46 protein-coding genes, 2 tRNA genes and 1 pseudogene (1 of these 49 running past the window's edge) are annotated in these 57,671 nt (G+C 70.8%); 34 read left to right on the top strand and 15 right to left on the bottom strand.

Annotation, left to right across the window (positions count from 1 at the left end; all coding sequences use genetic code 11):
- Positions 1 to 47 precede the first annotated feature (47 nt).
- Both AB0F61_RS28190 and AB0F61_RS28195 read right to left on the bottom strand, forming a co-directional pair.
- Positions 48 to 1,751, bottom strand: coding sequence for a glycoside hydrolase domain-containing protein (locus tag AB0F61_RS28190; RefSeq protein ID WP_357815554.1), 1,704 nt, complete (start codon positions 1,749 to 1,751; stop codon positions 48 to 50).
- A 125-nt stretch (positions 1,752 to 1,876) separates the two neighbouring features.
- On the bottom strand, positions 1,877 to 3,466 hold the full coding sequence (locus AB0F61_RS28195) for a hypothetical protein (protein WP_357815557.1): 1,590 nt from the start codon (positions 3,464 to 3,466) through the stop codon (positions 1,877 to 1,879).
- 358 nt (positions 3,467 to 3,824) lie between these two features.
- Here AB0F61_RS28195 and AB0F61_RS28200 point away from each other — a divergent pair, with 358 nt between their 5' ends.
- From AB0F61_RS28200 to AB0F61_RS28215, 4 genes and pseudogenes are all read left to right on the top strand, one after another.
- Positions 3,825 to 6,983: a BTAD domain-containing putative transcriptional regulator gene (locus tag AB0F61_RS28200; protein WP_357815560.1), complete on the top strand. Its 3,159-nt coding sequence runs from the start codon at positions 3,825 to 3,827 to the stop codon at positions 6,981 to 6,983.
- A gap of 118 nt (positions 6,984 to 7,101) precedes the next feature.
- On the top strand, positions 7,102 to 7,677 hold the full coding sequence (locus tag AB0F61_RS28205; RefSeq protein ID WP_357815562.1) for a hypothetical protein: 576 nt from the start codon (positions 7,102 to 7,104) through the stop codon (positions 7,675 to 7,677).
- A 101-nt stretch (positions 7,678 to 7,778) separates the two neighbouring features.
- Positions 7,779 to 9,681 (top strand): annotated as a pseudogene (gene dnaG, locus AB0F61_RS28210) (DNA primase).
- Entirely contained in the window at positions 9,682 to 10,218 is a 537-nt protein-coding gene (locus tag AB0F61_RS28215) for a hypothetical protein (protein ID WP_357815565.1), read from the top strand. It begins immediately after the preceding pseudogene.
- A gap of 16 nt (positions 10,219 to 10,234) precedes the next feature.
- On the opposite strand, the gene AB0F61_RS28220 is transcribed toward AB0F61_RS28215, so the two are convergent.
- The 6 genes from AB0F61_RS28220 to AB0F61_RS28245 all read right to left on the bottom strand — a co-directional run bounded on the left by AB0F61_RS28220 (position 10,235) and on the right by AB0F61_RS28245 (position 17,958).
- The gene (locus tag AB0F61_RS28220; RefSeq protein ID WP_357815568.1) at positions 10,235 to 11,203 is read right to left on the bottom strand and encodes a TAXI family TRAP transporter solute-binding subunit; all 969 of its coding nucleotides are present in this window, start codon (positions 11,201 to 11,203) and stop codon (positions 10,235 to 10,237) included.
- A complete protein-coding gene (locus AB0F61_RS28225; RefSeq protein WP_357815571.1) occupies positions 11,200 to 11,592 on the bottom strand; it encodes a roadblock/LC7 domain-containing protein in 393 nt (130 codons plus the stop codon). The genes AB0F61_RS28220 and AB0F61_RS28225 overlap by 4 nt, the downstream gene beginning before the upstream one ends.
- Positions 11,589 to 13,943, bottom strand: coding sequence for a nitrate- and nitrite sensing domain-containing protein (locus tag AB0F61_RS28230; RefSeq protein WP_357815575.1), 2,355 nt, complete (start codon positions 13,941 to 13,943; stop codon positions 11,589 to 11,591). The genes AB0F61_RS28225 and AB0F61_RS28230 overlap by 4 nt, the downstream gene beginning before the upstream one ends.
- A 63-nt stretch (positions 13,944 to 14,006) precedes the next feature.
- The gene (locus AB0F61_RS28235) at positions 14,007 to 15,029 is read right to left on the bottom strand and encodes a TAXI family TRAP transporter solute-binding subunit (RefSeq protein WP_357815578.1); all 1,023 of its coding nucleotides are present in this window, start codon (positions 15,027 to 15,029) and stop codon (positions 14,007 to 14,009) included.
- Positions 15,026 to 17,050 carry a TRAP transporter fused permease subunit gene (locus AB0F61_RS28240; RefSeq protein WP_357815706.1) on the bottom strand — a complete coding sequence of 675 codons (2,025 nt, stop codon included), beginning with the start codon at positions 17,048 to 17,050 and terminating at the stop codon, positions 15,026 to 15,028. The genes AB0F61_RS28235 and AB0F61_RS28240 overlap by 4 nt, the downstream gene beginning before the upstream one ends.
- A 785-nt stretch (positions 17,051 to 17,835) precedes the next feature.
- Positions 17,836 to 17,958 (bottom strand): hypothetical protein, encoded by a 123-nt coding sequence (locus AB0F61_RS28245; protein ID WP_357815581.1) that lies wholly within the window; start codon positions 17,956 to 17,958, stop codon positions 17,836 to 17,838.
- A 98-nt stretch (positions 17,959 to 18,056) separates the two neighbouring features.
- On the opposite strand from AB0F61_RS28245, the gene AB0F61_RS28250 reads away from it, so the two are divergent.
- Positions 18,057 to 18,989 carry an ABC transporter ATP-binding protein gene (locus AB0F61_RS28250; RefSeq protein WP_357815584.1) on the top strand — a complete coding sequence of 311 codons (933 nt, stop codon included), beginning with the start codon at positions 18,057 to 18,059 and terminating at the stop codon, positions 18,987 to 18,989.
- Positions 18,990 to 19,212: 223 nt separating this feature from the next.
- Positions 19,213 to 19,752 carry a hypothetical protein gene (locus AB0F61_RS28255; RefSeq protein ID WP_357815587.1) on the top strand — a complete coding sequence of 180 codons (540 nt, stop codon included), beginning with the start codon at positions 19,213 to 19,215 and terminating at the stop codon, positions 19,750 to 19,752.
- Between the two features lie 3 nt (positions 19,753 to 19,755).
- On the opposite strand, the gene AB0F61_RS28260 is transcribed toward AB0F61_RS28255, so the two are convergent.
- Positions 19,756 to 19,962 carry a flavin reductase gene (locus tag AB0F61_RS28260; protein ID WP_357815590.1) on the bottom strand — a complete coding sequence of 69 codons (207 nt, stop codon included), beginning with the start codon at positions 19,960 to 19,962 and terminating at the stop codon, positions 19,756 to 19,758.
- Between the two features lie 289 nt (positions 19,963 to 20,251).
- On the opposite strand from AB0F61_RS28260, the gene AB0F61_RS28265 reads away from it, so the two are divergent.
- From AB0F61_RS28265 to AB0F61_RS28370, 22 genes are all read left to right on the top strand, one after another.
- Positions 20,252 to 21,040, top strand: coding sequence for a helix-turn-helix transcriptional regulator (locus AB0F61_RS28265; RefSeq protein WP_357815592.1), 789 nt, complete (start codon positions 20,252 to 20,254; stop codon positions 21,038 to 21,040).
- A complete protein-coding gene (locus AB0F61_RS28270) occupies positions 21,031 to 21,222 on the top strand; it encodes a DUF397 domain-containing protein (RefSeq protein WP_357815595.1) in 192 nt (63 codons plus the stop codon). The genes AB0F61_RS28265 and AB0F61_RS28270 overlap by 10 nt, the downstream gene beginning before the upstream one ends.
- 414 nt (positions 21,223 to 21,636) lie before the next feature.
- The gene (locus AB0F61_RS28275) at positions 21,637 to 22,425 is read left to right on the top strand and encodes an ABC transporter permease (RefSeq protein WP_357815598.1); all 789 of its coding nucleotides are present in this window, start codon (positions 21,637 to 21,639) and stop codon (positions 22,423 to 22,425) included.
- A gap of 59 nt (positions 22,426 to 22,484) precedes the next feature.
- Complete coding sequence (locus tag AB0F61_RS28280; RefSeq protein ID WP_357815601.1) at positions 22,485 to 23,294, top strand: ABC transporter permease; 810 nt, start codon at positions 22,485 to 22,487, stop codon at positions 23,292 to 23,294.
- Between the two features lie 63 nt (positions 23,295 to 23,357).
- The gene (locus tag AB0F61_RS28285; RefSeq protein WP_357815604.1) at positions 23,358 to 24,377 is read left to right on the top strand and encodes a YihY/virulence factor BrkB family protein; all 1,020 of its coding nucleotides are present in this window, start codon (positions 23,358 to 23,360) and stop codon (positions 24,375 to 24,377) included.
- A 264-nt stretch (positions 24,378 to 24,641) separates the two neighbouring features.
- Positions 24,642 to 25,820 carry an ROK family protein gene (locus AB0F61_RS28290; protein WP_357815607.1) on the top strand — a complete coding sequence of 393 codons (1,179 nt, stop codon included), beginning with the start codon at positions 24,642 to 24,644 and terminating at the stop codon, positions 25,818 to 25,820.
- A 133-nt stretch (positions 25,821 to 25,953) separates the two neighbouring features.
- Positions 25,954 to 27,462, top strand: coding sequence for a sugar ABC transporter ATP-binding protein (locus AB0F61_RS28295; protein ID WP_357815709.1), 1,509 nt, complete (start codon positions 25,954 to 25,956; stop codon positions 27,460 to 27,462).
- A complete protein-coding gene (locus AB0F61_RS28300; RefSeq protein ID WP_357815610.1) occupies positions 27,459 to 28,586 on the top strand; it encodes an ABC transporter permease in 1,128 nt (375 codons plus the stop codon). Before AB0F61_RS28295 ends, AB0F61_RS28300 begins: the two co-directional genes overlap by 4 nt.
- A gap of 98 nt (positions 28,587 to 28,684) precedes the next feature.
- Positions 28,685 to 29,737, top strand: coding sequence for a substrate-binding domain-containing protein (locus AB0F61_RS28305; protein ID WP_357815612.1), 1,053 nt, complete (start codon positions 28,685 to 28,687; stop codon positions 29,735 to 29,737).
- 20 nt (positions 29,738 to 29,757) lie between these two features.
- Positions 29,758 to 30,966 (top strand): Gfo/Idh/MocA family oxidoreductase, encoded by a 1,209-nt coding sequence (locus AB0F61_RS28310; protein ID WP_357815615.1) that lies wholly within the window; start codon positions 29,758 to 29,760, stop codon positions 30,964 to 30,966.
- A 646-nt stretch (positions 30,967 to 31,612) separates the two neighbouring features.
- Positions 31,613 to 32,776 (top strand): inositol-3-phosphate synthase, encoded by a 1,164-nt coding sequence (locus AB0F61_RS28315; RefSeq protein ID WP_357815618.1) that lies wholly within the window; start codon positions 31,613 to 31,615, stop codon positions 32,774 to 32,776.
- Positions 32,760 to 33,653 carry an SCO3242 family prenyltransferase gene (locus tag AB0F61_RS28320; RefSeq protein WP_357815621.1) on the top strand — a complete coding sequence of 298 codons (894 nt, stop codon included), beginning with the start codon at positions 32,760 to 32,762 and terminating at the stop codon, positions 33,651 to 33,653. The genes AB0F61_RS28315 and AB0F61_RS28320 overlap by 17 nt, the downstream gene beginning before the upstream one ends.
- Positions 33,650 to 34,609, top strand: a complete 960-nt coding sequence (locus tag AB0F61_RS28325; RefSeq protein ID WP_357815628.1) for a sugar phosphate isomerase/epimerase family protein — start codon at positions 33,650 to 33,652, stop codon at positions 34,607 to 34,609. The genes AB0F61_RS28320 and AB0F61_RS28325 overlap by 4 nt, the downstream gene beginning before the upstream one ends.
- A 53-nt stretch (positions 34,610 to 34,662) precedes the next feature.
- Entirely contained in the window at positions 34,663 to 35,271 is a 609-nt protein-coding gene (locus AB0F61_RS28330; RefSeq protein WP_357815631.1) for an EboA domain-containing protein, read from the top strand.
- 1 nt (position 35,272) lies between these two features.
- A complete protein-coding gene (locus tag AB0F61_RS28335) occupies positions 35,273 to 36,130 on the top strand; it encodes a TatD family hydrolase (protein ID WP_357815634.1) in 858 nt (285 codons plus the stop codon).
- On the top strand, positions 36,130 to 37,329 hold the full coding sequence (eboE, locus tag AB0F61_RS28340) for a metabolite traffic protein EboE (protein ID WP_357815637.1): 1,200 nt from the start codon (positions 36,130 to 36,132) through the stop codon (positions 37,327 to 37,329). The genes AB0F61_RS28335 and eboE overlap by 1 nt, the downstream gene beginning before the upstream one ends.
- On the top strand, positions 37,326 to 38,741 hold the full coding sequence (locus AB0F61_RS28345) for a nucleotide pyrophosphatase/phosphodiesterase family protein (RefSeq protein ID WP_357815640.1): 1,416 nt from the start codon (positions 37,326 to 37,328) through the stop codon (positions 38,739 to 38,741). Before eboE ends, AB0F61_RS28345 begins: the two co-directional genes overlap by 4 nt.
- Entirely contained in the window at positions 38,738 to 39,805 is a 1,068-nt protein-coding gene (locus AB0F61_RS28350) for a polyprenyl synthetase family protein (RefSeq protein WP_357815642.1), read from the top strand. The genes AB0F61_RS28345 and AB0F61_RS28350 overlap by 4 nt, the downstream gene beginning before the upstream one ends.
- Positions 39,806 to 40,024: 219 nt before the next feature.
- Complete coding sequence (locus tag AB0F61_RS28355; protein WP_357815645.1) at positions 40,025 to 42,877, top strand: PQQ-dependent sugar dehydrogenase; 2,853 nt, start codon at positions 40,025 to 40,027, stop codon at positions 42,875 to 42,877.
- Between the two features lie 75 nt (positions 42,878 to 42,952).
- Positions 42,953 to 45,058 carry a ThuA domain-containing protein gene (locus tag AB0F61_RS28360; protein WP_357815647.1) on the top strand — a complete coding sequence of 702 codons (2,106 nt, stop codon included), beginning with the start codon at positions 42,953 to 42,955 and terminating at the stop codon, positions 45,056 to 45,058.
- A 290-nt stretch (positions 45,059 to 45,348) separates the two neighbouring features.
- On the top strand, positions 45,349 to 45,852 hold the full coding sequence (locus AB0F61_RS28365) for an ATP-binding protein (RefSeq protein ID WP_357815651.1): 504 nt from the start codon (positions 45,349 to 45,351) through the stop codon (positions 45,850 to 45,852).
- Between the two features lie 212 nt (positions 45,853 to 46,064).
- Positions 46,065 to 47,072: a sugar phosphate isomerase/epimerase family protein gene (locus tag AB0F61_RS28370; RefSeq protein ID WP_357815653.1), complete on the top strand. Its 1,008-nt coding sequence runs from the start codon at positions 46,065 to 46,067 to the stop codon at positions 47,070 to 47,072.
- 64 nt (positions 47,073 to 47,136) lie between these two features.
- Here AB0F61_RS28370 and AB0F61_RS28375 read toward each other — a convergent pair whose 3' ends face one another.
- Complete coding sequence (locus AB0F61_RS28375) at positions 47,137 to 47,544, bottom strand: hypothetical protein (protein ID WP_357815656.1); 408 nt, start codon at positions 47,542 to 47,544, stop codon at positions 47,137 to 47,139.
- A 262-nt stretch (positions 47,545 to 47,806) separates the two neighbouring features.
- On the opposite strand from AB0F61_RS28375, the gene AB0F61_RS28380 reads away from it, so the two are divergent.
- Positions 47,807 to 47,879 (top strand) — tRNA-Asn (locus AB0F61_RS28380).
- A 57-nt stretch (positions 47,880 to 47,936) separates the two neighbouring features.
- Here AB0F61_RS28380 and AB0F61_RS28385 read toward each other — a convergent pair.
- The gene (locus tag AB0F61_RS28385) at positions 47,937 to 48,509 is read right to left on the bottom strand and encodes a TetR family transcriptional regulator (RefSeq protein WP_357815658.1); all 573 of its coding nucleotides are present in this window, start codon (positions 48,507 to 48,509) and stop codon (positions 47,937 to 47,939) included.
- The gene (locus tag AB0F61_RS28390) at positions 48,497 to 50,065 is read right to left on the bottom strand and encodes an MFS transporter (RefSeq protein ID WP_357815661.1); all 1,569 of its coding nucleotides are present in this window, start codon (positions 50,063 to 50,065) and stop codon (positions 48,497 to 48,499) included. Before AB0F61_RS28390 ends, AB0F61_RS28385 begins: the two co-directional genes overlap by 13 nt.
- A gap of 250 nt (positions 50,066 to 50,315) precedes the next feature.
- Between AB0F61_RS28390 and AB0F61_RS28395 the strand changes: the two genes are divergently transcribed.
- The 3 genes from AB0F61_RS28395 to AB0F61_RS28405 all read left to right on the top strand — a co-directional run bounded on the left by AB0F61_RS28395 (position 50,316) and on the right by AB0F61_RS28405 (position 53,853).
- Positions 50,316 to 52,427: an MMPL family transporter gene (locus AB0F61_RS28395; protein WP_357815663.1), complete on the top strand. Its 2,112-nt coding sequence runs from the start codon at positions 50,316 to 50,318 to the stop codon at positions 52,425 to 52,427.
- Positions 52,417 to 53,655 carry an NAD(P)/FAD-dependent oxidoreductase gene (locus AB0F61_RS28400; RefSeq protein ID WP_357815666.1) on the top strand — a complete coding sequence of 413 codons (1,239 nt, stop codon included), beginning with the start codon at positions 52,417 to 52,419 and terminating at the stop codon, positions 53,653 to 53,655. Before AB0F61_RS28395 ends, AB0F61_RS28400 begins: the two co-directional genes overlap by 11 nt.
- Before the next feature lie 121 nt (positions 53,656 to 53,776).
- Positions 53,777 to 53,853, top strand: a tRNA-Ile gene (locus tag AB0F61_RS28405).
- 225 nt (positions 53,854 to 54,078) lie between these two features.
- Here AB0F61_RS28405 and AB0F61_RS28410 read toward each other — a convergent pair.
- On the bottom strand, positions 54,079 to 54,918 hold the full coding sequence (locus tag AB0F61_RS28410) for an alpha/beta hydrolase (RefSeq protein ID WP_357815669.1): 840 nt from the start codon (positions 54,916 to 54,918) through the stop codon (positions 54,079 to 54,081).
- A gap of 360 nt (positions 54,919 to 55,278) precedes the next feature.
- A complete protein-coding gene (locus tag AB0F61_RS28415) occupies positions 55,279 to 55,845 on the bottom strand; it encodes a TetR/AcrR family transcriptional regulator (protein WP_357815672.1) in 567 nt (188 codons plus the stop codon).
- A 63-nt stretch (positions 55,846 to 55,908) separates the two neighbouring features.
- Between AB0F61_RS28415 and AB0F61_RS28420 the strand changes: the two genes are divergently transcribed.
- A complete protein-coding gene (locus AB0F61_RS28420) occupies positions 55,909 to 56,313 on the top strand; it encodes a nuclear transport factor 2 family protein (protein ID WP_357815675.1) in 405 nt (134 codons plus the stop codon).
- Positions 56,314 to 56,396: 83 nt separating this feature from the next.
- On the opposite strand, the gene AB0F61_RS28425 is transcribed toward AB0F61_RS28420, so the two are convergent.
- Entirely contained in the window at positions 56,397 to 56,885 is a 489-nt protein-coding gene (locus tag AB0F61_RS28425; RefSeq protein WP_357815678.1) for a MarR family transcriptional regulator, read from the bottom strand.
- Between the two features lie 120 nt (positions 56,886 to 57,005).
- Here AB0F61_RS28425 and AB0F61_RS28430 point away from each other — a divergent pair, with 120 nt between their 5' ends.
- Positions 57,006 to 57,671 carry the beginning of an MFS transporter gene (locus AB0F61_RS28430; RefSeq protein ID WP_357815680.1) on the top strand. The gene runs 765 nt beyond the window's last position, so only the first 666 of its 1,431 coding nucleotides appear in the window; it begins with the start codon at positions 57,006 to 57,008; its stop codon lies beyond the right edge, outside the window.

Raw genomic sequence — 57,671 nt, forward strand, 5'->3', positions numbered from 1 at the left:
CGCCATCCGCAACCGCGCGGCCGGTGACCCCCGCGATGGTGGCCGGGTCAGCCGAGGTTGGCCCAGGTGGACCAGGGGCCGCTGGTGGTGGTCTGCCACATGCTGTAGAGATTCCCGTTGCCGCCGACGACGAAGACCTGGAGGCGTCCGTCGGCGTTTGTGGCGACGGTCAGGTCGGTGGAGAGGCCGTTGCCGCCGAGGCTGGTCCAGTCGGAGAACAACCCGTTCGGGGTGCTCTGCCACTTGTGGTAGAGCTTGGCGTCGCCGCCGATGGCGAACAGTTCGATCCGGCCGTCGGTCTTGGTGACGGCCTTGATGGCGTGCAGGTCGGTGCCGTCGAGGTTGCTCCAGGCCGACCACGGGCCGCTGGTGGTGGTCTGCCAGATGCTGTAGAGGGCGCCGTTGCCGCCGATGACGAAGGCTTGCAGGCGTCCGTCGGCGTTGGTGGCGATGGTGAGGTCGGTGCTGAGGTCGGTGCCGCCGAGGCTGGTCCAGTCCGCGAACGGGCCGTTGGCCGTGTCCTGCCACTTGTGGTAGAGCTTCGAGTCGCCGCCGATGGCGAACAGTTCGATCCGGCCGTCCTTCTTCTTCACGGCGCTGAGCGAGCGCAGGTCGGTGCCGCCGAGGTTGGCCCAGGTGGACCAGGGGCCGCTGGTGGTGGTCTGCCAGATGCTGTAGAGGCTTCCGTTGCCGCCGATGACGAAGGCTTGCAGGCGTCCGTCGGCGTTCGTGGCGGTGGTGAGGTCGGTGGTCAGGTCGCTGCCGCCGAGGCCGGCCCAGTCGGAGAACAGCCCGTTCGGGGTGCTCTGCCACTTGTCGTAGAGCTTCGAGTCGCCGCCGATGGCGAGCAGCTCGATCCGGCCGTCCGGCTTGGTCACGGCCGTGGGGGCCTGGAGGTGGTTGCCGCCGAGGTTGGCCCAGTCGCCGAAGACGCCGTTCGCGGAGGTCTGCCAGGTGCTGTACACCGCACCGGAGCCGCGGGTCTGGAACGCCTGCAACCGCCCGTCGGCATTCAACGCCACCGTCAACGACCGGGCGGACGGCCGGGTGCCCCACTGGCCGAAGTCGATGGCCCAGGCCTCGTCGAGGTCACAGTCGGCCCCGCCGACGGTCACGCCGTTCTTCACCTGTCGCAGCTGTGCCCGGCCGTCCCACTGGTTGGACGACCACGCGTACGTCTGCCAGCCCCAGCGAATCTTGCCGGCGTCGAAGAGTCGCTTGATCACGAAGTAGCCGCCGTAGGCGCCGACCCGCGCCCGGCCCAGCACCGAGGCAACCCCGTCGAAGTACGCCTTGATGGCGGGTAGCTGCGACTCCGAGGCGTCGAAGTCCACGCTGAAGTAGATCGGCTTTCCCGCCGGCATGCCGCAGGCCAGCGCCTGGCTCTGCGCCTTGGTGGCGTTCTCCACCCCCTTCGCGTACCCCAGCAGCGCCTCGCCGGTGGTGTACTCCCAGTTGGAGACGATGTCGATGCCGCCCGCGATGAGGGCGTCCGCCTCGCTCCGGGTGAGATTCTTGCCATCGGTGCTGTCGCTCAGATATCGGCAGGCGAAGGTGTAACCGGCGGCCTTGAGGGCGCTGATGCTCGGGCGACCCCACGAGTAGTCGACGCCGCGACGGTAGACGGTCGCGGCTGCCGGGGATCCGAAGGCCAGCCCGGTGACGCCGCCCGCGGCGACGGCGGCCAGACCAGCCAGCACGCTGCGTCGGGAGATCTGGTTGGGCAGGTGCGGTGCGGAGAGAACACGCATGGGAGAAGGTCCTTTCGAGGGCTACCGGGGCGTACGAGGGCGTGGCTTCGCCGGGGCGGACCGGGAATCTGCGGTGGAGCGGGGGTCACCGGCGCGGGCCGGTGACCCCCCGCGGTGGTGCCGGGTCAGCCGAGGTTGGCCCAGGTGGACCAGGGGCCGCTGGTGGTGGTCTGCCAGATGCTGTAGAGCGCGCCGTTGCCGCCGATGACGAAGGCCTGGAGGCGTCCGTCGGCGTTGGCGGAGATGGCGAGGTCGGTGGTGAGGCCGCTGCCGCCGAGGCTGGCCCAGTTGGAGAACAGCCCGTTCGCTGTGGTCTGCCACTTGTGGTAGAGCTTCGAGTCGCCGCCGATGGCGAACAGCTCCATCCGGCCGTCGGTCTTGGTGACGGCCCTGACGGCGCTCAGGTCGGTGCCGTCCAGGCTGGTCCATTCCGACCAGGGGCCGCTGGTGGTGGTCTGCCAGATGCTGTAGAGCGCGCCGTTGCCGCCGATGACGAAGACCTGGAGGCGTCCGTCGGCGTTGGCGGAGATGGCGAGTTCGGTGGTGAGGTCGTTGCCGCCGAGGCTGGTCCAGTCGGCGAAGGGGCCGTTGGCCGTGCTCTGCCACTTGTGGTAGAGCTTGCCGTCGCCGCCGATGGCGAACAGTTCGATGCGGCCGTCTTTCTTCTTGACGGCGCTGAGCGAGCGCAGGTCGGTGCCGCCGAGGTTGGCCCAGGTGGACCACGGGCCGCTGGTGGTGGTCTGCCAGATGCTGTAGAGCGCGCCGTTGCCGCCGATGACGAAGACCTGGAGGCGTCCGTCGGCGTTGGTGGCGACGTTCAGGTCACTGCTGAGCCCGCTGCCGCCGAGGCTGGTCCAGTCGGAGAACGGCCCGTTCACCGTGCTCTGCCACTTGTGGTAGAGCTTGCCGTCCCCGCCGATGGCGAACAACTCGATCCGGCCGTCCGCCTTCGTCACCGCCGTCGGCGACTTCAGGGCGCTGCCGCCCAGGCTGGCCCAGTCGCCGAAGACGCTGTTGGGGGCGGACTGCCAGGTGCTGTGCACCGCGCCGGAACCGCGGGTCTGGAACGCCTGCATCCGCCCGTCCGCGTTCAGCGCGACCGACAGCTTCGTGGCCTGCGGCTTCGCGGGAGTCGACGGGGAGGCGATCAGACCGGTGCGCCGGATCGGCTTGTACATGGAGAGGTCACCCGCGCTGTTGAAGCCCAGGTTGCCATCATTGCTCTTCTTGTACGGGTTCTGGACCGTCTCGCCCGTGTCGTTGAACGAATAGACGTAGGCGCCCTTGCCGTGGTCGTTCCGGTCCGCCCAGAACGCGAACAGTTCCATGTGGCCATCGCGCACCATCGCGTCGCCGGGCTGCCAGTCGTCTCTGCTATCAAGCGTGTACCAGCTGGGGTTACTGCCTTGAAAATTTCCGGTGTTGTAGCTGGTTCCCAGGTGCCAGACCATCGACACCAGACCCGAGCAGTCACGCCGGTAGGTGTGGTCGCCCTCCTCGTCGCTCGCGTAGGTGCTCGGGGAGCTGTTGAGGTACGTGATGCCGCGGTCCACCCAGTCCTGGGCCCGGAGCAGGATCTCGTTGCGACTGATGGGACCTTCGAGCGTGGATGCCTGGGCGGGGGCCGGTGACAGGCCGACCAGCCCAGTGGCGATCATCGCCAGCGCGCCGATGAGGCTGCTCGCTCGGCGAGTACGACGGAATCGTGACTGCACAACTTTTCCCTTCGAAGTGGGTGAAGTGCCGGGCGGTGCCGACCGGACCGGAAGCATCGAGACCCTTGGCTGGAACTGATGCGGCCGGTTAAGATCCGCGACACAGGCGTCACCGTGGGTTCCGTCCGCAGTGGTCGGTCCCAGGTGGTCCTGCTATGCGGTTGTGGGTCGGCAACCTTCCCTTCGGATGAGGACACATAAGCCGTGGCGCCTCGCTGAGCGGTGTCGCGTGCTGTCGGCGATGGCTGGCTGGGAAGACCCTCGCAGTCGGATCCGGTAGCGAACCTGAACGGATTCTTGACAACATGAGCGGCCCATTTCTGGGCCGTGTAGGCACTACGGGCGCGGGGGCGAAGCCGTGGAACTACGTATATTGGGTGACCTGCAGGTTGTGGTCGACGGACGACCGGTGGAGTTGGGTCCACCGAAGCAGCGACTGGTGTTCGCCGCGCTCGCCGTCGACGCGGGTCGGAGCGTGCCGATCGAGGCGCTTGTCGACCGGGTCTGGGACGAGACGCCGCCAGCCGACGCACGCGGCGTCCTGTACACCTACCTGACCCGCATCCGGCGGATCCTGGCCACCGCTCGGTCCGCCGACACGGTGCCGATCACCGTGGGTCGCAGTCAGACCGGCTATCTCCTCTCCGCCGAGCCGGACCGGGTGGACCTGTACCGGCTACGCCGCCTCGCCGAGCAGGCGCAGGGCCTGCCGGCGGAGCATCCGGACCGGCCGGCTCTGCTCCGGGCGGCGATCGACCTGTGGCACGGGGAGCCCCTCGACGGTCTGCCCGGCGACTGGGCGTCCCGGGTCCGGGAGGGGCTGCGTCAGCAGTTGATCCGGGTCCTGCTCGACTGGGCCGACAGCGAGATCACCCATGGTCGGCCCGGCCCGGTCACCGAGCGGCTCACAGTGGCCGTTGACCGAAGCCCGCTCATCGAGCCGTTGGTGCTGAGCCTGATGCGGGCCCTCTACTTCAATGGACGCCGAGCCGAGGCGCTCGAGCTGTACGCCCGGACCCGGGCCCGGCTCGCCGACGACCTGGGCATCGACCCGGGCACGGACCTCCAGGACCTGCACCGGGAGATCCTGCGCGGCACCCTGCCGCCGCCGGCGGCGCTCGCGACCGCGGTCCCGACGCCGGCGCAGCCATCGGCCGTCGTGCCGACGCCTGTCGAGACCGCGCCGGAGCAACCGCAGCCCAGCAGCGGGGGGCCTGGGTGCCAACTCCCGGCCGACCTGCCCGACCATGTCGGGTGCGAACCGGAGATCTCCCGCGCGCTGGCCGTGTTGCGACCCGACGGCCGTCGTGCCGAGGGCACCGCCGCACCCGTGCTGATCCTCTCCGGTCCGGGTGGGGTCGGGAAGACGGCACTCAGCATCCGGCTGGCGTATCTGCTGCGGCACGCGTACCCGGATGGTCAGATCTTCGTCACGCTCAGTGGCCGCGGCCGCGACCCGGGGGAGGCGGTCGACCGGGTGCTGCGGGCCCTCGGCGCCACGAACATCCACCAGCTCCCCACGCTTGCGGACAAGCTCGGGCAGTACCGGGCCATGCTGAGCGGGCGACGCTTCCTCATCGTGCTCGACTCGGCGGTCAGCGCCGAGGAGGTCCGGCCCCTGGTGCCCGGCGGCCCGGGCAGCGCCCTGGTCGTGTCCAGCCGGGCCCGGCTGACCACCGTTCCCGGTGCCGAACACATCGAGGTGCCGCTGCTGGATCAGGCCGACTCGGTCCACCTGTTGGATCGCATCATCGGGCCGGACCGGGTGGCGGCGGAACCGGAGGCGACCGACGCGCTCGTGGAGATGTGCGCGGGGCTGCCACTCGCCCTTCGGATCGTCGGCGCGCGGATCGCGGCGCGACCGCACCGCCGGATCGCCCGCCTGGCCGAGCGGATGCGGGACGAACGTGGGCGGCTCGACGAGATGGCCGCGGACGGGTTGGCCGTGCGGGTCAGCGTCGGGGTCGGCTACCAGGCGCTCGATCCGGCGGCCCGACGGGCGTTCCGGCTGCTCGGCTTCCTCGGCGTGCCGAGCTTCGCGGAGTGGCTGGTGGCGGCGCTCATCGGCGGTTCGGTGGACGATGCCGAAGAGCTGTTGGAGCAACTCGCCGACGCCCGGCTGGTGACCGCCCTGCCCGACCCGACGCACCGGCTGCTCCGCTACCACATCCACGACCTGGTCCGGCTGTTCGCCCGGGAACGCGCCGCCGAGGAGGACGCCGACGCCGCGCTGCGCGCCGCGGTGGCCCGGGTCCTGGCGACGGCCACCGACTTGGGGGAACGGCTCAACCAACGGCAGCCGTACGCCGTTCCGCCGCTCTACCGACAGACGCCGCAGCCGGTGGACGTGCCGACGGTTCCGCTCCCGGCGGACCACCAGCTCCCCGGCTGGCTGGAGGTCGAGGCGTCGACACTGATCGTCGCGGTGGAGCGGGCCGCGGAGCTGGGCATGGACGTGGCGGCGTGCGCGCTGGCGGACGCGTTGGTCTACGCGTCCTTCGCCGTCCGGAACGACTTCGTCGGCTGGGGACGCACCCACGCGGCGGCCTCCGCTGCGGCACGGGCCGCCGGGAACGCCGTCGGCGAGGCGGTGATCGCCTGCGGCATCGCGCTGCTGCGCTACAAGGAGGACCGGTTCGTCGAGGCCGAACAGAGTTTCCGGAGCGCCATCGAGCTGTTCGAGGCGGCCGGTCACGAGCACGGGTCGGCGGCAGCGCGCAGCGGGCTCGGCGCCGTGCTGCGCGAGGTTGGCCGGCACCGGGAGGCCGTCCCGTTGCTGACCGCGGCGGCCGACGTCCTGGAACGGATCGGCGGTGACAACGCTGCCGCGCACGCCACCTACGGGATCGGACACTGCCTGCGGGAGCTGGGCGACGACGATGAGGCGGTGCGCTTCATCGGCCGGGCCATGGACGCCTACCGGGCGCTCGGTCACGTCCGGGGCGAGGCCATCGCCGCTCGGGGGATCGGCCTCGTGCACCGGGCCCGGGGCGAGCTGGACGACGCGCAGCGCTGGTGCGTCCGGGCCCACGAGCTGATCGTGGCGAGCGGTGACGAGCTGCTCGCCTGCTACACCGAGCAGGCGCTGGCGAAGGTGTGGCTGCGGCAGGGGGACGCGGGCCGGGCACTGGCGCCGTTGGAGCGCAGCCTGGCGACGTGCCGCCGGCTGAACGACCGGTTCGGCACGGCGCTGGTCCAGCGGACCGTCGGTGAGCTGCACCTGGCGGCGGGGCGGCCGGAGGTGGCCCTGAAGGCCCTCCGGCTGGCCCACGACGGTTGGGTCGAGCTGCACCACGATCTCGGCGCGGCACGTACGCTGCGCGACCTTGGCGCGGCGCACGCCGCGTTGGGTGACGTCGCGTCGGCGCACCGGGTGTGGGAGACCGCTGAGGCGACGTTCCGGCGGCTCGGCACCCGGGAGGCCCGCGAAGCGCCGGGCTGGCACGAGCGGTGGTGGTGCGAGTGCGCCGCGACATCCCTGGCGGACCGGGTCGTGACCGGCGCGCAGCTGGTCTGACAAGCCGGTGACCAGGGCTTCCAGGTTTCGTCAAGACCAACCGCAGGCCGCTTCCCTAGCGTCGGACCAGCACCGGGCATCGCACCGGAGGGCAGTCCGACGAGAGGGAGAAATGATCATGACGATCCGACGCAGCGGCGCGTGCCTGGTGGCGGCGGTGGCGCTGGCCCTGCCGGTGGCCGGATGCGCGCACGACGAGCGCACCGGCGGCGCGGCGAGTGTTCCCGCGCCGGCCTCGTCCGGGTCGGTCGCCGCGCCGGAGCCGACCGCTCCCGGGGCACAGGCGACCGCGACGACCTCCGGCGTCCCCGCGCCACCGGCTTCCGCCTCGGCTCGGCCCGGTACGGGAGGCGGTCGGGCGGCCGACCCGGCGCCGACCAGCACCCGGCCGCTCCGTCTCGACGACGAACACGTCACCGACACCCCGTCCTGCCGCCCGGAGGTCCTGCTCGCGGCCGCCAGAGCGGCTCTGAGCGGGCAGAGTGTGCAGGACGTGGCGGTGTTCTCCTGCCGCAACGGCTACGCCCGGCTGATGGCCGTCGCCCCGCAGCCGGCGGAGATCCCCGACGGCCAGATGTTCCTGCACGAGGATGCCAAGGGCTGGCGGGTCGTGGCGCGTACCTCGGCAGCCACCGACTGCGGCGACACGGGCCTCAACGCCGCCATCCAGACGGCCTGCGCCGGCCTGGCCTGACCCGGCCCGGGGCGACACGCGGGCCGGAACCGCCCAGCCGGCAGCGGTGGCCGCCACACCGGCATCCCCCGGCCGGCGTGTCGTCGGTCCGGCAGGGCAGGATGTACGCCGAGGGGGTGGCGCATGGCTGGGCGGATCCGGGACGAGGACATCGCACTGGTCCGGGAACGCACCTCGATCGGGGATGTGATCTCCGAGACGGTCACCCTCAAGTCCGCCGGTGGCGGCAATCTGAAGGGCCTGTGCCCGTTCCACGACGAGAAGAGCCCGTCGTTCAACGTCTCCCCGGCCCGCAACGTCTGGTACTGCTTCGGCTGCGGGGCCGGCGGCGACGCCATCAAGTTCCTGATGGATGCCGACCACCTCAGTTTCGTGGAGTCCGTCGAGCGGCTGGCCGGCCGCGCCGGCATCCAGCTGCGCTACATCGAGGACGACAAGGGCACCCCGCGCCCCCGCCCGCAGCAGGGTCAACGGCAACGCCTGGTCGCCGCGCACGCCGCCGCCGTCGAGTTCTACCGGGCGCAGCTCAGCACGGCCGGGGCCCGGCCGGCCCGGGAGTTCCTGGCCAAACGGGGCTTCGACCGGGCCGCCGCGGAGCGCTACGGCTGTGGCTTCGCGCCGGACGGTTGGGACCTGCTCACCAAGCACCTGCGCCAACAGGGCTTCACCCACCAGGAGTTGGTCACCGCCGGGCTGTCCCGGGAGGCCCGCTCCGGCAGCCTGATCGACCGCTTCCGCCGCCGGCTGCTCTGGCCGATCCGCGACCTCGCCGGCGACGTGATCGGCTTCGGCGCGCGCAAGCTCTTCGACGACGACGACGGCCCGAAGTACCTGAACACCCCCGAGACGCCGATCTACAAGAAGTCGCACGTGCTCTACGGCATCGACCAGGCCAAGCGGGAGATCGCCAAGCAGGGCCGGGCGGTCATCGTCGAGGGTTACACCGACGTGATGGCCTGCCACCTCGCCGGGGTGACCACGGCGGTGGCGACCTGCGGCACCGCGTTCGCCGCGGACCACATCTCCGTCCTGCGGCGGCTCCTGTTCGACAGCGACGAGGTGGCCGGGGAGATCATCTTCACCTTCGACGGTGACGCCGCCGGCCAGAAGGCCGCGCTGCGCGCCTTCGAGGACGACCAGCGGTTCGTCGGGCGCACGTTCATCGCCGTCAGCCCGGACAACATGGACCCCTGCGATCTGCGGCTGGCCAAGGGTGACCTGGCGGTACGTGACCTGGTCGCCCGCCGTGAGCCGCTCGTCGACTTCGCGCTGCGACACGTGATCGGCCGCTTCGACCTGGACACCGTCGACGGCCGGGTCGAGGCCATGCGCCACGCCGCGCCGCTTGTCGCGCGACTCAAGGACCGGGAGAAACGTCCCGAGTACGTCCGCAAACTCGCCATGGACCTCGGCATGGAGATCGAGCCGGTGCAGCGGGCGGTGCTCGCCGCCGCCAACACCCCGCCGCCCGGCACCCGCGACGTCGCCCCCGCCGCCCGGCCCGCTCCGGCCCGCCCCGAGCCGGTCCCGGACAGCCCGCAGTCGATGGTCGAGCGCGAGGCGCTGAAGCTCGCCCTCCAGCAGCCGGTCCTGGCCGGGCCCATGTTCGACGCCGTCGAGTCGACCGAATACCGCCACCCGGTGCACGTCGCGGTTCGTACCGCCATCGCAGCGGCCGGTGGGGCCGCGGCGGCGACCGGCGGCGCGGTGTGGATCGAGTCGGTCCGGGACGCCTGCGACGATCTGGCCGCGGCGGCGCTCGTCGGCGAGCTGGCGGTGGAGCCGCTGCGCATCGACGGCGAAGCCGACCCGCGCTACGTGTCGATCACCATGGCCCGTGTGCAGTTCGGGTCGGTGACCAGCCGCATCCGGGACCTCAAGTCACGCATCCAGCGGATCAACCCGGTCAACAACAAGGACGAGTACTTCGCCGCGTTCGGTGAGCTGCTGTCCCTGGAGCAGCACGCCCGGGCGTTGCGCGAGCAGGCTGCGGGAGGCCTCTAGATGGGACTGTTCAGCCGCAAGCCGAAGCTGCCGCCGGCCGACCGGCCGCCGCTGGCCCCCGACGAGCGGGTGCTGGCCTGGGCGGCCGCCGGCAACGGCGAGGGCGACGGGGTGGTGGTCGCCAGCAACCTCGGGCTGTGGCTGCCCGGTCGAGGGCACCGGCTCGGCTGGCACACCATCCTCAAGGCGGTCTGGTCCGGCCGGGAGCTGGCCGTCACGCCCGCCGAGACCGTCGTCGAACGCGACGGCTACACGGTGGTCGCCGACGGCCCGACGGAGACCTACCTTCTGCTCGACCCGGGTGAGCTGCCGCACCAGGTGCGGGCCCGGGTGACCCGCTCGGTCGCGTACACCGAGCAGCAGCCGGTGCCCGGCGGCGCGGCGCGGGTCGCGGCCCGCCGCGTGGCCGGGGCCGACGGTCTCACCTGGACGGTCCGACTCGACCCCGGCACCCCGGCGGACGACGAGGCCCTGCTGGCCGAGACCGACCGCCTGGTCGGGGTGGCCCGTGCCGCCACGGCTCCGGGCGACCTGTGAGCGAACGCTCGATTGCTCAACTCCCCCGGTAGTAGCGGCTGGCGCCGGGGTGCAGCGGGATGGGCTCGCTCAGCGCGGCGCTGGCCCGGGTGAAGTTCGCCGCCTCGGGATGGACGGCGACCAGCTCTCTCTGGTGGTCGAAGAGCGTCCGGGTGAGGTCGTACGCCAGGCCGTCGGGCATGTCGGCGCTGACCAGGATCACGTTCGCCACGGTGATGGTGGGCGCGTCACTGGCCGTGTTGTAGACGTTGGCGGTCAACGTCGAGGTGGTGTAGACGGGGCCGTAGCCCCTCTGTAGCGGCTGGAGGAGGTTGTCCAGCGGTAGTAGCCGGAACGCACCCGGCGAACTGGTGAGCAGGTCCTTGATGCCGGGGGTGGGCAGACCACCGGAGAAGAACATGGCGTCCAGGCTTCCGGCCCGGATCTGTTTCACCGTCTCGGGCAGCGACAGGGTGAGCCGTCGGACGTCGCGGTCCGGATCGAGGTTGGCCGCGGTGAGCAGCCGGCCGGCGATGATGTCGGTGCCGGACTTCGGCGAGCCGGTGGAGACCCGCTTGCCGCGGAGGTCGGCGACGTTCTCGATCTTGCTGTTGGCGCGCACGATCAGGTGGGTGTAGTTGCTGTAGATGCGGGCCAGCGCGCGGACCGGCTGCGGCTTCCCGTCGAACGCGCCCTTTCCGGCGATGGCGTCGGCCGCGGTGTCGGCGAGACTGAACGCGATCTCCATGTCGCCGGTGGTCAGGCGGTTGATGTTCTCCACCGAGGCGCCGGTCGGTTCGGCCCGTGCCTCGTAGCCGGGTAGATGTCGATTGATCAGGTCCGCGTAACCGCCGCCGAGTTGGTAGTAGACACCTGTGGTGTTGCCGGTGGCCAGGAAGATCCGCCCGCCGTGCCAGGCGTTCGACGGGGACGGTTCGCCACCGCAACCCGCGACGAGCATGACCAGCAGCAGCGCCGCCCCCAGCCGCCGCACTCGTGTGGTCACCGGCGTACCGCCGGCTCCAGGGCCTCGGCCACTCGCTGCACCAGGGTCGCGGTCTCGTAGCCGATCTGGCCGAGGTCACAGCCGGGTGCCGCGAGCACGCCGAGCAGCGCGCGTGAGCCGACCGCCATCACCAGCAGCACACCGCCGTCCATGTCGACGATCTGCTGGCGTACGCGGCCGGCGGACATCAGCCGGGCCGCGCCGACGGTCAGACTCGCCAGTCCGCTGATCACGGCGGCGAGCTGATCGACCTGGTCGATCGAGAGGTGTGGGGAGGCGGCCAGTCGAAGCCCGTCCTCGGAGACGGCGAGGGCGTGCGACACGTCCGGAACCTGGTCCACGAAGTTCGCGAGCAGCCAGTCCAGACCTGGTGTCACGGGTGGGGTCATCGGATTCTCCCGGTGGGTGTCGTGTACGGGTTGGAGCGGGCGGCGCTCGCAACGCCTTCGGCGAGGGCGGAGAGGCGACGCCGGACCACCTCGGGATCGAGCAGATCCGACTCGCTGGCGGGGGACGGTGGTGGGGACAGGTGCGTGGGTAGCTGCGCGGGCAGTTGCTCACCGCGGTTGCGACGAGGCAGCCCGCCGGCGGTGAGCCGCGGGGTTGGCGGAGCAGTCGGCGGCGGCACGGGAGCAGCGCCGGGAAACGGCCCGGTAGACGGCGGCGGTACCGTGGCGACGCCGCGAGCCTGCCCGCTCGCCGCGCCCTGGGCGGCGACCAGTGGCCGTGCCCCGGCGGCAGCGTTGCTGGCCGGTCGGAACCAGGCCGCCGGCCGTCCGGCCAGCGGCCGACCCGCCACGGGCTGGTGATGGGCGACCGTCTCGATCCGGGTCAACAACTGGTCGGGGAGTTGCACCTGGGCGATGGTGCCGCTGTCGGTGCTGTAGAGCTGCACCCGGATCCCGTACCGGACGGCCAGGTGAGCCACCACGTGCAATCCCATGCTGCCGGCCGCCGCACTGCTGATCATGGCTGGGCTCGCGAGCCGATCGTTGATTGACGCCAGCCGGCCCGGCCGGATGCCGATTCCGTGGTCGTGGACCCGCAGCAACAGCCCGTCCACCGTGTGCCGGCCGTCGACCAGCACGGGCGTGTGCGGCGGTGAGTAGACGGTGGCGTTCTCCAGCAGTTCGGCGAGCAGGTGCACCAGGCTGCCGACCGCCGCGCCCTGCACCCCGGCCGCCGGCAGGTTCAGCTCCACCCGGGGATAGTGCTCGATCTCCGAGGCCGCCGCCCGGACCACGTCCTCCAGGTGCAGCGGAGCCTCGTGCCCCCGGCTCGGCTCGCCGCCGGAGAGGACCAGCAGGTTCTCCCCGTTGCGACGCAGGCGTGCGGCGAGGTGATCCAGTGCGAAGAGGCGTTCGAGGACCCGGGGATCGGTCTCCTCGCGCTCGAAGTCGTCCAGCAGCCGTAGCTGACGGGTGATCAAGGTGCGGATCCGCCGGGCCAGCGCCTCGGCCATCCGCGTCATGTCCAGGCGCAACTCGGCCTGCGCGCCGGCGAGGCGCAGCGTGGCCTGACTGACCGTGCCGAAAGCCGCGGCGACCTGGGCGACCTCGTCGTGACCACGTGCGATCGCGGCGGTGGCCGCGCCAGCGGCGCTCTCGTCCGGGCGCTCCGCCCCGGCGGCTATGGCGGTGATCCGCTCCGGAAGCTCGTGGTTCGCCATGGCCAACGCCGCGGCCCGGAGGCGGCTCAACCGCCGGCTGATCCGGATCGCCAGCACCACGGCCGTGATCAGCGAGCCGAGCGCCACGGCAACGGTTACCCCACCGGTGAGCAGGGCTCTCCTCAGCGCGTCGCGGGCCAGCGCCGCGGCGTCGCGGTCGAGGTCCTCGGAGAGTTCACGGCCGAGCAGGTTGTATCGGCGCAGGGCCCCGCTCTGGGCCACGAACCAGGCGTCGCCATCGGTCTTCATCGCTTCGGCGCCACCGTCGGTCTCCAGCACCGCGTCCCGCATGGTGCGGGCCGTCTGCACGTCACCGCCGGTCATCAGCCGGGCCCAGGAACTGCTCGCCGTGTCGGGCGCGATCCGGAGGAACTCGGCCTCGCGCTGCTCCTGAGCACCGTTCAGCGAACCCAGCAGGGCAAGCTCGCCGGCGTTGAGCCGGCCCCGGCCGAAGACGGCGCGCAGCAGGTCTCGCTCGACGGAGGCCAGGTGCTCCTGGGTGGCGACGGAGGCGACCTCCCGGGCGGCGTTCGCCAACTCCGGGTCACGCAACTGGGCCGGCAGCGCGTCCGCGACGGCCAGCAGGGACTCGACGGTACGGGCGTACGCCGCGTCGGCCTCCGTGCCGGTCAGCGCCAGGGCGCGGTTGGGGGAGAGCTGGTCGAGTTGGCCTCGGGCACTGCCGAGCATCGGCGTCAGCTCGGGTACGGACTCCTGGGCCTGCTCGCCGACGGTGCGGAACCGCTCGACGGCGGCGTCGACGCGGCGCCGTTGGGCGTCCACGAGTGGCCGTCCGGCGGTGCCCCCGCGTTGGCGCAGCGCCGCCGTCTCGCCGAGTTCCCGCTCCAGTTCGTGGACCAGTTGGACGGTGACCGTGGCGGTGCCGGAGAGGACACGGGCCCGGTCGGCGTCCGCGCTGGCGTCGAGCGCGGCGTTGGTCTGCGCGGCACCGAGCACGGTCAGACCGATGATGGTCACCATGATCGGCGCGAGTAGCTGGGTGCGGATCGAGCGAAGGTTTTCGAGAACACCGCCGGTGCGGTGCTGGCGTACGTGGGCGGGGAGCGGCACCGGGGCCTCCCGGGTCGGGGTGGTGCCCGGCCCGGGCGGTGAGCCCGGGCCGGGACGATCGGATCAGCTTGCGGCGTTCAGCTTCGTCAGCGCCGTGTCCGCCCCACGGTGCAGCGGCACCGGGTCGGTCTTGCGCGCGTTCGCCAGGTCGATGCCCTTGGCCGCCGGGTTGGCCTGGCTGAGAGCGTCCTTCTTCTCGAACACGGTCCTCGTGATGACGCAGGCGACGTTGGCGTCGAGGTCGTCGCGGACCAGCAGCACATTCGGCACCACGATGGTCGGGACATCGGCGGGAGTCTTGTAGACGTCCTTGGCGATCGTCCCGGCCTGGTACGCGGGGTTCAGCTCTGCCATCTTCGGCAGCAGCGGGCTGATGTCGATGAACTTCACCTTGTCGGCCGCGGTGGTGAAGAGGTCGGTGACGCCGCCGGTCGGGGTGCCGCCGGACCAGAAGAAGCCGTCGATGCTGCCGTCCTTCATGCCGTCGACGGTCTTGGTCAGATCGAGTCGCTGTGCCTGGATGTCCTTTGCCGGGTCGAGGCCGGCCGCGGTGAGCAGCCGCTGCGCGATGACCTCGGTACCCGACTTGGGTGATCCGGTGGAGATCTTCTTGCCCTTCATCTCGGCGACGGAGGTGATTCCCGCGTCGGCCCGGACGACGACCTGGGTGTAGTTGTCGTAGATGCGCGCGAGCGCCTTCACAGGCTGCGGTCCCTTGAAGGTCCCCTTGCCCTGCGTCGCGTTGACGGCGGTGTCGAAGAGCGAGAAGGCGACGTCGTACTGTCCGGCGACGAGTTGCTCGATGTTCTGCACCGAGGCGCCGGTCTCGGCGGCGGTGCCGGTGAGCTTGCCGCCGCTGGCCGTGGCGAGTTGTCCGGCGAGCGCGTTGCCGACGACGTAGTAGACCCCGGTGGCGTTGCCGGTGGCGATGCCGACCCGGGTGTCCTTGGTGACCTCGCAGCCGACTGCGCTGGAGGTGTCGTCGGTGGCCGCATTCTTCTGACGGCCCCCGCATCCGGCGATGCCGGCCGTGAGCAGGGTGACTGCCCCGAGGCTCGCGGCGATTCGCACGTTGATCCGTCTCACCTTTTCTCCTCCTGATGGTCTTTCTGGTTGACGCCCCTGTCGGCGGCGGCCGTCCGGTTGGCCGTGCCGCGACGGAGCAGGACACCCGCCACGGTGAGCGCGACCAGGGCGGCGCCGACCATGACGGGGACAGGTTCGAGCCACAGCAGAACCAGCCCGGCGAGCGCGCCGACGATCCGCTCGGGTTTTCCGGCCGGGCCGATGCCGGGCAGCCACCCACCGGCCGCCACCGCGAGCACCGCGACTCCGAGCGCGGTGGTCAGGCCGGCCAGCAGGATGCGGTCCACCCCGCCGATACCGAGCAGCCCGAGCCCGGTTGGCGTGAGCACGAAGGCGATCGGGATGAGGTACGCGGGCAGCGCGTACCGCAGGGTCTGCCACATGGTCGGGATCAGTCGTCCGCCGGTGACGGCGGCGGCGGCCACCGCGGCGAGCGCGGTTGGCGGCGAGGCCTCGGAGAGCACCGCGAAGTAGAAGACGAACATCGCCGCGGCGGGTGCGGCGACGCCCAGGTTGAGCAGCGCGGGGCCGATGATCACCCAGCCGATCACGAACGAGGCGGTGACCGGCACGGCCAGGCCGAGCAGCGTGAGCGCGAGCGCGGCGAGCAGGGCGGTGAGCAGGAGCACGACGAATGGGTTGGAGCTGACCGCCTGGGCACCGCTGAGCAGCAGCGCCGCGGCCTGCGGGCCGAGCCCGGTCTTGGTGGTGGTGGCGGTGATGATGCCGGCGGCGGCGCAGACCGCGCTGACCGCCAGCACTCCGCGCACTCCGTTGCTGAGCGCCTCGATCAGGCGTGCGGGGGTGAGTCGGTGCCGCCGGTCCAGGAAGGAGAGCACGGCCGCCAACGCGGTGGCCAGCACCACGGCCCTGGTCGCCGAGGCGCCGAGGGCGAGCATCACGACGATCACGATCAGCGAGAGGAAGTGGTAGCCGAAGCGGGCCAGCAGCGACCAGGCCGACCCGGCGTCGATCGTGACCCGACGTACTCCGGAGCGGCGGGCGTCGATCTCGACCGCGAGCAGGATGCCCAGGTAGTAGAGCAGGGTCGGCACGGTGGCCCAGCCGAGCACCTGGAGGTACGAGACACCGAGGTACTCGGCGATGATGAACGCGGCGGCCCCCAGCGTCGGCGGTGACAGGATCGCGCCGACGCCGGCGGCGGCGAGCATGCCGCCGGCTCGCTCCGGCGGATAGCCGGCTCGGCGCAGGATCGGCCAGGTGACCGAGCCGATGCTGACCGTGGTGGCCGCTCCCGAACCCGAGACGGTTCCGAGGAGGAAGCCGGCGGCCACCGCGGTGCGTCCCGGTGCGGTGCGCGAGCGGCGGAACGCGGCGGCGGAGAGTTCCACGAAGAACCGACCCGCGCCGGAGAAATCCAGCACCGCGCCATAGATGGTGAAGAGCACGATGTACGAGGCGGCCACGTCCAGTGGGGTCCCGTAGAAGCCGCTGTCGGAGTTGTAGAACGCGTCGACGAGCTGCCCGAAGTCGAGTCCGGCGTGGGCCACCGGCCAGGACTGCGGTAGCAGCCCGCCGTAGTAGCCGAAGGCCAGGAAGAGCAGACAGACCGCCGGGAGGATCCATCCGGTGGTTCGGCGGCACGCCTCCAGCAGCAGAAGCAGCAGCACGGTGCCCAGCATCAGGTCGACCGGGTCGAGCAGCCCCTGTCGGTCGAGGAAGGCGTCGTATCCGCCGCCACCCGTACCGATGGCCACCGGCAACACCGGGTAGAGGCAGCTCAGCAACGCGGCCACGGCGAGCACCCAGTCGAACGGGGTGGGGCGCATCCGGCTCGTCGGTCTGCTCGGCGGGTCAGTGGGCGCTGCCGGTGTGGCTCGTCGTGGCAGGCGCACTCCCGACGGATACGCCAGGAAGACCATCGGCAGGACGCCGGCGAGGAAGATGATCAGGTAGAACTTGCTGCCCTGCGCCAGCGGAAAGAAGACCTGGTAGATGGCGAGGAGAGCGACGGCAAGGGTGACGCCCACGAAGAAGAAGCCGAGCGGCCCGGTGAACACCCGGCCCGGTTTCTCGTCCTCGAACTGTGCGGTCAACTCGCGGTCGGGCTGCCCGCCGACGGGCACCGGAGTGGGGTCGGTCCCACCGGGTTCGGCGGCTGGCCCCTTCTCGGCGGTTGGCCCCTTCTCGGCGGGTGCCGTCAGCGGCTGTTCGTCGATGTCGGCCGGTGTGGGTGCGTCGTCGTCTCGGGGCGAGGGGGCGGAGTCCTGAACGGGGTGCGCGGATGACACGCTGGGGGACAATACGGGGGGCTGCGCTGTATGGGAATATTGTTGAACGTGATTGCTGTGGGTGACTATTCTTTCGTGAGGGGAATCCCCCAGAATGTAGATGTCGAATAAGACTCGTGTCTGCGACAGTCCCCCGCAGACGGCGATTCGGCAGGTCGCACATGTTGTGTGGCCCCGCTCGCGGAGGGGATGGGTTGTGGGCGTCAACGGATACGCATCCCCAACTTGTGATCACCTACAGTCACCTCGATCGTTCTTGCGCGCCGGGTTGGTGCTGCTTTAGCCAGCTTGGTCCGGCTCGATCTCGCCCGGTCATCGGCCGAAAAAACCTGCCGGTGTGACCTTCTTGTTATCGCGCTGGACAGTCGGGTGTTGCTGAATCCCGGCACGTCATTGCCCCCGACAAATGCAAAGGAGCGACACTGCTGGCGGTCCGGGCCATCCACGGTGATCAAGGTCCGGTCGGCGCGTTATTCGGGTTGTGTTCTCTGGGGTGTCGGTTAGGGGTCGGTGGCGCCTTCGGGGCGACCACTCATTCCGGCTCGGGATTGGGTTCAGCGGACTCTGGCCCAGGTGACGAATCGGTCGCTCAGTCGGTCGTGACCGGCCTCGCCGGGCAGGTCCCCGGTCGCCTCGCAGAGCAGCGTGCCGAGGTGGACGAGCAGGCCGATCCGCATTTCGGCGACCGAAACTGCGAGATCGACGCGGTGGGGGTGGGAGGTCTGGCGACGAATTTGCGTGGAGGGGTGTCGGACCTGGCCGCTAGGGTCGGTCGGTGACTTCGGGGCGACCACTGATTCAGGCGCGAGGGCTGGTGAAGCGGTTCGACGACTTCACCGCCGTGGACGGCATCGATGTCGAGGTGCGCTCGGGTGAGGCGTTCGGTTTCCTCGGGCCCAACGGCGCGGGCAAGTCCTCCACCATGCGGATGGTCGGCTGCACGTCCCCACCCAGCGGGGGTGAGCTGCGCATCCTCGGCATGGACCCGGTCGCCGACGGGCCCGCGATCCGGGCCCGGCTGGGCGTGTGCCCCCAGTTGGACAATCTCGATCCGGAGCTGACCGTCCGGGAGAATCTGACGGTCTACGCGCGCTATTTCGGTATCGCCCGCCGGGCGGCCCGGGAGCGGGCCGACGAGTTGCTCGACTTCGTCCAGCTCACCGAGCGGGCCGACAGCAAGGTCGAGCCGCTGTCCGGTGGGATGAAGCGCCGGTTGACCATCGCCCGCGCGCTTGTCAACGATCCGGAGATCGTGCTGCTCGACGAGCCGACCACCGGGCTCGACCCGCAGGCCCGGCACCTGGTGTGGGAGCGGCTGTTCCGGCTCAAGCAGCAGGGCGTCACGCTGGTGCTCACCACGCACTACATGGACGAGGCCGAGCAGCTCTGCGACCGGCTGGTGGTGATGGACGGCGGGCGGATCGTCGCCGAGGGCTCGCCCCGGGCGCTGATCGAGCGACACTCCACCCGGGAGGTGGTCGAGCTGCGCTTCGCCGCCGAGTCGCAGGAGCCGTTCGCCCGCAAGCTCGACGGCCTGGGGGAGCGGGTCGAGGTGTTGCCCGACCGGGTGCTGCTCTACGTGCCCGACGGCGACGCGGCGGTCGCCGAGGTCACCGCCGTAGGGCTCGACCCGGCCAACGTGCTGGTGCGGCGCAGCGGCCTGGAGGACGTCTTCCTGCACCTGACCGGCCGCACCCTGGTCGACTGACCGCATGTCCGGCGTATCGACCTGAGCCCGCGAAGATCCACCCCGGCTTCCCGAAAACCGGGGTGTCAGGGCGGGGCGGACAACCCCGTTTGCGGAAATCCGAGTCGATCGAGCGGAGGTCTGGGGCCTGGGCGCACGGCTGGCGCCCGGGTGCGCCGGGCTGAGGGCGGGCGACGGTGCGTCGTAAGGTGACCGGCGGCCCATTGCATGCCGAAGGAGCTTCATGTCCGATCTGGTGACCGCCAACCGACGTCAGGCCGGGCTGACCGCTCTCTACCTGGGCATCTTCGCGATGGTCTGGTTCAGTGTGCCGGCGGCGGAGCAGCCGCTGCGTGCCCTGCTGGTGGTGGGCAGCATCGTCGCGCTGCTCACTGCGGTGCTGGGCGGCGTGTTGTCGGCCCGCCTCCGGGGGGCCGGCGTCCCTCGGGACCGGGCGGCCGACCGTCCGTACCTGCTCATCGTCGTCGCCGAGTTCGCCGCCGCCGGGCTGGGTGCCGCCGTGCTGGTCGCCGCCGGCTGGTCCGAGTACGTTCCGGTGCTTGTCTGCCTGGTGGTCGGCCTGCACTTCTTCCCGCTAGCCCCGCTGCTGCGCGACCCGCTGCTTCGTCCGCTCGGTGTCGCGCTGTGCCTGGTGGCGGCGGCGGGGCTCATCGTCGGGCTCGCCTCGGCGGTCTCCGCCGGCCTGGTGGTCGGCGTCGGCGCGGGGGTGCTGCTGCTCGCTTACGCCGCGCAGGCGCTGGTCCGCGCGTACCGACCGGCCTGACGCTCAACGGGCTCTGGCCCAGGTGAGGAAACGGTCGGTCAGCCGGTCTCGTCCCTCGATGTCCCCGGCCGCCTCGTCGAGCAACGTGGCGAGGTAGACGAGCAGGCCGATCCGGTCCTCGCGGTACTCGCCGAGCAGCGCCAGGCGGGCCGGCGAGCAGGGCCACGCCGCGCCGCAGACCCGGCAGCGCCAGGACGGGCGGGCTGCCACGTGTGGGCGGTACCGGGGCATCAGTGCCCGCCACCGTCACGAGCCGGCCGGATGAGTCGCACTGGGAAACCTCCATCGGGTGGGTGGGGAGCGCCCCGGATCGGGGGGTCACGGGACGCTCCCGGCCTGGTTCCGCCCGCCGTCCGATCCCGTGAGCGGTTCCGCTGCGTGACAGTCTGGTGAGGACCCGACTACGGTGGGAGGTTCCGCACGCCGACGACCAGGGCGTACGGCGATCGGCCCGGCACGGTACGAAGATGTACGGGGGTTGTCCGTGGAGAGTTCGTCCATGCTGGAGCACTTCGCCGAGGAGTTGCGGCTGGCTCGGGCCGCCGGTGGGATGTCGCAGACCGCGCTGGCCGAGGCGCTCAGCTATTCCGGGGCGTTGGTCGCCAAGGTGGAGACGTCCGAGCGCCGGCCGAGTCTGGACTTCGCCCGCCGGTGTGACGTCGTGTTCGGGGCGGACGGTCGGTTCGAACGCATCCAGCGGCGGATCAGCCGCGAGGCAGTGGTGCCATGGTTCCGCGACTGGGCCGGCATCGAGCAGGAGACCACCGCGTTGCGGTGGTTCGAGCCGCTCTACGTGCCGGGTCTGGTGCAGACCGAGGGGTACGCCCGCGCCATCCTGGCCGGTGCCGGGCTCTTCGCGGCGGACGAGGTCGAGCAGCAGGTGACCGCCCGACTCGATCGGCAGGGTGTGCTCACCCGGGACCGGCCGCCGCTGCTCAGCCTGGTCATCGACGAGTACGCGCTGCGCCGCCACGTCGGCGGGCCGGAGGTGATGCGCGAGCAGTTGCGGCACCTGGTGAAGCTCGGCTCGGCCCTGCCCCGGGTCCGAATCCAGGTCGTGCCGCTGTCCGCCGGTGCGTACGCTGGGCTCGATGGTCCCTTCGTGATCGCCACCACAGCCACCGGCGAAGATGTGGTCTACCTGGACGGGCAGCGCCACGGGCAGGTGATCGACCGGGCCGAGTACGTGCGGCAGATGGTCGAGGTGTGGGAGTCGATCCGCGGTGAGGCACTATCGCAGCAGCAGTCCCTCGACCTGATCGCGGAAGTGGCGGAGACATGGAGCTGACCGGCGCCCGGTGGCGCAAGAGCACCCGCAGCAACGGCAGCGGCGGTGCCTGTGTGGAGGTTGCCGCCAACCTGCCTGGGCTGGTGGCCGTCCGTGACTCCAAGGACCCGACCGGCCCGGTGCTGGCCTTCGCGCCGGACGCGTGGCGGGCGTTCGTCGGGTCCGACGCCGTCCGCGGGTAGACAGCGACCACGCCGTCTCGATCAACTCGACTTCCGGGAAGTCGGGGTGTCGGGGCGGTGTTGTCACCCCGGTTTCCTGAAATCCGAGTCGATCAGGGGCGTTGCGTCGGGCTGGCCCCGCGCGTTCCGGGAAGTCGGGGTGTCGAGGCGGTGTTGTCACCCCGGTTTCCTGAAATCCGAGTCGATCAGGGGCGTTGCGTCGGGCTGGCCCCGCGCGTTCCGGGAAGTCGGGGTGTCGGGGCGGTGTTGTCACCCCGGTTTCCTGAAATCCGAGTCGATCAAGGGCCGACGCGCCGAGCCGGGCGCCGGGCGGGGTCCGCATGACGTGGCGAAACCCGGGCGACACCTCGACGGGGTCGTCGTAGGGTGGCCGGCGACCTGTCGTACCCGGGGGGTAGGAAGGTCGGGACGGGGGTGGTCGCGGTGAGTGTGGCACGGTTGCCGTGGGTGCCGGCGTGGGCGGTGTTCGAGCACTACCTGGTCGGTCTGCGTCGCACCTGGCGGGCCGGGGTGTTCTCCTCGTTCCTGCTGCCGGTGCTCACCGTTCTCGGCTTCGGCGTGGGCGTCGGCGCCTACATCGACCAGGGCGTCGGCGGGGTTCGCTACCTCGACTGGCTGGTCCCCGGGCTGATCGCCTCGACCGCGCTGCAAGTGACTGTCGGTGACTCGACCTGGCCGGTGTTCAGCAACTTCCAGTGGGTCAAGACCTACTTCGCGCAGAGCGCCGCGCCGCTGCGGGTGGGCGACATCGTGGCGGGGCACCTGGCCTTCGTGCTGTTCCGGGTGCTCACCGCCATTGCGGCGTTCCTGCTGGTCACCGGGCTGTTCGGGGCGTTGCGTTCGCCGTGGGCGGTGGTCACCCTGCCGGTGGTGGCGTTGCTGGGGCTGGCCGTGGCCGCGCCGGTCTTCGCGTACGCCGCGTGGGTGTCCAGGGACAGTTGGCTCGCGATGCTGTTCCGGTTCGCGGTCCTCCCGATGTCGCTCTTCGCCGGGGTGTTCTTCCCGGTGGAGTCGCTGCCCGACGCGCTGCGCTGGTTGGCGTACGTCACGCCGCTGTGGCACGCCGTCGACCTCTGCCGCGCGGCCACGCTCGGGGTCGCCCCGCAGTGGTCGATCGCCGGGCACCTGCTCTACCTGGCCGCGTGGGCCGGTGTCGGCTGGCTGCTGGCGCTGCGCGCGTTCCGTCGCAAGCTCGTCGTCTAGCCAGCAAGCTCACCGTCTGAGGACCAAGCAGAGTCTGAAGACCAAGCAGAAAGGCCGTCGTGGTCACGCTGATCCTGCCCCGGCTGGTGGACGTCTCCGCCGCGTCCCGGCGGTCCGCGTCGGTGGTGGGGCGCAACGTCGCGGCGCTGAAGTCGGTCTACTGGCTGCTGCTGCTCTCCGGTTTCGTGGAGCCGCTGCTCTACCTGCTCTCCATCGGCGTGGGCGTCGGCGCGCTGATCGGTGACCTGCCGCTGCCCGACGGGCGGCTGGTGTCGTACGCCGAGTTCGTGGCCCCGGCGATGCTCGCCTCCTCGGCGATGACCGGGGCGCTCGCGGAGACCGCCTTCAACTTCTTCGGCAAGATGAAATACATGAAGCTGTACGACGGGGTGATCGCCACCCCGGTACGGCCGTTCGAGATCGCCATGGGTGAGCTGGGTTGGGCGATGCTGCGGGGCAGCGCCTACTCGGCCGCGTTCCTCGGGGTGATGGTCGCGCTGGAGCTGACAAGTGTCACGCGGGCGCTTGCCGCCCTCCCGGCGGCGGTGCTTGTCGGGTTCGCGTTCGGGGCGCTCGGCATGGCGATCGCCACCGTCATGCGCAGTTGGCAGGACTTCGACCTGTTGGGCTCCGCACAGTTCACCCTCTTCCTCTTCTCCGGCACGTTCGTGCCAGCGCAGGCCTATCCGACAGTGCTGCGCTGGTTGATCGAGATCACCCCGCTGTACCGGTCGGTGCACCTGATCCGTGGGGTCGTGCTGGGCGGCGGTGGCTGGCTCTGGCTGCTCGACGTGCTCTACCTGCTGGCGGTGCTGTCGGTCGGCCTGCTGGTGGCCTCGCGCCGGATGGGCAGGTTGCTCTACCAGTAGTGGTTATCGGAGCCCGCCGACGGGGCATGTCGGAGGTGACACCACCGACGACGAGGAGGGGCGATGACCTCGGACGAGTCTGCCGGCCGCCGGGCGCGCGCCGACGCCAGCGCGCCGGTCGGGCCCGACGCGGGGCCGGACAGCCCCACCGATCTGCCCGGCAGCGGGTGGAAGGCGGCGCTGCGGCGCACCGTCAGCGAATTCCAGGACGACAGCCTGACCGACTGGGCGGCGGCCCTCACCTACTACGGGGTGCTCTCCATCTTCCCCGGCGTGCTGGTGCTGATCTCGATCCTCGGTCTGCTCGGCACGAGTGCCACGAACGGCGTCCGGGACACCGTCAACCAGGCGGTGCCGAACGACAGCATCCAGCAGATCATCAATGATGCGATCGGCACCGCTCAGGACAACGGCGGGCTGGCCAGCCTCGCGGCGATCATCGGTGTGCTCGCCGCGTTCTGGTCCGCGTCCGGCTACATCGGGGCGTTCATGCGCGCCTCGAACAGCATCTACGACGTGCCGGAGGGTCGGCCGATCTGGAAGACGCTGCCGATCCGCCTCGGCGTGACCGCGGTGGTCGGGGTGCTGCTGCTGGTCAGCGCGGTGATCGTGGTCTTCACCGGCCGCCTCGCCGAGGCGGTGGGCGACGTGGTCGGCCTCGGCTCGGCGGCGGTCACGGTGTGGGACATCGCCAAGTGGCCGGTGCTGCTGATCCTGGTCAGCCTGATGTTCGCGATCCTCTACTGGGCCTCACCGAACGCCCGGCACGGCGGTTTCCGCTGGGTCAGCCCGGGTGGGGTGCTGGCCGTGGTGATCTGGCTGGTGATCTCCGGCCTGTTCGCCCTCTACGTGAGCAACTTCGGCTCGTACAACAAGACGTACGGGGCGTTGGCCGGGGTGATCATCTTTTTGATCTGGCTGTGGCTGAGCAACATCGCGATCCTGCTGGGTGCCGAGTTCGACGCCGAGCTGGAGCGCGGTCGGGCCATCGCGGCCGGGCACGCCCCCGACGACGAGCCGTACGTCGAGCTGCGCGACGACCGCAAACTCCGCAAGAAGCGCAACTCCGCGGGCCGCCGCTGACGGCACCCCCGCACCGACCGCCCCGCCACCGGAGATCGGCTGGCGGGGCGGTTTCGTGTCCGTCGATGAAACTGGTGGCGAGCGGCTGCGGGCAGCCCGTGATCCTTTTCTTGATCGACTAGTAGCTTTTGTTCTTTCGGACAAAAGTTCATCTCGGAACGGTTGAAGCTCTGGACACGCGGTGCGGAGCGCTCCTACTGTGTCGGACACAACACTTCGACATTGCGTCGATGTGAACGATGCCAATGAAGAGGTGACCCCCCGGTGCGGACCGTCGACCCCCTGCACGTGCGACTGTTGCGGTTGCTCCGCGACGAGGGGGCCGTCTCCCGTGCCGAGTTGGGCGACCGCCTCCAGATGCCGCGCCCGCGCATGCTGGCCGAGCTGGACCGCCTGGTCGCGCTGGGCTACGTCGCCGAGGCGGGGCTCGCCGCCTCCCGGGGTGGGCGACGCTCCACCCTGGTCGAGCTGAACCCGAAGCTGCGCTTCGCCGCGGTCGACCTCGGCGCCAGCTCGATGGACATCGAGGTGGTCAACGGCCGCCTCGAACCGGTCGCCCAGTACGCCGAGCCGGCCGACATCCGCAACGGACCGAAGGTGACCCTGCAACGGGTCAACGAGCTGCTGCACAAGGCCCGGGTCGACGGCGCGTACGAGCGGTTGGACGCGGTGGGCATCGGCGTTCCCGGCCCGGTCAGCTTCCGCGACGGCGTTCCGGTCTCGCCGCCGATCATGCCGGGCTGGGACCGGTACCCGGTGCGCGAGTTGCTCAGCCGGGAGCACGGCTGCCCGGCGGTGGTCGACAACGACGTCAACATCATGGCGATCGGTGAGCGGCACGGTGGGGTCGCCCACTCGGTGGACGACTTCCTCTTCGTGAAGATCGGCACCGGCATCGGGTGCGGCATCTACCTCACCGGCGAGGTCTACCGGGGCACCGACGGCTGCGCTGGCGACATCGGCCACATCCAGGTCGACTCGCACGGTCCGATGTGCTCCTGCGGCAACGTCGGCTGCCTGGAGGCGCTGTTCAGCGGCGCCGCACTCGCCAAGGACGCCGCGGCCGCCGCCCGCAGTGGGACGTCGCCGGCGCTTGCCGAACGGCTCGCCCTGCGGGGTGTCGTCACCGCGCTGGACGTGGCCGAGGGCGCCGTCGAGGGCGACGTGACCTGCATCCAGTTGATCCGGGACGGCGGACGTCGGGTCGGTGGGGTGCTCGCCGGCCTGGTCAGCTTCACCAACCCGTCGATGATCGTGATCGGCGGCGGGCTGGCCCAGCTCGGGCACATCCTGCTCGCCGAGATCCGCAGCGTGGTCTACCGCCGGTCACTGCCGCTGGCGACCGGCAACCTGCCCGTCGTGCTGTCCGAGCTTGGTGGACGTGCCGGTGTCACGGGCGCGGCGGTGCTCGCCGGTGACGTCGCCTTCGGGGAAGCCGCATGAACCTGACCGAAATCCTGTCGTGAGCGAGGAGGAGACTGTGGCTCTGCCCGAGGATGACCCCGCCACCGCGTCGGCCGAGGCCGTCGCCGAGGCACCGCTGGTCGAGGCTCCCGCCGACACCGTCGCGGGCGAGGTGGTCCTGCGCCTCACCGATGTGGTCAAGACGTTCCCCGGCGTACGCGCGCTCGACGGTGTGCAGCTTGAGGTGCGTGCCGGCGAGGTGCACTGCCTGCTCGGGCAGAACGGCGCCGGCAAGTCGACCCTGATCAAGGTGCTCTCCGGGGTGCACCAACCGGATTCCGGGCAGGTGGAGTGGCGCGGCGAGCCGGCCACGTTCACCAACCCGCAGGCCGCCATGAAGGCCGGCATCGCCACCATCTACCAGGAGCTCGACCTCGTCGAGGATCTGTCGGTGGCGGAGAATGCCTTCCTCGGGCACGAGTACCGCAGCTTCGGGTTCGTCCGGCGCGGCCGGATGGCCCGGCACACCCGGCAGATCCTCAGCCGGCTCGGCCACGGTGAGATCCCGCCCGGTCGGATGGTGCGGTCGCTGCCGGCCGCCGGCAAGCAGATCGTCAGCATGGCCCGAGCGCTGTCACACGAGGCCCGACTGATCATCATGGACGAGCCGAGCGCGGTGCTGGCCCACGACGAGGTCGGCAACCTGTTCCGGATCATCCGGGAGCTGACCGCGCAGGGCATCGCCGTCATCTACATCTCCCACCGCATGGAGGAGATCCGCGAGATCGGTGACCGGGTCACCGTACTCAAGGACGGTCGGACCACGGCGGCGAACCTGCCGGCGCGCGAAACCCCGACCCGCGACCTGGTCAGCCGGATGACCGGCCGCACCATCGAGTACGTCTTCCCGGACCGGCCGGCCGACGACCCTTCGGGTGCCGACCTGCTCCAGGTGGAGGGGTTGACCCGCTCGGGCGAGTTCGCCGACGTCTCGTTGAACGTGCGCGCCGGGGAGATCGTCGGCATCGCGGGGCTGGTCGGCTCGGGCCGTTCCGAGCTGCTGGAGACCATCTACGGTGCCCGTCTCGCGGAGGCCGGCTCGGTCCGGATGAACGGGAAGGTGCTGCGTCCCGGCGTCGGCGCGGCGGTGCGGGCCGGCATGGGGATGGCCCCGGAGGAACGCAAGAGCCAGGCGCTGCTGCTCGGCGAACCGATCTACCGCAACGTCACGCTTGCCACCTTCGGCCGGTACGCGCGGCTCGGCTTCACCAACGCCGCCAAGGAGCGCGCCGAGGCGGACCGGATCGCCGAGAGCCTGGAGCTGCGGCCCCGGGACGTGGACCGGCCGGTACGCACGCTGTCCGGTGGCAACCAGCAGAAGGTGGTGGTCGGGCGGTGGCTGCTCGGCGGCACCAAGTTGTTGCTGCTCGACGAGCCCACCCGGGGTGTGGACGTGGGCGCTCGGGCTGAGCTCTACCAGGTCATCCGGGGTTTGGCCGCCCAGGGCGTCGGGGTGCTGCTGGTCTCCAGCGAGGTGCCCGAGGTGCTGGGTCTGGCCGACCGGGTGCTGGTGATGCGGGAAGGGCGGGTCGTGCGTGAAGCAGCGGCCGGCGAACTCGACGAGAACACTGTGCTCGACCTCGTGATGGCGGGGTCCTTGATGGAAGGCGCACCGGCATGAGCGACGCGACTCCCACTCCCACCGCGACACCGGAGCGCCCGCAGCTTCCGGCCCAGTCGCCGCCGGTGGACCCGGCGGAGACGGCGGTGGCCGGCAACAAGGCAGGATCCGGGGGCAAGCTCTCCTGGTGGCGGGGTGACGGCGGCGACGGCGCGAAGCGCAACCTCGGTCTGATCGGGGTGCTGGCCGCGCTGATCCTGGTCGGCGCGATCACCAAGCCGGACCTCTACGGTGATCCGAACTGGGTCTGGAACAACGTGCTGGCGATCCTCCAGCTCGCCTCGGTCGTCGGCGTGGTCACGGTCGGGATGACCTTCGTGATCATCGGCGGTGGGATCGACCTGTCGGTGGGCGCGATCGTCGCGCTGGCCGGGGTCTGGTGCACCACTGTCGCCACCCAGAGCTACGGCGCCGGCGGCATGATCTTCGCCGCCCTCGTGGTCGGCATCTGCGTCGGCCTAGTCAACGGCGTGCTCATCTCGTACGGGCGGCTCGTCCCCTTCATCGCGACGCTCGCGATGCTGGTGGCAGCACGCGGTCTCGCCGCGTCGATCTCCAACAAGCAGACCCAGGTGTCGAGCAGCACCTTCATCAACGACATCGCAGCGCGCAAGATCATCGGGATCCCGATCCTCGTCTACATCCTGGGCGCGGTGGTGCTGGCCGGATGGATCCTGCTCAACCGCACGACCTTCGGCCGGCGGACCATCGCCGTCGGCGGTAACCCGGAGGCGGCCCGGTTGGCCGGCATCAACGTCCGCCGGCACACCATGCTGCTCTACGCGCTCTCCGGTCTCTGCTGCGGCATCGCGGCCATCATGCTCACCTCGCAGGCCACCTCGGCGCAGGCCGCGATGGCAAACCTGTACGAGTTGGACGCGATCGCTGCCGCGATCATCGGCGGGACGTTGCTCAGCGGTGGCCGGGGCACGATCGTCGGCTCCCTGCTCGGCGTCATCATCTTCGCCACGATCACCAACCTCTTCGCCATCAACGGCCTCTCCATCGAGGCGCAGAACATGGTCAAGGGCGGCATCATCGTCGCCGCCGTCCTGATCCAGCAGTTCCAGTTCAAGTCCGTCACTCGGCTCTTCGCGCGGAACAGGGTCACCACCGCAACCTGACGCACCGCACCGTTGTCCTGGCGACGTCGAGACATTCGACGGTGGCCGGGCCTCGCACACCCTCAACAAAGTCAAATCCCGCTCCCAGGAGGTCGTTCATGACCCAGCACAGTCGCGACCTGTCGCGCCGCCGGTTGCTCTTCGGTGGAGCCGCAGTTGGCGCCGCCACCCTGTTGACCGCCTGCACCAGTAACGAGACCCCGGCGGCCAGCACCCAGACCAAGGCCGCCGGCAACGCCGAAGGCAACAACGCCCCGGGCAAGAAGGTCGTCATCGGCTTCTCCGCCCCGGCCGCCGACCACGGCTGGATGGGCGCGATCCACGCCAACGCCAAGGCGCAGGCCGCCGCGTACTCCGACGTGGAGTTCAAGGAGGTCGACGGCGGGTCGAACTCCGAGGCCCAGCGCTCCACGCTCGGCACCCTCATCGCCCAGAAGCCGGACATCATCGTCGTGCTGCCGCACGACGGCAAGGAGGTCAACGCCGTTGCCCTCCAGGCGATGCAGGCGGGCATCCTGGTCGTGAACCTCGACCGGGCGTTCCCCGACGCGCTGGCCTCCCGGCTGGTGATCAAGGGTGACAACTACGGCATGGGCGTGTCGGCCGGGCACTTCATCGGCAAGCAGCTCAAGGACAAGGGCGTCACCAACCCGATCATCGGTGAGATCGCCGGCCTGGAGATCCCGCTGACCGTCGAGCGCAGCGAAGGCTTCAAGGCCGCCCTGGCGACCTACGGCTTCAAGGTCAGCAACCGCCGCTCGGCCGAGTTCACCTCGGACAGCGGTCAGCGCGAGGCGGCCCAGCTGCTCCAGGCGCTGCCGAAGATCGACGCGATCTGGAACCACGACGACGACCAGGGCATCGGTGTGCTCGCGGCCATCAAGCAGGCCAACCGGTCGGAGTTCTTCATGGTCGGCGGCGCGGGCTCCAAGCTCGCGATCGACGCGATCAAGGCCGACAACACGGTGCTCAAGGCGACGGTCACCTACAACCCGTCGATGGCCTCGTCGGCAGTTTCCCTCGCGCGGCTCATCGCGCAGGGTCGGGGCCTGGGCGACCTGACGGAGCTGCAGGTGCCCAAGGAAGTAACCCTGGCCTCGGAGACGATCACCAAGGAGAACGCGAGCAGCTACGACAAGCTCGGGTTCTGACATACGGGGGGAGACCCACCTTGTCCACGACAGACAAAGAACTGCGGGTCGGCATGGTCGGCTACGCGTTCATGGGCGCCGCGCACTCACAGGCGTGGCGCACCGTGAATCGTGTGTTCGACCTGCCGGCGCGGGCCCGGATGGCGCTGATCTGCGGTCGAGACACAACGAAGGTGGCAGACGCCGCCGATCGGCTCGGCTGGGACGCGTACACCACCGACTGGCGTGACCTGATCAACCGGGACGACATCGACGTCGTCGACATCTGCACCCCGGGTGACAGTCACGCCGAGATCGCCCTCGCCGCATTGGCCGCCGGCAAGCACGTCCTGTGCGAGAAGCCGTTGGCGAACACGGTGGCGGAGGCACGGGCGATGACCGCCGCGGCGGACGTCGCCCGGGCCGCCGGAGTGCGGTCGATGTGCGGGTTCAACTACCGCCGGGTCCCCGCGGTCACGATGATGCGTCAGATGGTCGCCGACGGACGACTTGGGGTGATTCGACACGTCCGTGCGACGTACCTGCAGGACTGGATCGTGGACCCGCAGTTCCCGCTGGTCTGGCGGTTGCAGAAGGACAGGGCGGGCTCCGGCGCGCTCGGTGACATCGGTGCGCACATCATCGATCTGACCCAGTTCGTCACCGGTCAGCGGATCAGCGGGGTCAGTGCGGTCACCGAGACCTTCGTCAAGGAGCGGCCGTTGCCGGCCGAGTCGAGCGGTCTCGCGGCCACCGTGGACGGCGGCTCGGCGCCCACCGGGCCGGTCACCGTCGACGACGCCGCGGTCTTCGTGGCCCGGCTCGACGGTGGCGCCCTGGCCACGTACGAGGCGAGCCGCTTCGCCACCGGTCGCAAGAACGCGCTGCGCGTCGAGATCAACGGCTCGCTGGGCAGCGTCATCTTCGATCTGGAGCGGCTCAACGAGCTGGAGTTCTACGACGCCACCCGGCCCAGCGTGGAACAGGGTTTCAGCCGCATCCTGGTGACCGAGGGCGACCACCCGTACATGTCGGCGTGGTGGCCTCCGGGCCACATCATCGGCTACGAGCACTCGTTCACGCACGAGATGCGCGACTTCATCGAGGCGGTCGCCACCGGCGAAGACCCGACTCCCTCCTTCGCCGACGCGTTGCAGGTCCAGCTCGTGCTGGACGCGGTGACCCGTTCGGCGGAGCTCGGCTCCTCCTGGGCCGAGGTGGAACCGGCGCTTGTCACAGCCGCCGCCTGACCTTTGACCATCCGCGATGGCGGTGTTCGCACCGCCATCGCCCGACCGGCTTTCCGAAGCCGACCGGCGAGGGACCGACCGCGGATTGCGCCCCGCGGTCGGGACGAGGTCGGCAGCGGAGAGCGTGCAGCCGGGCCGTACGGCCCGGTGGCGCACGAGCAGGACGGTCGTCCGGTGCGACCGGACCGGGATTCCCCGGCCGCACCGGAGGACCGCCGACCACCGGTGAGATCCGGAGGACCTGATGAAACCGCCCGCTGCTGCCCCCACCCGTACCGCGTTCGCTCGCCGATGTCCGGCGGGTCGTGCTCCGGTCGGTAAACCGGTGGGCACGGCGGCCTGAGACGCCCGGCCGGGGCATGCCAACGCCCCAGCCGGTCGGATGCGGGGGAGGCAGGGTCGAGACGCCGACCCGACCCTGCCTACCAGCCCCGTCTGCCCGCACCCCTACCGGGTACCGGTCCGGCGTCGTCGCCGCCGACGCCGACGTCGGAAACCGGTGTTGTCCCGGTGCGGGGCGGGCGGGCGGGGCCCATCCAGCCCGGCCGAGATGTTTCCGAAACCGGACCGTATCTTTCCGAAACATATTCTGATATTCCTATATTTGGCGGTACCGACGGTTCCTCGTGGACGGGGAAGGAGCACCATGCGAACAGGTGTCTGGCTGGTAGGAGCGCGCGGTTCCGTAGCGACCACCTGCATCGTCGGAGGGCTCGCGCTGCGAGCCGGTCTGGCCGGACCCACCGGCTGCGTCACCGAGTTGCCCGAGCTGCGCGGCCCCGCCCTGCCGGCCTTCGCGGACCTCGTCTTCGGCGGGCACGACCTGGCCACCACCCCGCTGTCCAAGCGGGCCGAGGCCCTGGCCGACGCCGGTGTCATCCCCTGGCGGCTGGTCGCCGCGCTCCCCGACGAGCTGAACGCCGTCGAGCAGGAGCTGCGCCCCGCACCGGTGGGAGCCACCCAGGCCGATCGGGCCGCCGCCGTGGTCCGCGACCTCACCAACTTCCGGGAGCGCCACGAACTGGACCGGGTGGTGGTCGTCAACGTCTCCGCCACCGAAGCCACCCCACCACCGCACCCCGCGCACGCCGACCCCGACGCGCTGCGCGCCGCGCTCGCCGGCCCCGACGAGGTGCTGCCACCCAGCTCCCTCTACGCGTACGCGGCACTGCTGGCCGGCTGCCCGTACGTCGACTTCACCCCGTCCACCGGGCTGCGGCTGCCCGCGCTGGCAGCGCTTGCCGAACAGGCCCGCCTGCCGTACGCCGGGCACGACGGCAAGACCGGGGAGACCCTGGTCAAGTCGGTGCTCGCGCCGATGTTCGCGATGCGCAACCTGGACGTGCGCTCCTGGTCCGGGTTCAACCTGCTCGGCGGTGGCGACGGCGCCACCCTCGCCGACCCGGCCGCGAACGCCGCGAAGGTGCAGAGCAAGCAGCGGGTGCTCGGCGAGACGCTCGGCTACGTCCCGCAGGGCGGCACCCGCATCGAGTACGTCGAAGAGCTCGGCGACTTCAAGACCGCCTGGGATCTGATCACCTTCGCCGGCTTCCTCGGCACCGGCATGCGGATGGAGTTCACCTGGCACGGCTGCGACTCCGCATTGGCCGCGCCGCTGGTGCTCGACCTGGCCCGGCTCACCGCCGCCGCGCACGCCGCCGGGCACGTGGGGCCGCTCACCGAGCTGGGCTTCTTCTTCAAGGACCCGCTCGGCACGCCCAGCCACTCGCTCGGCGAGCAGTGGGCCCGGCTGACCGACTTCACGCGGCTTCTGCACGGCGGGGACGGTGCCGATGACCACGCTGGCTGACCTCGCCGAGCTGGTCCGGGCGCCGGCCGCGCTCTCGGTGCCCGGCGACGTGGTCGCCGGAGCGGCGGCGGCCGGCGCGTTGGGCCCGCGTACCCCTGCCCTGGCCGGCGCTTCGGTGCTGCTCTACTGGGCCGGCATGGCCGCCAACGACTGGGCCGACCGGGGCCTGGACGCCGTGGAGCGACCCGAGCGGCCGATCCCCAGCGGACGGGTCACCCCGGCCGCCGCTGTCGGTCTCGCGGCGGGCCTCACGGTCGCCGGCGTGGGCCTGGCCGCCGCCGTGGGCGGTCGCCGCGCCGCCGCGCTCGCCGTGCCGCTGGCCGCCAGCATCTGGGGGTACGACCTGCTGGCCAAGAACACCGCCGCCGGTCCGGCCGTGATGGCCGTCTGCCGGGGGCTGGATGTGCTGCTCGGCGCGTCCGGCGGCCGGGTGAGCAGGGCGTTGCCGGCGGCGGTCACCGTCGCCGCGCACACCTGGACGGTCACCGCGCTGTCCCGCCGGGAGGTCAGTGGCGCCGACGCGGCCCTGCCGATGCGTACCCTCGCGGGCACCGCGCTGGTCGCCGCCAGCGCCGCCATCCCGCCCGGCCGACCCGCCGAGCAGGTCGGTGTGCGCAACGGCTCGGCCCGGATCGCCGCCGCGCTGCCCGCCGTGCTGGCCGGCTGGTATGCCGCCCGCTACGGCGCGGCCCAGGCCGAGGTGGTCCGGGACCCGTCGGCCGGGCGGGTCCGCGCCGCGGTCGGCGCCGGGATCACCGGCCTGCCCGCCCTCCAGGGGGCACTCACCGCGCGCGGTGGCGCCGGCCTGCTCGGGTTGGCGGTCGCGGCGGCCGCGCCGCTGGGTCGACGCCTGGCCCGGAAGGTCTCCCCGACATGACCGTTCCGCAGCCCCGATCGGCGGAGCCCGCGGCCGACGCCACGACGCTGCGCCTCGGGTACGGCACGAACGGCTTCGCCAACCACCGACTCGACGACGCGCTCGCCGTCCTCGCCGACCTCGGCTACGACGGGGTGGCGCTCACCCTCGACCACGACCACCTGGACCCGTTCGCGCCCGGACTCGCACGCCGGGTCGCCGTCCTCGCCCGGCGGTTGGAGGAGCTGGGTCTGGCGGTGGTGATCGAGACCGGGGCCCGGTACCTGCTCGACCCGTGGCACAAGCACGCCCCGACGTTGCTGCACGACGACCCGACCCGGCGCATCGAGTTCCTGCGCCGGGCCGTGCGGGTCGGCGCCGACCTGGGCGCGGAGGCGGTCTCGTTCTGGGCCGGTGTCCGACCCGAGACGGTGTCGCCGCAGTGCGCCTGGGACCGGCTGGTCGCCGGCTGCGCCACAGTGGTCGACGCGGCCGACACCGCAGGCGTCATCCTCGGCTTCGAGCCCGAGCCGGGGATGTTGGTGCAGGACATCGCCGACTGGCGTCGGCTGCGCGCGGCCCTCGGTGACCCGGCCCGGTTCGGCATCACGCTCGACATCGGCCACTGCCGCTGCCTGGAGCCGTGGCCGGTGCCGCAGTGCGTCGCGGAGGTGGCCGGGCACCTGGTGAACGTGCAGATCGACGACATGCGCCGAGGCGTGCACGAGCACCTGGAGTTCGGCACCGGCGAGATCGACTTCCCGCCGGTGCTGGTGGCCCTGGCCGAGGCCGGCTACCGCGGCCTGGTCGCCGTCGAGCTGCCCCGCGACTCACACGCCGCACCGGACGTGGCCGCCCGGTCCATCGATTTCCTGCGCGCCGCCGCCGCGACGGCCACCGATTACCACTCTGCCAGCCCCCTTTGCTCTGCACCCGCCGAGGCGACACCCGCTGACGAGGCCCCGGCGCATATGTAGGTGCAGAGCAAAGGTTGGTGGGGCGCCTGAGGCAGCACGAGGGAGGAGACGGGATGACACCGGATTCACTACGGGCCGCGCTGCGAGGCGTACCCGATCCCGATTGGCTGGACACGGCGTTGCGCCGGGTCACGACCGAGCCGACCGCGATCACCCGGCTCTTCCCCGCCGCCGGCCGGCGGTGCGGTCGGGCCGCGCTGCCCGACGCCCCCGGCTGGACCGCCGACGACGCGGCCCGGGTGCTGCTGCTCACCAGCCTGCCCGGCGACCACGCGGCGTACGCCGAAAGCCTCTACCAGCACGGTGACGCCGCCGAGCGGCGAGCCGTGCTGCGGGCCCTGCCACTGCTGCCGATCGGCGCCGCCGGGGTGCCGCTGCTGCACGACGCGATCCGCACCAACGACACCCGGCTGGTCGGCGCGGCCCTCGGCCCGTACGCCCGGCACCTCGCTCCGGCCGCCTGGCGGCAGGCGGTGCTCAAGTGCGTGTTCAGTGGTGTGCCGTTGGCGGTGGTCGCCGACCTGGAGACCCGTGCCGACGGGGAGTTGGCCGCGATGCTCGCGGCGCTGGCCGCCGAGCGGCACGCCGCCGGCCGGGAGCTGCCCGCCGACGCCACCGACCTGCTCGACCGGCTCACCGCCGCACTGCCCCGGGAGGCGTGACATGCGTATCTTCGACCCGCACATCCACATGACCTCACGCACCACAGACGACTACGAACGGATGGCCGCCGCCGGCGTACGCGCCGTGGTGGAGCCGGCATTCTGGCTGGGTCAGCCGCGCACCAGCGCCGCCTCGTTCACCGACTACTTCGACTCGCTCATCGGTTGGGAGCCGTTCCGGGCCGGGCAGTTCGGGGTGCGGCACTTCGCGACGATCGCGCTGAACCCCAAGGAGGCCAACGACCCGCGCTGCCGCCCGGTGCTCGACCTGCTGCCCCGCTACCTGGACAAGGACGCGGTGGTGGCGGTCGGCGAGATCGGGTACGACTCGATGACGCCGGAGGAGGACGAGGCGTTCGCCGCGCAACTCGCCCTCGCCGTGGCGTACGACCTGCCGGCGCTCGTGCACACCCCGCACCGGGACAAGGCGCGCGGCTGCGAGCGGACCCTCGCCGTGGTCGCCGAGTCCGGCATCGACGCGGGCCGCGTGATCGTCGACCACCTCAACGAGGTGACCGTGAAGCTGGTCCGCGACAGCGGCTGCTGGCTGGGTTTCTCCATCTACCCGGACACCAAGATGACGCCGTCGCGGATGGTCGAGCTGCTGCGGGAGTACGGCACCGAGCGGATGCTCGTCAACTCGGCGGCCGACTGGGGGCGCTCCGATCCGCTGCTGACCCGGGCCACCGGTGAGGCGATGCTGCTCGCCGGGTTCAGCGACGACGACGTCGACCGGGTGCTGTGGCGCAACCCGGTGGAGTTCTACGGGCAGTCGGGGCGGCTCGACCTCAGCGACCTGGACGTCGCCGCCAAGGTGGACCCGCAGACGGGCAACTCGATCCTGCGCGGTGGTAGCTGATGCGGCTGCGACACACCGGCGGCGACACCGTCCATCTCGGCTACTGCACGAATGTGCACCCCGCCGAGGACCTCGCCGGCATCCTCGGTCAACTGGACACCTACGCCGTGCCGGTCCGCGAGGCGCTCGGCAGTGACCTGCTCGGCCTCGGCCTGTGGCTGGCCGCCCCGGTCGCCGCCGAGCTGGCCGCCGACCCGGCGCTGCGTCGCCGGCTGCGCACCGAGCTGGACGCGCGCGGCCTGGAGGTGGTCACGCTCAACGGCTTCCCGTACGCGGCCTTCCAGGCCCCGGTGGTCAAGCAGGACGTCTACCACCCGGACTGGACCACCGAGCAGCGCCTCACGTACACCCTCGATCTGGCCCGGGTGCTCGCCGACCTGCTGCCCGACGACGCCGCCCGGGGCTCGATCTCGACGCTGCCACTGGCCTGGCGTCAACCGTGGGACACCGCTCGGGCCGACGCGGCCCGGGGCCGGCTGGACCAGCTCGCCGCGGGTCTGGCCGCCGTGCAGCGCGACACCGGCCGCGAGGTGCGGGTGGCCTTCGAACCGGAGCCCGGCTGCGTCGTGGAGAGCACCGGTCAGGCGGCCGAGCTGCTGTCCGGGATGGACACCGAGCGGCTGGGTGTCTGCGTCGACCTGGCCCACCTGGCCTGCGCCTGGGAGGACCCGGCCGAAGCCCTGCAACGACTGCGGGCGGCCGGGCTGCCGGTGGTGAAGGTGCAGGTCTCCGCCGCCGTCGAGGCGGCCGACCCGTCCGGCGGCGCGGACGCGTTGCGCCGCTGGGTGGAGCCGCGCTTCCTGCACCAGACCCGGGGCGCCGGCTGCGCGGGGTTGGCCGATCCGGCGGACCCGGCGTACGCGGCCGACGACCTGGACGAGGCACTGGACCGGGCGTTGCCCGGCCCGTGGCGGGTGCACTACCACGTGCCGCTGCACGCCCCGCCCGAGGAACCGCTCGGCTCCACGCTGCCGGTGCTGCGCGCCGCCCTGAGAGCGCTCTTCGACGGCCCGAGCGCCGGCTGCGACCACCTGGACGTCGAGACGTACACCTGGGGGGTGCTGCCGGCCGCACGACGGCCCGGCACCGACGCGGAGCTGGCCGCCGGCATCGCCGCGGAGCTGGCCTTCGCCCGAGACGAACTGGTCGGCCTCGGCCTGACCACAGAGCGATCCGTGAGCATGGGGGTGGCGCGATGAGCCGGCGACTGGTGGTCCTCGACGTGGTGGGGCTTACCCCACGACTACTGGCGCACATGCCCCGACTGCGCGGGGTCGCCGACGGCGGCTTCCGGGCCGAGTTGGGCACCGTGCTGCCCGCGGTGACCTGCTCGGTGCAGTCCACCTTCCTCACCGGCGAGCCGCCGAGCGGGCACGGGATCGTCGGCAACGGGTGGTATTTCCGGGAGCTGGGCGAGGTGCTGCTGTGGCGGCAGCACAACGCGCTCGTCGGCGGGGAGAAGCTCTGGCAGGCGGCCCGCAAGGCCGAGCCGGGCTACACCGTCGCCAACGTCTGCTGGTGGTACGCCATGGGCGCGGACGTCAACTGGACGGTGACGCCCCGCCCGGTCTACTACGCCGACGGGCGCAAGGAACCGGACTGCTACACCGACCCGCCGGAGCTGCACGACGCGCTCACCGGGCGGCTGGGCACCTTCCCGCTGTTCACCTACTGGGGGCCGACGGCCGGGCTGCCGTCGTCGCGGTGGATCTGCCAGGCGGCCGAGCAGATCCTGGCCGACGTGTCACCCGACCTCACCCTGGTCTACGTCCCACACCTGGACTACGACCTGCAACGGTTCGGCCCGTCGTCGGCCCAGGCCGCCGCCGCGGCGGCCGAGCTGGACGCGGTGCTCGGCCCGCTGCTGGACGCCGCTCGGGCCCGGGACGCCACAGTGGTGGTGCTGTCGGAGTACGGCATCACCGACGTGTCCCGGCCGGTGGACGTCAACCGCCTGCTGCGCGCCGAAGGGCTGCTGCGGGTGCACACGCAGGCCGGCATGGAATACCTCGACCCGTGGACGTCGAAGGCGTTCGCGGTCGCCGACCACCAGGTCGCGCACGTCTACGTCAAGGACCCGGCCGACGTGGCGGCGGTGGCGAAGCTCTGCGCCAACCTGCCCGGGGTCGCCGAGGTGCTCGACGCCGAGGGCAAGGCCGCACACGGGCTGGACCACCCGCGCGCGGGTGAGCTGGTGCTGGTGGCCGAGCCGGACGCCTGGTTCACCTACTACTACTGGCTGGACGACGACCGGGCACCGGACTTCGCCCGGCTTGTGGAGATCCACCGCAAGCCGGGGTACGACCCCGCGGAGCTGTTCTTCGACCCGGCCAACCCCGGTGCCGCGAAGGCCCGCGCCGGGGTGGCGCTGGCCCGCAAGAAGCTCGGCATGCGGTACCTGATGAGCGCGGTCGGCCTGGACGCCGGGGCGCGGGCGGTGCGCGGCTCGCACGGGCGGCTGCCGGACGACCCGGCGGACGCCCCGGTGCTGCTCTGCTCCGACCCGGCCGCGGCCCGGGACAAGATCGCGGCGACCGAGGTCAAGGCGTTGCTGCTGGAGCTGGCCGGGCTGGGTGGCGGCGGTTCGGACGGGCCGGGGGAGGGGTCGTGACGGTCACCGTCGCGCCCGCGGACGCCAGCGGGCTGCGGGCACGTTTCGACGCGGAGCTGGCCGGGTTCCTGGAACGGCAGGGCCCGGACTGGCCGGACGGCGCGCCGCGTGGGGTGTTCACCGCCCTGCAACGGTTCGTGCTGGCCGGTGGGAAGCGGTTACGTCCGTTGTTCTGCTACTGGGGCTGGCGCGGGGCGGGGGCGGCTGACGGCACCCCGATCGTGGTGGCCGCGGCGGCGCTGGAGCTGTTCCACGCGTTCGCGCTGATCCACGACGACATCCTGGACGGCAGCGACCGCCGCCGGGGCGAGCCGTCGGTGCACCGGCTCTTCGCCGACCTGCACGCCCGCTCGGCGTGGCGCGGCGACCCGGAGGCGTACGGGCGCAACACCGCCCTGCTCTGCGGGGACCTCTGCGCGGCCTGGTCGGACCAGATGTTCCACGAGTGTGGGCTGAGCACCGAGCAGGTGCACCGCGGGTACGGCGTGTTCGCGCTGATGCGCACCGAGGTGATCGCGGGGGAGTACCTGGACCTGGTCTCGGGTGTGGGTGACGGCTCGGTGGCCAGCGCGCTCACCGTGATCCGGATGAAGGCGGCCCGTTACACGGTGACCCGGCCGTTGCAGATCGGGGCGGCCCTGGCCGGCGCGGGGCCGGAGTTGATCGCCGCGTTGGGCGAGTTCGGTGACCCGTTGGGCGACGCGTTCCAGCTCCGCGACGACGTGCTCGGTGTCTTCGGGGATCCGGCGATCACCGGTAAGTCGGTCCTGGACGACCTGCGTGAGGGCAAGCCCACGGTGATGATGGCGTTGGCGCGCAGTGCCGCCGACCGGTCGCAGACCGCCCGGCTGCGGGAGCTGTTCGGCAACCCGGCGTTGGACGCCGACGGCGCGGCGGAGCTGCGCGCGATCATCGAGGCGACCGGCGCCCTGGAGCGGATCGAGCAGATGATCCGGGTCCGGACCGAGGCCGCGCTCAGCGCCCTGCAGAGCGCCATGGTGGGGGACGAGGCGCGCGCCGCGCTGATTGCGCTGGCCGGACAGGCGATCAACCGCCACGCGTGACCGCCGACTTTCGAACAGATCGACGAAAGTTGGTGCGGAATCACCGGAAGGTATGGACACATCGACACTCGCAACTTAGTGTCGTGACCAACACGACAATGTTTCGTCGAGGTGAACCGGCGGCGCGGTAACCCATCGACCCCCACCATCACCGCTACGGCATCCGGCGCGACGGCGCGCGCCCGCCTGGCAGTCACTCGTCAGGAAGGGGCAGCACACATGTCCATGAAGGACGCTCCACAACAGAGATCCCGACGATGGTCCTCGGTCGGGTCGGCACTGCTGCTGGCGGTCGCCGCCGGCACTGTCGCACTCGCCGCCGGCTCCGCCCCCGCACAGGCGCACACGATCGTCGCCACCGACTTCCAGCAGGTCGAACTCGCGCGCGGCGTCACCGACATGGGCGAGCCGATGTCGCTGGCCGTGCTGCCGGACCGCTCCGTCCTGCACACCGCCCGCAACGGCACCCTGCGCCGCACCGACGCGAGCGGCACCACCTCCGTGATCGGCACCCTGCCGGTCTACAACCACGACGAGGAGGGGTTGCAGGGCGTCGGGGTCGACCCCAACTTCGCCAGCAACCGGCAGATCTTCCTCTACTACGCGCCGCCGCTCTCCACCCCCGCCGGCGACGCGCCCGCCACCGGCACCGATTTCTCGGCCTGGCAGGGAGTGAACCGCCTCTCCCGGTTCACCCTCAACGCCGACTTCACGGTCAACCAGTCGAGCAAGGTCGACGTGCTCGACGTGCCGGCCGACCGCGGCCTGTGCTGCCACGTCGGCGGGGACATCGACTTCGACGCCGCCGGCAACCTCTACCTGTCCACCGGCGACGACACCAACCCGTTCGAGTCCGCCGGCTACTCGCCGCTCGACGAGCGGAGCAACCGCAACCCGGCGTACGACGCACAGCGCAGCGCCGGCAACACCAACGACCTGCGCGGCAAGATCCTGCGGATCAAGGTGAACGCCAACGGCACGTACTCCATCCCCTCGGGCAACCTGTTCGCGCCCGGCACGGCCAGGACCCGGCCGGAGATCTACGCGATGGGGTTCCGCAACCCGTTCCGGATCAGCGTGGACAAGGCCACCGGGGTCGTCTACGTCGGTGACTACGGGCCGGACGCCGGCACCACCAGCTCCACCCGCGGGCCGTCCGGGCAGGTGGAGTTCAACCGGGTCGCCGCACCGGGCAACTTCGGCTGGCCGTACTGCACCGGCACCAACACCAGCACCGAGACGTACAACGAGTGGGACTTCGCCGCCAACACCGGCGGGGCGAAGTACAACTGCACCGGCGGGCCGACCAACAACTCGTTCCGCAACACCGGCCTGACCACCCTGCCCCCGGCCCAGCCGGCCTGGATCCGGTACGCCGGCGACGCCGGCACCCCGACCGAGTTCGGCGGCGGCTCCGAGTCGCCGATGGGCGGCCCGGTCTACCGGTACAACGCCTCGTCGACCTCCACCACGAAGTTCCCGCAGTCGTTCGACGGCCAGTTCTTCGCCACCGAGTTCGGCCGGGGCTGGATCAAGCCGATCCACGTCAACTCCGACGGCTCCCGGGGCACCATCGACACCTTCCCCTGGGTCGGCAAGCAGGTGATGGACTCGGCGTTCGGCCCGGACGGCGCGTACTACGTGCTCGACTACGGCACCGGCTACTTCAACGGCGACGCCAACTCGGCGCTCTACCGCTTCGACTACGTCGGCGGCGGCAACCGGGCACCGACGGCAGTGGCCAGCGCCAACAAGACCTCCGGTGCGGCGCCGCTCGCGGTGACCTTCTCCTCGGCGGGATCGTCCGACCCGGAGGGCGGCGCGCTGACGTACTCGTGGGCCTTCGGTGACGGGACCACCTCGACGGCCGCCAACCCGACGAAGACGTACTCCACGAACGGCACCTACACCGCCACGTTGACGGTGCGGGACCCGCAGGGCGCCACCGGTAGCAGCAGTGTGCGGATCAGTGTCGGCAACACCGCGCCGACCGTCACCATCAACAACCCCGGCAACGGCCAACTGTTCAGCTTCGGCGACACCGTGCCGTACAGCATCACGGTGACCGACCCGGAGGACGGCACGATCGACTGCACGAAGGTCAAGATGACCTACGTGCTCGGGCACGACCAGCACGGGCACCAGATCACCTCGAAGACCGGCTGCTCCGGCTCCATCACCATCCCTGTCGACGGTGAGCACGACGACGCGGCGAACATCTTCGCGATCTTCGACGCCGAGTACACCGACGCCGGTGGCCTGACCACCCACACCCAGCACACGCTGCCGCCGCGGCACCGGCAGGCCGAGTTCTTCGGCACCTCGTCCGGGATCAACGTGTTCAGCAAGGCCACCGCCGAGGGCGGCAAGACCGTCGGCGACATCAACAACGGCGACTGGATCGCGTTCCAGCCGTACCGGCTGGGCAACGTCACCTCGTTCAACGCCCGGGTCTCCTCGGCGGGTGCCGGTGGCACCCTCCAGGTCCGGGCCGGCTCGGCCACCGGCACGGTGCTCGGCTCGGCCACGGTCCCGGTGACCGGCGGCTGGGAGACCTTCGCCACGGTGACCGGCACGATCACCAGCCCGCCGACCGGGACGACCACGCTGTACCTGACCTTCGCCGGGTCGGGCACCGGGGCGCTCTACGACCTGGACGCGTTCACGTTCGTCACCGGCACCGCCACCAGCGGAAGTGGCCCGATCAAGGGGCTGGGTGGCAAGTGCCTGGACGTCCGCAACGCCGCCACCGCCGACGGCACGCAGATCCAGATCTACACCTGCAACGCCAGTGCGGCGCAGACCTGGGCGGTCACCCCCAACTCCACGATCAAGTCGTTGGGTAAGTGCCTGGACGTCGCCGGTGCCGGCACCGCCGACGGCACCAAGATCCAGCTCTACACCTGCAACGGGACCGCGGCGCAGAACTGGGCCGCGCAGGCCGACGGCACGCTCCGCAACGCCGGGTCCAGCAAGTGCCTCGACGTCTCCGGCAGCAGCTCCGCCGACAGCACCGTGGTCAACCTGTGGACCTGCACCGCCGCCGCCAACCAAAAGTGGATCCTGCCCTGAGCTGAGTGGTGGGGCCCCTTGTCACCGCCTACGGTTGGGCAAGGGGCCCTTCCTAACCACAGTTAGGAGAGCGATATGCGCAGACTCCTGCGACCCGTCCTCGGTGCGGGCCTGGCCGCCCTCGCCGTCATCGCCTGCACCACCCCGGCCAGCCCGGCCAGCGCCGCCGACGCCCCGTACGACGTGCTTGTCTTCTCCAAGACCGCCGGTTTCCGGCACGACGCGATCCCGGTCGGCATCCAGACCATCCGTGATCTGGGCGCGGCGAACAACTTCACGGTCACCGCCACGGAGGACGCCGCCGCGTTCACCACCGCCAACCTCGCCCAGTACGAGGCGGTCGTCTTCCTCAACACCACAGGCGACGTGCTCAACGCCAGCCAGCAGACCGCCTTCGAGTCGTACATCGGCTCGGGCCGCGGGTACGTGGGTGTGCACGCGGCCTCGGACACCGAGTACGACTGGCCGTTCTACGGCAACCTGGTGGGCGCGTGGTTCGCCTCGCACCCGGCGATCCAGCAGGCCAACATCAAGGTGGAGGACCGGGGGCACGCCGCGACCGGCCACCTGCCGCAGACCTGGACCCGCACCGACGAGTGGTACAACTACCGGACCAACGCCCGGTCGACCGCCCACGTGCTGGCCACGCTCGACGAGTCGTCGTACTCCGGTGGCGGCATGGGCGCCGACCACCCGCTGAGCTGGTGCAAGAGCTACAGCGGTGGTCGGTCCTTCTACACCGGCGCCGGGCACACCCAGGCGTCGTACGCGGAGCCGGCGTTCCGGTCCCACCTGCTCGGTGGCATCCGGTACGCCGCCGGTCGGAGCAAGGCCGACTGCCGGCCGGAGACCGGCTACACGCCGATCTACAACGGCTCGACGACCGGGTGGTCGCAGGCCGGCCCGGGTAGCTTCACCAACTCCGACGCCACCCTGACGTCGGTGGGCGGCATGGGGCTGTTCTGGTACAACGCCAAGCAGTTCACCAACTACTCGCTGAAGCTGGACTGGAAGCTGGCCGGGGACGACAACTCCGGCATCTTCATCGGCTTCCCGCCGTCGAGTGATCCGTGGTCGGCGGTGGACAACGGCTACGAGATCCAGATCGACGCCACGGACGCGGTCGACCGCACCACCGGCTCGGTCTACACGTACAAGGCCGCCGACATCGCGGCCCGGGACGCGGCGTTGAACGCGCCGGGGGAGTGGAACACCTACGAGTTGCTGGTCGAGGGGGAGCGGTTGCAGATCTTCCTCAACGGAGTGAAGATCAACGACTTCACCAACACCAACCCGGTCCGCTCGCTGGCCGGCCACATCGGCATCCAGAACCACGGCACCGGTGACGACGCCTTCTTCCGCAACATCCGGATCAAGGAACTGGGCACCACCCCGCCGCCCACCGGCACGATCCAGGCCGAGACGTTCAGCTCGGCCAACGGGGTGTCCGCGTTCACCAAGGCGGGCGCCAACGGTGGGCAGACCGTCGGCTACATCGACCCGGGCGACTGGGCCGCGTACAACGGTGTCGACCTGACCGGTGTCACCTCGTTCACGTCCCGGGTCGTCTCCGGTGGCGCGGGCGGCACCATCCAGGTGCGTACCGGCTCGGCGACCGGCCCGGTGCTCGGCTCGGTAGCGGTGCCGAACACCGGCAGTTGGGACACCTACGCCAACGTCAGCACCACCCTGTCCGGCGTCCCGTCCGGCACCCAGAACCTCTATCTCACCTTCACCGGTAGCGGCACCGGGCTCTTCGACCTGGACGACTTCACACTGGTCAAGGGCGGCGGCGGCACTCCCGGGGTCGGCCCGATCAAGGGTCTGGCGGGCAAGTGCCTGGACGTGCGCGGCGGCGGCACCGCCGACGGCACCCAGATCCAGATCTACACCTGCAACGGCGGTACGGCACAGAGTTGGACCGTGTCCGGCTCGACGATCAAGGCGCTGGGCAAGTGCCTGGACGTCTCCGGCAGCGGCACCGCCGACGGCACCAAGATCCAGCTCTGGACCTGCAACGGCACGGGCGCGCAGAACTGGGCGGCCCAGTCCGACGGCAGCCTGCGCAACACGTCGTCGGGCAAGTGTCTCGACGTCTCCGGCAACAACTCGGCGGACAGCACCGTCGTGCACCTCTGGACCTGCCTCGGCGCGGCCAACCAGAAGTGGACCCTGCCCTGATCGAGTGAGCCGGGAGGGGTCGCGCACACGGCGTCGGCCCCTCCCGGCACCGGCCCGAGTGCCGCCGAAGGCTGGTCGGCGTGCCCCGGCGGTCGGCGCAACGGCGCGGGTCGGGAAGCGAAGTCCCGCACGAGCGTGATGCCTCTGAGTCATCAAGATGACTGGGAGGCATCACGCTCGCAGTGATTAGTCCGTCGACCCGGGGACGCGCCCGACCCGCGGACCCGCGGACCCGCCGACGCACGGACGCCGCGGACCGGCTCACAGCCGACTGCCGTACCTTGACCAGCATGGGGCGGTTCGCGCAGTGGCGCGGGATGGTGCTGGAGCAGGGGCACCGGCTGCGGGGCGCGCTCCAGCGTCCCGAGGAGCCGGACGACCCGTTCGAGCCGACGGGCAGTCTGAACCGGCTCGACGCCCTGGTGGAGGGCTTCGCCGCCGGTCAACCGGTGCGGTGGAGCCTGGCCGGTCAACCCCGGCCGCTGCCGGGACCTGTCGACGCGGTGGCGTACCGGATCATCGAGGAATCGTTGACGAACGCGTGCCGGCACGCCCCGGGAGCGGCGGTCGCGGTCCGCCTGCGCTACGACGCCACGGGCATCACCATCGAGGTCCGCGACGAGGGCGGTGGCCCGCTGCCGTCCGGCGGTGACACCCACGGCGCCGGGCGGGGTCTGCCCGGGGTACGCAGGCGCGCCGAGCGGCTCGGCGGCACGTTCTCCGCCGGCCCGCGAGCGGGTGGCGGCTTCACCGTACGGGCTGTCCTGCCCGCGCCTGAGGAAATCGTCGGATGATCGGCCGCGCGCAGGGCTTCCCCGATGGGGCACTGCGGAAATAGGCTGGGGGGCGGCGACCGTGCTGGTGGCCGGTGACCCGGTGGGAGGCGCAACCCGCCGGGCCCAGGTGTGTTCCGCACCCACCGGTGACCGCTCGGTGCCGCGTACGTCCGGTCACCCTCGCCCCGGTCCGCACCTGGAATCCCCCATGACAACAGGGGAGAAGAACAATGGCGCGACCCATCACGCTCTTCACCGGCCAGTGGGCCGACCTACCTTTCGAGGAGGTCTGCCGGCTCGCCTCCGAGTGGGGCTACGACGGTCTGGAGATCGCCTGCTGGGGCGACCACTTCGAGGTCGACAAGGCGCTCGCCGACGACTCGTACGTCGAGCGCAAGCGGGAGACCCTCGCGAAGCACAACCTTGAGGTCTTCACGATCTCCAACCACCTGGTCGGTCAGGCGGTCTGCGACCACCCGATCGACGAGCGGCACCAGGACATCCTGCCCGCCCGGATCTGGGGCGACGGGGAGCCCGAGGGGGTCCGCCAGCGGGCCGCCGAGGAGATCAAGGACACCGCGCGGGCAGCGGCGAAGCTCGGCGTGAAGACGGTCGTCGGCTTCACCGGCTCGTCGATCTGGCACACCCTGGCGATGTTCCCGCCGGTGCCGCCGTCGATGATCGAGCGCGGCTACCAGGACTTCGCCGACCGGTGGAACCCGATCCTCGACGTGTTCGACGAGGTGGGGGTCCGGTTCGCTCACGAGGTGCACCCCAGCGAGATCGCGTACGACTACTGGACGACGAAGCGGACGCTTGAGGCGATCGGCAACCGGCCCGCGTTCGGGCTGAACTGGGACCCGTCGCACTTCGTCTGGCAGGAGCTGGACCCGGTGAACTTCATCTTCGACTTCGCCGACCGGATCTACCACGTGGACTGCAAGGACGCCAAGGTGCGCACCGGCGACGGCCGGCGTGGCCGGCTCGCCTCGCACCTGCCCTGGGCCGACCTGCGCCGCGGATGGGACTTCGTCTCCACCGGGCACGGCGACGTGCCCTGGGAGGACTGCTTCCGCGCGCTTAACGCGATCGGCTACACCGGCCCGATCTCGGTCGAGTGGGAGGACGCCGGGATGGATCGGCTGGTTGGCGCACCGGAGGCGTTGCAGTTCGTCCGCCGGTTGGCCTTCGACGCACCCAGCGCGGCCTTCGACGCGGCGTTCAGCAGCAAGGACTGACCGCACCTCGGACAGACCACGGGCCGGTCGCCCTGCGGCGACCGGCCCGTCGACGTGCGATTGGTCAGAGCGTGCTGGCGTTCGTGCCCGAGCCGGACGGCTTGGTGCGGGGGTTGTTGGTGGACGACGGCGACCCGGAGGTCGTGCCGACCGTGCTGGTGCCCGCCTTGGCGCCCACGGTGGCGGGCGTGCCGGCGAACGCGTCGTCGGCGGCGGTCAGCTCCTGCTTGCCGGTGCTGCCGTTGGTGCTGCCCAGCTTCTCGCCCAGCTTGGTCTGGCCGAGCTTGTCCTTGCCCTCGCTGTAGAGCTTGTTGGCCTGGGCCTGCGCGACCCCGGCCGCCTCCTGGACGGTCGGGTGGTCGAGCACCTTGCGGCCCCGGACCACGAGCTCCTCGTACTTTTCCCGGCCGGCACGGGCGCCCAGGACGAATCCCGCAGCCAGCCCGCCAAGAAACATGATCTTTCCGCGCATGGCGGCTCCTTCCGTACCTGACGCGCCGTCACCCCGGCGAGTTGCCCCGTCGGAAGGCGACCTGTTCGCGCCTGCGTCCTCTGTCCGCAGCTAACTACCCATCCTGCTCCCCGCTCAAGCATGCTTGTGCCGGGATGGCGATTTACCCTAATTGTCAATGCGACGGAGGGGAGGGAACCCACTGGACCGCCACCGGGTGATGTCCTGTAGTCTTGTCCCGTCGCACGGCGTCGGGGAGATCCGATAGTCGCGCGAAGCATGATCCCCTGTAGCTCAATTGGCAGAGCAGCCGGCTGTTAACCGGCAGGTTATTGGTTCGAGTCCAATCGGGGGAGCTTTACCCAGTCGGGCATGACGTACCTGCCTCCTACCTCGCGGGCGCCGGTGGGGCGTCAGAGCGTCAGACCGCGCTCCAACTGCCCCAGGCCGGCATCCATCAGGGTGACGTAGTCGACATTCTCGTCGGCGTACATCATGGCCGACAGTGACACTCCGATGAGCGCGCCGGCGAACGTGCGCACCTCCAACTCGTCCGGGCTACGGCCGACCCGCTCGGCGACCGCGGCGGCGAGCATCCGGATGCTGTCGGTGAACGTCTGCAGCATCCGCGCCTGGAGCTCCGGCACTGAGCGGATCACCGCCTGGCGCTCGGTCTCCCAGGTCTTCACCTCCCGGGGGAGTGCGGTGAAGACCGTGCGGAAGGCCTCGCGCACCGCCTGGATCGGGGTGAGCTCGGGTGGCTGGGCGCGGAACGCCTCAACGACCTGCTCGTCGAGGCGGTCGTCGAGCAGAACATCCTCCTTGGTCGGGAAATACCGGAAGAAGGTGCTCGGGGAGACCTCGGCGGCTTCGCAGATCTGGTCGACCCGTGTGTTGGCGTAACCCTGCTGACGGAAGAGGCGTATCGCCTCCTGCTGGATCTGGGCATGCGTCCGTGCCCGCTTCCGTTCCCTCAGACCCGCCACGCTGAACCGTCCTTCGGTTGTGCCGCTGCCTTCACCCCTCCCTCACCGATGCTGCCCGGCTCCGGTTCCGGCGCCTGCCGGGGACGGGGGAGGAAGACGACCGCGAGGATAACGCCAAGAATGCCGAATCCGGCACACACGACGAGCATCACGTCCATCGCGTGCACGAACGCGGTCCGCACGGACATCAGCAGCTCGTCCGAAGCGAGCCGGTGCGCGACGATGACACCGGCCGCGGCGCTGTCCTCGGCGCGGGTGGCGATGTCGCTGGGCACTCCGTCCAGATCGAGCCTGTCCCGATAGACGATGCTCAGCACGGTGCCCAGCACGGCGACGCCGACGGTGCCGCCGACCTGACGCATTGCCTGGATGACCGCCGAGCCGATCCCGCTGCGTTCCTCGGTGAGGGTGCCCAGTGCGGTGTCCATCGAGGTGGGGAGCACGAATCCGATCCCGATGCCGCTGACGGCGATCCAGAACGCGACGAACCAATAGTCGGAGGAGACCGTCGTTGGGACGCCGGTCAGCAGTCCGACCACGACAAAGGCGAAGCCGATGGAGACCACGAGACCCGCACCGATCTTCACGACGAGCTTCTCGGCGATCTGCGCGCCGACGAGCAGCCCTCCGATGACCGGCAGGAGCCGCAGCCCGGTGCCGAGCGCATCGGCACCGCTGACGGCCTGGAAGAACTGGGGGATCGAGAAGAGCAGGCCGAACGTGGCGAACGAGACGAGGGTCGCCATCGCGCTGCCCCAGGTGAACGGGCGGGAGCGGAACAGGGTGAGGTCGACGAGCGCGGTGCCGGGGCGTCGCTTTTCCCACACCACGAACACGATCAGGAGCACGATGCCGCCGACCAGCGTCGCGAGCACCAGGCCATCGCTCCAGCCGCGGCTGCCGGCCTCGGTGAGCCCGAACGTGAGGCCGGCCAGGCCCACACCCGAGGTGAGGATCCCCGGCAGGTCCAGGCTCGGCTTCTGGGCACTGCGCGATTCCGGCACGAGCATGGAGACCGCCAGCAGGCCGAGCACCACGACCGGCACGTTGATCAGGAAGACCGAGCCCCACCAGAAGTTGTCCAGCAGGAAGCCGCCGATGATGGGGCCGAGCGGGAAGCTCGCGGCGTTCGCCGTGACCCAGATGCTGACCGCCTTGGCGCGTTCCACACTGTCGAACAGCAGCGGCAGCGCCGACACGGCGAGCGGCAGCACGAAGGCGGCACCGAGGCCGAGCAGGGCCCGGGCGCCGATCAGCGTCTCCGGAGACGTGGCATACACGCAAGCCAGCGAGCCCAGGCCGAAGACGGCCAGGCCGGCCAGCAGCAGCTTCTTGCGGCCGAAGCGGTCGCCGAGCAGGCCGGCGGGCAGCATCAGAGCCGCGAGTACGAGGTTGTAGGCATTGGCGAACCACTGCAGGTCGCTGGTGGTGGCGCCCAGGTCGGACGCCAGGGTCGGCAGGGCCACGTTGAGGATCGTCAGATCGAGGCCGATCACCAGGCCGCTCAGCGCGAGAGCCGCGAGTGCCCACCATCGGAAGCGAGGGTCAGGCTGCATGGTAGTAACTCTCATTTAGGAGTTCCTGTCTAAAGAAACATCCCACCATTAGAGTGTTGGCGTCAAGCGATCTGCGCGGATCGCCGTCGTGCGGGTGCGTGACACCGGAGAGTGCGGGGAGCGCGTGGGGCGTTTCGGGTGTGTGACCCCGGTTTCGCTCTCCCTCGACCGGCTCGCCCGGCAGGATGGTCGATGTCGACCTGGACTCCCGCTGCGTCGATTGATGCGTCGATTGTTGGGGTGAGAGCGGATGTCCGGACGCAGGGCCACGCTGATCGCGGTGGCGGTCGTGCTGGCCTGGCTGGTGGTCGGCGGCGTGGCCGGGCCGTACGCCGGGCGGCTCAGTGAGGTCGCCACCAACGACAACGCCGCCTTCCTGCCCACTGACGCCGAGGCGACCCGCGCCCAAGACCTCACCGGCGACTTCGTCGACCGGCAGACCATCCCGGCCCTGGTGGTCTACGAACGGCCGGCCGGAATCACCGACGCGGACCGGCAGCGGGTCAACGCCGACGCCGCCCGGTTCGCCCAGGTACCCGGCGTGCTCACCCCGCTGCCCCCACCCATTCCGAGCCAGGACGGCCAGGCCCTCCAGGTCGTCGTACCGGTGGACGACGCCGAGGGAGAGGAGATCGGCTCCGTCGTCGACCAGCTCCGCGACATCACCGGCGGCGACCGGGACGGGCTCACCGTGGACGTCTCCGGACCCGCCGGCCTGCTCGCCGACCTGATCAAGGTCTTCTCCGCCATCGACGGGCCACTGCTGCTCGTCACCCTGGTGGTGGTGCTGATCATCCTGTTGGTGGTCTACCGCAGCCCGGTGCTCTGGATCTTCCCGCTGCTCGCCGCCGGCATGTCGTACGCCCTCGCCTCGGTCTTCGTCTACCTGCTCGCCGACGCCGACGTGGTGAAGCTCAACGGGCAGGCCCAGGGCATCCTCACCGTGCTCGTCTTCGGTGCCGGCACCGACTACGCGCTGCTGATGATCGCCCGCTACCGGGAGGAGCTGCACCGCCACGACCGACCGTGGGACGCCATGCGGACCGCCTGGAAGGGTGCCGCTCCCGCCATCATCGCCTCCGGCGGCACGGTCATCGTCAGCCTGCTCTGCCTGCTGCTGTCGAGCCTCAACTCCAACCGGGCCCTCGGCCCGGTCGCCGCCATCGGCATCGCCGCCACCCTGCTGGTGATGCTCACCTTCCTGCCCGCGCTGCTGATGCTGGGCGGCCGGTGGGCGTTCTGGCCCCGACGGCCCCGGGCCGACCAGGCCGACCCACGCGCCGAGCACGGCATCTGGAGCCGCATCGCCGGTTTCGTGGCCCGGCACGCCCGACCGATCTGGCTGAGCACCGCGGTCGTGCTCGCCGTCCTCACGCTGGGTCTCACCCAGCTCGGCGCCACCACGCTCGGGCAGTCCGACCTGTTCACCAAGCGCACCGACTCGGTGGACGGCCAGGAGGTGATCTCCCGGCACTTCCCGGCCGGCACGGGCAGCCCGGCCACCATCTTCACCACCGAGCAGACCGCCCGGCAGGTCGCCCAGGTGGCGCAGGGCGTACCCGGCGTCGCCGACGTCCGACCCCTCACCGCCGGCCCGCAGACCGGCCCACCCGATCCGAACGCCACCCCCAAGGTCGTCGACGGGCGGGTGCAACTGGAGGCGACCCTGGCCGACCCGCCCGACAGCGACGGCGCCGAGCGGACCATCCGGGAGCTGCGGGTGGCCGTACACCAGGTGCCCGGCGCGGACGCGGTGGTCGGCGGCTTCACGGCGACCAACGTGGACACCTCCGACGCCGCGAAGCGCGACCAGAACGTCATCATCCCGGTGGTGCTGGTGGTCATCGCGGTCATCCTGGCCCTGCTGCTGAGAGCGCTGCTCGCCCCGGTGCTGCTGATCGGCACCGTGCTGCTCAGCTTCGCGGCCACCCTCGGACTCTGCGCGCTGCTGTTCCGGCACGTGTTCGACTTTCCCGGGGTGGACTCGTCGTTCCCGCTGTTCGCGTTCGTCTTCCTGGTCGCCCTCGGCATCGACTACAACATCTTCCTGATGAGCCGGGTCCGCGAGGAGTCGGTCAAACGCGGCACCCGCGCCGGGGTGCTCGTCGGCCTCGCCGTCACCGGCGGGGTGATCACCTCCGCCGGCATCGTGCTCGCCGCGACCTTCTCCGCCCTCGCCGTGCTGCCCCTGGTGGTGCTCGTCGAGTTGGGTACGGCGGTCGCGATCGGGGTACTGATCGACACGATCATCGTCCGGTCGCTGCTGGTGCCCGCGCTCGCGTACGACATCGGGCCGAAAATCTGGTGGCCGGGCCGACTGTCCCGGGCGAACGGTGAGCGGGAGGCGCGCGATGCTGGCTGAGACGGACGTGGTCATCGTCGGCGGTGGCCTGGCCGGCCTCGCCGCCGCCCGCCGGCTGCACCGCGCCGGCGTGCCTTGGCGGCTGCTGGAGGCCAGCGGCCGCCTCGGCGGCCGGGTCGCCACCGACGTCGTCGACGGCTACCTCATCGACCGTGGCTTCCAGGTGCTCAACACCGCCTACCCGCAGCTCGGCACACTGCTCGACACCGACCGGCTGCACCTCGGCTACTTCACCTCCGGCGTGCTCGTGCGCAAGGGCGACGACCTGCTGCGGCTTGTCAACCCGTTGCGCGAGCCGACCGGCGCGCCCGGCACCGCGCTCGCCGGAGTCGGCACCCTGCTCGACCGGCTGCGCTTCGCCGCGCTCGCCGCCGGCTGCGCCACCCTGCCGGTGTCCCGGCTGCTCACCGCGCCGGAGACCAGCGCCGAGACGGCGCTCCGCCGGGCGGGGCTCTCCGACGCGATCATCGAGGAGCTGCTGCGGCCATTCCTGTCCGGTGTGTTCATCGACCGGGAGCTGGCCACCTCCAGCCACGTCCTCGCGATGGTCGTGCGCTCCTTCGCCCGCGGCCGGATCGGGCTGCCCGCCGAGGGCATGGCCGCGCTGCCCCGGGCCGTCGCCGACCCGCTCCCCGCCGACCTGCTCGACCTGGACATCCCCGTCGCGGAGGTCGCGCCCGGCCGGGTCCGCACCCAGGCCGGCGACATCCGCTGCCGGGCCGTCGTGGTCGCCGTCGACCCGCCCGCCGCGCCCGCGCTGCTGCCGGCCCTGGCGACGGTACGCATGCACAGCTACACCACCTACTACCACAGCGCACCGGAACCGCCGCTCACCGAGGCGATCCTGCTCGTCGACGGCGACCGCCGGGAGATCGTGGCGAACACCGTGGTGCTCAGCAACGCCGCCTCCACGTACGCGCCCGCCGGGCGGCACCTCGTGGCCACCTCGGTGGTCGGCCCGACCGCACCACCCGAGCCGACCATCCGGGCCGAGTTGACCCGGCTGTACGGCCGATCCACAGCCGACTGGACCCACCTCACCACCGTGGCCGTGCCGCAGGCGCTGCCCGCCGCACCGCCACCGCAGGGGCGGCTACGCAAGCCCGTGTCGTTGGGGGAGGGCCTGTTCGTGGCCGGTGACCACCGCGACAGCCCATCGATCCAGGGCGCTCTCGCCAGCGGGTGGCGGGCTGCCGGGGCAGTACTGGACGAGCTGCGCGCCGGCTGACCGGCGTACCCGAGCACGCTGTTATATTCCTGTAGCCCATCGTGCTGGTGCGGGCGTGGGACCGGCCGGCGCGGTGCTGGCTGCTGATCGCCGAGCGGGATAAGATCCGGCGCGGTGTTTCGGGGCGGTAGCTCAGCCGGTTAGAGCAGGGGACTCATAATCCCTCGGTCGCGGGTTCGAGTCCCGCCCGCCCCACCAGCCGCTCTCCCTGGTCAGTCATGCTGTCGACGACCCAGGCGAACCGCAGCGAGGTCCGGGCCGACACCCTCAGTTCGACCTTCCGGGAACGCGGACCCAGACGTCGGTACCGCCACTGATAGCGGGTGCTCACCGGGAGGCTGGACGGTCTACGACTGCCCGACGAGGAGATCCGCAGTGGCAGCGTCGCCCGCCACGCGCCCTGAGCCGGGAGGTGCTTGAGCGTTAGTTGACCAGCCGGCCGACCATCGTGGCGAGCTGATCGGGATGCTCATCGGTGACCAAGTGGCCGGCGGCGGAAATGATGTCAGGGTCAACATGAAGCCGCTGTTGTGCCCCTGAACGCAGTCGGTTCGGCGGCAAGAATACGTCGTGGTCTCCGCTTGCGATCACGACCGGCATCGTGCGCGCTACCGGCGGTACGAGGTCATCGGAACTCACCGGACGGGCGTGTCGGGCGACCAACGTCATCCACTCCACCAGGTCGGCGCGGGGTGCTCGGCCGGGAGCAGACAGGATTCGCAGCAGACGAAGGCTCGAAGCCGCCCGTGGCCGCCCCAGCCAGCTCAGGAACGCCAACAAGACACGGGGAGTGACCCTGAGTCGGCACAGCCCTCCCGGAGCCACGGCGACCTTGCCGTGAATCCGCGAATGATCAGCCGCGAGCGCGACAGCGCCGCCGAACGAATGCCCGAACAGCACGACAGGCCCGGCGGTGCTCTCCTCGATGACCTCTCCCAGCCATGAGCCGTACCAGGTGAGCCGGCCACCGGCGGCACCCGCTTCACCGGAACTCAATCCAGGTTGGCCCGGAACGTCGGCAGCGACCACCCGGTACCGCTGAGCCAAGGCTGTGAGCAACGGCAGGTAGGCGGCCGTGCTGAAGCGGTCCCCAGCGACGAATACGACCGTGACGGGGCCTGCGCCAGCGGTGACGACGTGCGTGTCTTCGCCTTGGGCACGAATCACGTGTCGATCGTGTTGGACCGGCCAGGCACTCAGCTGCTCCTCGCACCACTGGCGGATGCTGTCCCTGCCCGCAGGAGTCCGGTAGATCGACGTCACCGCTGCATCCTGCACCCGGATCCTCGGAAGCACCATGCCACCACCTCGAGCATCGCGCGGATCATCGGCACCCGTCATACAGCGATCCGTACAGCCAAGCCAGCAGGTAAGCACCGTTGGTCGGCGGCCCTGACCGACGCGACGAGCAGGTCAGTCGCAGTAGTGGACACCGACCGACAGCAGTCTTGATCTTTGCAAGGCAGGGTGAGCGGCCGACCCACTTCGTGGCAGCGAGCTGTCCGCATCCAGTCCCCAAGAGGGCGACAGGGTGACCGGCTTCCGCCACAGTGGCAACCAGCCGGCCATGAACGCGCTGCCATGCCGATGAGCGCGCGCCGCTGGACCGGTGGCGAGGATGCCTCAGTCGGTGCCGGTTGGAGCGGCAATGCCGGTACGCAGGAGCGCGACCAGGCGGCGGGCCTGCGCAGGGTCGGCGGTCAGGGCCGCTCCGCTGGCCAGGGTCAGCACGTCGGTGGCGGTGAGGTCGGAACGGAGTGCTGGCTGCGCGCGTCGGACAAGGCGATCGGCGATCGAGGTGATCGACGCGTGCCAGTCACGGAACAGCGTGGTGCGGCGTTCGTCGGTGCCCTCCGTCGCGGCCAGGGCGAGGGGACGCTTGGTGGCCACGTGCACCACGAACTCGTCGAGCCAGGTGAACAGCGCGCCCATCGGGTCCGCGGCCCCCAACAACTGCTCGCCGCGTTGGCACAGTGCGGCGACCTCGTCGGCGTAGACGGCGACGAGCAGGTCGGCGCGTGTCGGGAAGTGGCGGTACAGGGTGGCGTTGCCGACCCCGGCGCGTCGGGCGATGACGTCGAATGCGACGTCGTTGCCCGCCTCGCCCAGGGCTTCACTGGCTGCGGCGACGAGCCGCGCACGGTTACGGGACGCGTCGGAGCGCGGGCCACGCTTGCTATTCGGGGACATCCCCGTATACGGTACCGGCAGCTAAACGGGGAGTTCCCCATTTAGGATGCGGAGGGGATCACGATGCCCATGACCATGGATGACCGGATCACCATTACCGATCTCATCAACTCGCACGGGCACCTGACAGATCGCGGCGACTTCGACGGCCTGGCGACGCTGTTCACCGAAGACGTCGTCTACGACGTGTCGGCTCTCGGCGGCGGCACGTTTGTCGGTCTCGCGGCAGCCCGTGAAGCCGCCCTGGCGCTGCCCGACGCCAACCCGGTCGCCCACCACGTGACCAACATCGTGCTGCGCGAGACCGCGGACGGCACGGTCAATGCCCTGTCCAAGGGATTCGGGGTCATGGCCGATGGATCGACCGGCAGTGTTACGTACGAGGACACCGTCGAACGAACGGCTGCAGGATGGCGTATCACGCACCGAATCGTGCGCGCCCGACGCACGCCCCTGCGTCAAGACTGACGCCAACACGATCCAGTGTCCTGTCCCCACCACTGGTGCCGGAAAGGGATCACCGACGGGCCCGCCACCTGGCGGGCTCGTCGTCATGCCGGTAGCTGCTCGACGCCCTGCAACGTGGCGGTGTGCCGGTCGAGGATCGCTGTGGAGCGGCGGGAGAACTCGGTGAGCAGGCGGAGCTGCTCGTCGGAGAACTCCTCGATGAGGGCGAGGTAGTCGCGGCTGAACTCGTCGAGGGTCTGTTGCAGACGTTCGTACGCCTCGCCGCGCACGAGTTCGATCGTCACCTTCCGCCGATCGCCGGGGTCGCGCTGCCGCCGCAGGAAACCGGCCTGCTCCAGCCGGTCCAGTGCGGCGGTGATGGCACCGCCGCGGGTGAGGCCGATCTGGCGGGCGAGGCGGCCCGCGGGCATGGGCCCGTCCTTGTCGAGCACGCCGAGGCAGCTGATGTCGGTCACGGTGATGCCGGCCCGCGCGGCGAGGGCGCCGTGGAACAGCACTGCGGCTTGGGCCGACGCGCGCTCCAGGCGGTACAGGTCGGCGACCAGCGAAACCCGTGACGACGTCGTTGACACTCGGCATCCCTCCCCATAAAGTCTCGGAATCAGAGAGAATCTAAAACCGAGCAGATCGCCACGCGAGAAGCTCTATCTCGTGCATTCTGCTCCGACCGTAGCAAAAGTCGGAGGACTGACATGGTTACCGACGTCGCGCCCCGGCGGAGTGACACCCGTCCGTGGCTGGCCTTCGCTGTCGTGCTCACCGCCGCCTTCATGGACCTGGTCGACGGCACGATCGTCAGCATCGCCCTGCCGCGGATCCAAGCCGACCTGGGCGCCGGCTACGCCGCCGCGCAGTGGATCCTGGTCGGCTACTCGGTCACCTTCGCCCTGGTCCTGATCCCGGGCGGCCGCCTCGGCGACATCTACGGCCGACGCCGGGTCTTCCTGATCGGCGTCGCGGCGTTCACCGTCGCCTCGATCGTCTGCGGCGCCGCCACCACCGCCCCGGTCCTGGTCGTCGCACGCCTGATCCAGGGCGTCGCCGCCGGCCTGATGGTCCCGCAGGTGATGTCCGTGGTGGTCATCCTGTTTCAGAACGCCGAACGGGCCAAGGCCTTCGCCCTGTACGGCGTCACGCTCAGCCTCGCCAACGTCAGTGGTCCGCTGCTCGGGGCGCTGTTCACCGAGTACAGCGTCTTCGACCTGGGCTGGCGGGCGATCTTCTACGTCAACGTGCCGATCGGCGTCCTCGCGCTGCTCGGCGCGCTGCGCTGGCTGCCGGAGTCGCGCTCGGAGACGCCGCTGCGCGTCGACGTGGCCGGCATCGTGCTGATCAGCCTCGCCTCGTTCGCCCTGATG

Source organism: Micromonospora sp. NPDC023888 (assembly GCF_040639415.1).
In the GTDB taxonomy this organism is placed as follows: domain Bacteria; phylum Actinomycetota; class Actinomycetes; order Mycobacteriales; family Micromonosporaceae; genus Micromonospora.

Coding starts and splice junctions, on each gene's coding strand:
- AB0F61_RS28360 (WP_357815647.1), top strand. CDS start 42,953: ATGCGCAGACTCCTGCGACCCGTCCTCGGTGCGGGCCTGGCCGCCCTC.
- AB0F61_RS28285 (WP_357815604.1), top strand. CDS start 23,358: ATGACCTCGGACGAGTCTGCCGGCCGCCGGGCGCGCGCCGACGCCAGC.
- AB0F61_RS28355 (WP_357815645.1), top strand. CDS start 40,025: ATGTCCATGAAGGACGCTCCACAACAGAGATCCCGACGATGGTCCTCG.
- AB0F61_RS28335 (WP_357815634.1), top strand. CDS start 35,273: ATGCGTATCTTCGACCCGCACATCCACATGACCTCACGCACCACAGAC.
- AB0F61_RS28215 (WP_357815565.1), top strand. CDS start 9,682: ATGGGACTGTTCAGCCGCAAGCCGAAGCTGCCGCCGGCCGACCGGCCG.
- AB0F61_RS28370 (WP_357815653.1), top strand. CDS start 46,065: ATGGCGCGACCCATCACGCTCTTCACCGGCCAGTGGGCCGACCTACCT.
- AB0F61_RS28330 (WP_357815631.1), top strand. CDS start 34,663: ATGACACCGGATTCACTACGGGCCGCGCTGCGAGGCGTACCCGATCCC.
- AB0F61_RS28225 (WP_357815571.1), bottom strand. CDS start 11,592: ATGACCCCACCCGTGACACCAGGTCTGGACTGGCTGCTCGCGAACTTC.
- AB0F61_RS28305 (WP_357815612.1), top strand. CDS start 28,685: ATGACCCAGCACAGTCGCGACCTGTCGCGCCGCCGGTTGCTCTTCGGT.
- AB0F61_RS28365 (WP_357815651.1), top strand. CDS start 45,349: ATGGGGCGGTTCGCGCAGTGGCGCGGGATGGTGCTGGAGCAGGGGCAC.
- AB0F61_RS28395 (WP_357815663.1), top strand. CDS start 50,316: ATGTCCGGACGCAGGGCCACGCTGATCGCGGTGGCGGTCGTGCTGGCC.
- AB0F61_RS28400 (WP_357815666.1), top strand. CDS start 52,417: ATGCTGGCTGAGACGGACGTGGTCATCGTCGGCGGTGGCCTGGCCGGC.
- AB0F61_RS28190 (WP_357815554.1), bottom strand. CDS start 1,751: ATGCGTGTTCTCTCCGCACCGCACCTGCCCAACCAGATCTCCCGACGC.
- AB0F61_RS28315 (WP_357815618.1), top strand. CDS start 31,613: ATGCGAACAGGTGTCTGGCTGGTAGGAGCGCGCGGTTCCGTAGCGACC.
- AB0F61_RS28415 (WP_357815672.1), bottom strand. CDS start 55,845: ATGTCCCCGAATAGCAAGCGTGGCCCGCGCTCCGACGCGTCCCGTAAC.
- AB0F61_RS28345 (WP_357815640.1), top strand. CDS start 37,326: ATGAGCCGGCGACTGGTGGTCCTCGACGTGGTGGGGCTTACCCCACGA.
- AB0F61_RS28420 (WP_357815675.1), top strand. CDS start 55,909: ATGCCCATGACCATGGATGACCGGATCACCATTACCGATCTCATCAAC.
- AB0F61_RS28265 (WP_357815592.1), top strand. CDS start 20,252: ATGCTGGAGCACTTCGCCGAGGAGTTGCGGCTGGCTCGGGCCGCCGGT.
- AB0F61_RS28375 (WP_357815656.1), bottom strand. CDS start 47,544: ATGCGCGGAAAGATCATGTTTCTTGGCGGGCTGGCTGCGGGATTCGTC.
- AB0F61_RS28320 (WP_357815621.1), top strand. CDS start 32,760: ATGACCACGCTGGCTGACCTCGCCGAGCTGGTCCGGGCGCCGGCCGCG.
- AB0F61_RS28205 (WP_357815562.1), top strand. CDS start 7,102: ATGACGATCCGACGCAGCGGCGCGTGCCTGGTGGCGGCGGTGGCGCTG.
- AB0F61_RS28245 (WP_357815581.1), bottom strand. CDS start 17,958: ATGCGGATCGGCCTGCTCGTCCACCTCGGCACGCTGCTCTGCGAGGCG.
- AB0F61_RS28390 (WP_357815661.1), bottom strand. CDS start 50,065: ATGCAGCCTGACCCTCGCTTCCGATGGTGGGCACTCGCGGCTCTCGCG.
- AB0F61_RS28270 (WP_357815595.1), top strand. CDS start 21,031: ATGGAGCTGACCGGCGCCCGGTGGCGCAAGAGCACCCGCAGCAACGGC.
- AB0F61_RS28325 (WP_357815628.1), top strand. CDS start 33,650: ATGACCGTTCCGCAGCCCCGATCGGCGGAGCCCGCGGCCGACGCCACG.
- AB0F61_RS28255 (WP_357815587.1), top strand. CDS start 19,213: ATGTCCGATCTGGTGACCGCCAACCGACGTCAGGCCGGGCTGACCGCT.
- AB0F61_RS28300 (WP_357815610.1), top strand. CDS start 27,459: ATGAGCGACGCGACTCCCACTCCCACCGCGACACCGGAGCGCCCGCAG.
- eboE (WP_357815637.1), top strand. CDS start 36,130: ATGCGGCTGCGACACACCGGCGGCGACACCGTCCATCTCGGCTACTGC.